Source organism: Pseudomonas sp. TH07 (genome assembly GCF_016651285.1).
In the GTDB taxonomy this organism is placed as follows: Bacteria; Pseudomonadota; Gammaproteobacteria; order Pseudomonadales; family Pseudomonadaceae; genus Aquipseudomonas.
Window position 1 is genome coordinate 3060290 of sequence record NZ_JAEKED010000001.1, and the last position, 56365, is coordinate 3116654.

General features: G+C 62.2%; 53 protein-coding genes (2 of these 53 cut by a window edge). 28 read left to right on the forward strand and 25 right to left on the reverse strand.

Going from position 1 to position 56365, the window contains the following annotated elements:
* From JFU57_RS14285 to JFU57_RS14300, 4 genes are all read right to left on the reverse strand, one after another.
* A protein-coding gene (locus JFU57_RS14285; RefSeq protein WP_201129722.1) for an ATP-dependent DNA ligase crosses the window boundary here: on the reverse strand, positions 1-882 show its 5' portion. It extends 798 nt beyond the left edge of the window; the window shows 882 of its 1680 coding nt (coding positions 1-882); it begins with the start codon at positions 880-882; the stop codon falls past the left edge of the window.
* Positions 879-1910, reverse strand: coding sequence for a ligase-associated DNA damage response exonuclease (locus tag JFU57_RS14290; protein WP_201129724.1), 1032 nt, complete (start codon positions 1908-1910; stop codon positions 879-881). Before JFU57_RS14290 ends, JFU57_RS14285 begins: the two co-directional genes overlap by 4 nt.
* Positions 1911-2045: 135 nt before the next feature.
* Positions 2046-4475 carry a penicillin acylase family protein gene (locus JFU57_RS14295; RefSeq protein WP_201129726.1) on the reverse strand — a complete coding sequence of 810 codons (2430 nt, stop codon included), beginning with the start codon at positions 4473-4475 and terminating at the stop codon, positions 2046-2048.
* 178 nt (positions 4476-4653) lie between these two features.
* A complete protein-coding gene (locus JFU57_RS14300; protein WP_078470142.1) occupies positions 4654-5292 on the reverse strand; it encodes a glutathione binding-like protein in 639 nt (212 codons plus the stop codon).
* A gap of 145 nt (positions 5293-5437) precedes the next feature.
* Here JFU57_RS14300 and JFU57_RS14305 point away from each other — a divergent pair, with 145 nt between their 5' ends.
* Positions 5438-5986, forward strand: coding sequence for a cysteine hydrolase family protein (locus JFU57_RS14305; RefSeq protein ID WP_201132117.1), 549 nt, complete (start codon positions 5438-5440; stop codon positions 5984-5986).
* 71 nt (positions 5987-6057) lie between these two features.
* Here JFU57_RS14305 and JFU57_RS14310 read toward each other — a convergent pair whose 3' ends face one another.
* The 4 genes from JFU57_RS14310 to JFU57_RS14325 form a co-directional block, all read right to left on the reverse strand.
* Positions 6058-6270 (reverse strand): SEC-C metal-binding domain-containing protein, encoded by a 213-nt coding sequence (locus JFU57_RS14310; protein ID WP_043229401.1) that lies wholly within the window; start codon positions 6268-6270, stop codon positions 6058-6060.
* Positions 6271-6275: 5 nt separating this feature from the next.
* Positions 6276-6761 (reverse strand): LEA type 2 family protein, encoded by a 486-nt coding sequence (locus tag JFU57_RS14315; protein WP_201129728.1) that lies wholly within the window; start codon positions 6759-6761, stop codon positions 6276-6278.
* Positions 6762-6833: 72 nt separating this feature from the next.
* A complete protein-coding gene (locus JFU57_RS14320) occupies positions 6834-7310 on the reverse strand; it encodes a YchJ family protein (RefSeq protein ID WP_201129730.1) in 477 nt (158 codons plus the stop codon).
* 4 nt (positions 7311-7314) lie between these two features.
* A complete protein-coding gene (locus JFU57_RS14325) occupies positions 7315-7812 on the reverse strand; it encodes a DUF6231 family protein (protein WP_201129732.1) in 498 nt (165 codons plus the stop codon).
* A gap of 193 nt (positions 7813-8005) precedes the next feature.
* On the opposite strand from JFU57_RS14325, the gene JFU57_RS14330 reads away from it, so the two are divergent.
* The 3 genes from JFU57_RS14330 (at position 8006) to JFU57_RS14340 (ending at position 9925) form a co-directional block, all read left to right on the forward strand.
* On the forward strand, positions 8006-8698 hold the full coding sequence (locus JFU57_RS14330) for an OmpA family protein (RefSeq protein WP_078470147.1): 693 nt from the start codon (positions 8006-8008) through the stop codon (positions 8696-8698).
* Between the two features lie 197 nt (positions 8699-8895).
* Entirely contained in the window at positions 8896-9174 is a 279-nt protein-coding gene (locus JFU57_RS14335) for a DUF1145 domain-containing protein (protein ID WP_020297196.1), read from the forward strand.
* Positions 9167-9925 (forward strand): collagen-like protein, encoded by a 759-nt coding sequence (locus JFU57_RS14340; RefSeq protein ID WP_201129734.1) that lies wholly within the window; start codon positions 9167-9169, stop codon positions 9923-9925. The genes JFU57_RS14335 and JFU57_RS14340 overlap by 8 nt, the downstream gene beginning before the upstream one ends.
* A 78-nt stretch (positions 9926-10003) precedes the next feature.
* On the opposite strand, the gene JFU57_RS14345 is transcribed toward JFU57_RS14340, so the two are convergent.
* A complete protein-coding gene (locus JFU57_RS14345) occupies positions 10004-10468 on the reverse strand; it encodes a CopD family protein (protein WP_078470150.1) in 465 nt (154 codons plus the stop codon).
* 98 nt (positions 10469-10566) lie between these two features.
* On the opposite strand from JFU57_RS14345, the gene dinG reads away from it, so the two are divergent.
* From dinG to pdxH, 5 genes are all read left to right on the forward strand, one after another.
* The gene (dinG, locus tag JFU57_RS14350; RefSeq protein ID WP_078470151.1) at positions 10567-12711 is read left to right on the forward strand and encodes an ATP-dependent DNA helicase DinG; all 2145 of its coding nucleotides are present in this window, start codon (positions 10567-10569) and stop codon (positions 12709-12711) included.
* A gap of 93 nt (positions 12712-12804) precedes the next feature.
* Positions 12805-15234, forward strand: a complete 2430-nt coding sequence (locus JFU57_RS14355; protein WP_201129736.1) for a beta-agarase — start codon at positions 12805-12807, stop codon at positions 15232-15234.
* A 177-nt stretch (positions 15235-15411) separates the two neighbouring features.
* Complete coding sequence (locus JFU57_RS14360; protein ID WP_201129738.1) at positions 15412-16557, forward strand: serine hydrolase; 1146 nt, start codon at positions 15412-15414, stop codon at positions 16555-16557.
* Positions 16558-16696: 139 nt separating this feature from the next.
* Complete coding sequence (locus JFU57_RS14365; protein WP_201129740.1) at positions 16697-17950, forward strand: OmpA family protein; 1254 nt, start codon at positions 16697-16699, stop codon at positions 17948-17950.
* Between the two features lie 23 nt (positions 17951-17973).
* Positions 17974-18621: a pyridoxamine 5'-phosphate oxidase gene (gene pdxH, locus JFU57_RS14370; protein WP_078470155.1), complete on the forward strand. Its 648-nt coding sequence runs from the start codon at positions 17974-17976 to the stop codon at positions 18619-18621.
* A 9-nt stretch (positions 18622-18630) separates the two neighbouring features.
* Here pdxH and JFU57_RS14375 read toward each other — a convergent pair whose 3' ends face one another.
* The gene (locus JFU57_RS14375) at positions 18631-18867 is read right to left on the reverse strand and encodes a hypothetical protein (protein WP_201129742.1); all 237 of its coding nucleotides are present in this window, start codon (positions 18865-18867) and stop codon (positions 18631-18633) included.
* A gap of 171 nt (positions 18868-19038) precedes the next feature.
* On the opposite strand from JFU57_RS14375, the gene JFU57_RS14380 reads away from it, so the two are divergent.
* Positions 19039-19503 carry a glycine zipper 2TM domain-containing protein gene (locus tag JFU57_RS14380; RefSeq protein WP_201129744.1) on the forward strand — a complete coding sequence of 155 codons (465 nt, stop codon included), beginning with the start codon at positions 19039-19041 and terminating at the stop codon, positions 19501-19503.
* Positions 19504-19578: 75 nt separating this feature from the next.
* On the opposite strand, the gene nhaA is transcribed toward JFU57_RS14380, so the two are convergent.
* A complete protein-coding gene (gene nhaA, locus JFU57_RS14385; protein ID WP_201129746.1) occupies positions 19579-20766 on the reverse strand; it encodes a Na+/H+ antiporter NhaA in 1188 nt (395 codons plus the stop codon).
* A gap of 319 nt (positions 20767-21085) precedes the next feature.
* Between nhaA and JFU57_RS14390 the strand changes: the two genes are divergently transcribed.
* Positions 21086-22180: a PLP-dependent cysteine synthase family protein gene (locus tag JFU57_RS14390; RefSeq protein ID WP_201129748.1), complete on the forward strand. Its 1095-nt coding sequence runs from the start codon at positions 21086-21088 to the stop codon at positions 22178-22180.
* A 59-nt stretch (positions 22181-22239) separates the two neighbouring features.
* Here the strand turns inward: JFU57_RS14390 and JFU57_RS14395 are convergent, their stop codons facing one another.
* The 3 genes from JFU57_RS14395 to JFU57_RS14405 all read right to left on the reverse strand — a co-directional run bounded on the left by JFU57_RS14395 (position 22240) and on the right by JFU57_RS14405 (position 25316).
* Entirely contained in the window at positions 22240-23853 is a 1614-nt protein-coding gene (locus JFU57_RS14395) for an NAD(P)/FAD-dependent oxidoreductase (RefSeq protein WP_078470160.1), read from the reverse strand.
* Between the two features lie 110 nt (positions 23854-23963).
* Positions 23964-24644: a COG3650 family protein gene (locus JFU57_RS14400; protein WP_078470161.1), complete on the reverse strand. Its 681-nt coding sequence runs from the start codon at positions 24642-24644 to the stop codon at positions 23964-23966.
* 72 nt (positions 24645-24716) lie between these two features.
* Positions 24717-25316 (reverse strand): short chain dehydrogenase, encoded by a 600-nt coding sequence (locus JFU57_RS14405; protein WP_201129750.1) that lies wholly within the window; start codon positions 25314-25316, stop codon positions 24717-24719.
* A gap of 105 nt (positions 25317-25421) precedes the next feature.
* Between JFU57_RS14405 and JFU57_RS14410 the strand changes: the two genes are divergently transcribed.
* Positions 25422-26330, forward strand: coding sequence for a LysR family transcriptional regulator (locus tag JFU57_RS14410; protein WP_201129752.1), 909 nt, complete (start codon positions 25422-25424; stop codon positions 26328-26330).
* A gap of 98 nt (positions 26331-26428) precedes the next feature.
* Here JFU57_RS14410 and JFU57_RS14415 read toward each other — a convergent pair whose 3' ends face one another.
* From JFU57_RS14415 to JFU57_RS14435, 5 genes are all read right to left on the reverse strand, one after another.
* Positions 26429-27130 (reverse strand): ABC transporter ATP-binding protein, encoded by a 702-nt coding sequence (locus JFU57_RS14415; protein WP_078470164.1) that lies wholly within the window; start codon positions 27128-27130, stop codon positions 26429-26431.
* Positions 27131-27898 carry a high-affinity branched-chain amino acid ABC transporter ATP-binding protein LivG gene (gene livG / locus JFU57_RS14420; RefSeq protein WP_020299086.1) on the reverse strand — a complete coding sequence of 256 codons (768 nt, stop codon included), beginning with the start codon at positions 27896-27898 and terminating at the stop codon, positions 27131-27133.
* Positions 27895-29151, reverse strand: a complete 1257-nt coding sequence (locus JFU57_RS14425) for a high-affinity branched-chain amino acid ABC transporter permease LivM (RefSeq protein WP_078470165.1) — start codon at positions 29149-29151, stop codon at positions 27895-27897. Before JFU57_RS14425 ends, livG begins: the two co-directional genes overlap by 4 nt.
* Positions 29148-30071, reverse strand: a complete 924-nt coding sequence (gene livH, locus JFU57_RS14430) for a high-affinity branched-chain amino acid ABC transporter permease LivH (protein ID WP_078470166.1) — start codon at positions 30069-30071, stop codon at positions 29148-29150. The genes JFU57_RS14425 and livH overlap by 4 nt, the downstream gene beginning before the upstream one ends.
* Before the next feature lie 232 nt (positions 30072-30303).
* Positions 30304-31431, reverse strand: coding sequence for a branched-chain amino acid ABC transporter substrate-binding protein (locus JFU57_RS14435; protein WP_020299083.1), 1128 nt, complete (start codon positions 31429-31431; stop codon positions 30304-30306).
* 349 nt (positions 31432-31780) lie between these two features.
* On the opposite strand from JFU57_RS14435, the gene JFU57_RS14440 reads away from it, so the two are divergent.
* Positions 31781-32086 (forward strand): DUF2288 domain-containing protein, encoded by a 306-nt coding sequence (locus JFU57_RS14440; RefSeq protein ID WP_043230208.1) that lies wholly within the window; start codon positions 31781-31783, stop codon positions 32084-32086.
* A gap of 319 nt (positions 32087-32405) precedes the next feature.
* Here the strand turns inward: JFU57_RS14440 and JFU57_RS14445 are convergent, their stop codons facing one another.
* Entirely contained in the window at positions 32406-34589 is a 2184-nt protein-coding gene (locus JFU57_RS14445; RefSeq protein ID WP_201129754.1) for a hypothetical protein, read from the reverse strand.
* Between the two features lie 195 nt (positions 34590-34784).
* On the opposite strand from JFU57_RS14445, the gene JFU57_RS14450 reads away from it, so the two are divergent.
* Positions 34785-35684 carry an NAD(P)-dependent oxidoreductase gene (locus JFU57_RS14450; protein ID WP_201129756.1) on the forward strand — a complete coding sequence of 300 codons (900 nt, stop codon included), beginning with the start codon at positions 34785-34787 and terminating at the stop codon, positions 35682-35684.
* Here JFU57_RS14450 and JFU57_RS14455 read toward each other — a convergent pair.
* Together JFU57_RS14455 and JFU57_RS14460 are read right to left on the reverse strand one after the other, a co-directional pair.
* A complete protein-coding gene (locus JFU57_RS14455) occupies positions 35572-37857 on the reverse strand; it encodes a putative bifunctional diguanylate cyclase/phosphodiesterase (protein WP_201129758.1) in 2286 nt (761 codons plus the stop codon). The two genes, JFU57_RS14450 and JFU57_RS14455, sit on opposite strands and share 113 nt — an antisense overlap.
* 143 nt (positions 37858-38000) lie before the next feature.
* Positions 38001-38369, reverse strand: coding sequence for a YkgJ family cysteine cluster protein (locus tag JFU57_RS14460; protein ID WP_078470170.1), 369 nt, complete (start codon positions 38367-38369; stop codon positions 38001-38003).
* A 290-nt stretch (positions 38370-38659) separates the two neighbouring features.
* On the opposite strand from JFU57_RS14460, the gene JFU57_RS14465 reads away from it, so the two are divergent.
* Together JFU57_RS14465 and JFU57_RS14470 are read left to right on the forward strand one after the other, a co-directional pair.
* Entirely contained in the window at positions 38660-40009 is a 1350-nt protein-coding gene (locus tag JFU57_RS14465; RefSeq protein ID WP_201129760.1) for a spinster family MFS transporter, read from the forward strand.
* 226 nt (positions 40010-40235) lie between these two features.
* Entirely contained in the window at positions 40236-40676 is a 441-nt protein-coding gene (locus JFU57_RS14470; RefSeq protein WP_078470172.1) for a hypothetical protein, read from the forward strand.
* A 310-nt stretch (positions 40677-40986) separates the two neighbouring features.
* Here the strand turns inward: JFU57_RS14470 and rapA are convergent, their stop codons facing one another.
* Positions 40987-43833: an RNA polymerase-associated protein RapA gene (gene rapA / locus JFU57_RS14475; RefSeq protein ID WP_078470173.1), complete on the reverse strand. Its 2847-nt coding sequence runs from the start codon at positions 43831-43833 to the stop codon at positions 40987-40989.
* Between the two features lie 218 nt (positions 43834-44051).
* Here rapA and JFU57_RS14480 point away from each other — a divergent pair, with 218 nt between their 5' ends.
* From JFU57_RS14480 to ccoM, 3 genes are all read left to right on the forward strand, one after another.
* A complete protein-coding gene (locus JFU57_RS14480; protein WP_078470174.1) occupies positions 44052-44393 on the forward strand; it encodes an aspartate-semialdehyde dehydrogenase in 342 nt (113 codons plus the stop codon).
* Positions 44394-44534: 141 nt separating this feature from the next.
* A complete protein-coding gene (locus JFU57_RS14485) occupies positions 44535-44696 on the forward strand; it encodes a hypothetical protein (protein ID WP_020299074.1) in 162 nt (53 codons plus the stop codon).
* A 144-nt stretch (positions 44697-44840) separates the two neighbouring features.
* On the forward strand, positions 44841-44957 hold the full coding sequence (gene ccoM, locus JFU57_RS33505; RefSeq protein ID WP_305955542.1) for a cytochrome c oxidase subunit CcoM: 117 nt from the start codon (positions 44841-44843) through the stop codon (positions 44955-44957).
* Between the two features lie 160 nt (positions 44958-45117).
* On the opposite strand, the gene JFU57_RS14490 is transcribed toward ccoM, so the two are convergent.
* Positions 45118-46593, reverse strand: coding sequence for an inorganic phosphate transporter (locus JFU57_RS14490; RefSeq protein WP_078470175.1), 1476 nt, complete (start codon positions 46591-46593; stop codon positions 45118-45120).
* Between the two features lie 377 nt (positions 46594-46970).
* A complete protein-coding gene (locus JFU57_RS14495) occupies positions 46971-47171 on the reverse strand; it encodes a hypothetical protein (protein WP_020299072.1) in 201 nt (66 codons plus the stop codon).
* Between the two features lie 697 nt (positions 47172-47868).
* Here JFU57_RS14495 and pcaR point away from each other — a divergent pair.
* The 9 genes from pcaR to JFU57_RS14540 all read left to right on the forward strand — a co-directional run.
* Entirely contained in the window at positions 47869-48711 is an 843-nt protein-coding gene (gene pcaR / locus JFU57_RS14500; RefSeq protein ID WP_078470176.1) for a pca regulon transcriptional regulator PcaR, read from the forward strand.
* Positions 48712-48998: 287 nt separating this feature from the next.
* Positions 48999-50345 (forward strand): MFS transporter, encoded by a 1347-nt coding sequence (locus JFU57_RS14505; RefSeq protein WP_201129762.1) that lies wholly within the window; start codon positions 48999-49001, stop codon positions 50343-50345.
* Positions 50346-50537: 192 nt separating this feature from the next.
* Positions 50538-51395: a CoA transferase subunit A gene (locus JFU57_RS14510; protein WP_201129764.1), complete on the forward strand. Its 858-nt coding sequence runs from the start codon at positions 50538-50540 to the stop codon at positions 51393-51395.
* On the forward strand, positions 51392-52174 hold the full coding sequence (locus JFU57_RS14515) for a CoA-transferase (protein ID WP_201132118.1): 783 nt from the start codon (positions 51392-51394) through the stop codon (positions 52172-52174). Before JFU57_RS14510 ends, JFU57_RS14515 begins: the two co-directional genes overlap by 4 nt.
* Positions 52171-53376, forward strand: coding sequence for a 3-oxoadipyl-CoA thiolase (gene pcaF / locus JFU57_RS14520; protein WP_201132119.1), 1206 nt, complete (start codon positions 52171-52173; stop codon positions 53374-53376). The genes JFU57_RS14515 and pcaF overlap by 4 nt, the downstream gene beginning before the upstream one ends.
* A gap of 116 nt (positions 53377-53492) precedes the next feature.
* The gene (gene pcaH, locus JFU57_RS14525; RefSeq protein WP_201129766.1) at positions 53493-54197 is read left to right on the forward strand and encodes a protocatechuate 3,4-dioxygenase subunit beta; all 705 of its coding nucleotides are present in this window, start codon (positions 53493-53495) and stop codon (positions 54195-54197) included.
* A 1-nt stretch (position 54198) separates the two neighbouring features.
* Positions 54199-54765 carry a protocatechuate 3,4-dioxygenase subunit alpha gene (gene pcaG / locus JFU57_RS14530; RefSeq protein ID WP_201129767.1) on the forward strand — a complete coding sequence of 189 codons (567 nt, stop codon included), beginning with the start codon at positions 54199-54201 and terminating at the stop codon, positions 54763-54765.
* A gap of 127 nt (positions 54766-54892) precedes the next feature.
* Positions 54893-56188, forward strand: a complete 1296-nt coding sequence (locus tag JFU57_RS14535; RefSeq protein WP_078470183.1) for an MFS family transporter — start codon at positions 54893-54895, stop codon at positions 56186-56188.
* Between the two features lie 48 nt (positions 56189-56236).
* Positions 56237-56365, forward strand: the start of a protein-coding gene (locus JFU57_RS14540; protein WP_201129768.1) for a 3-carboxy-cis,cis-muconate cycloisomerase. It continues 1236 nt past the right edge of the window; only the first 129 of its 1365 coding nucleotides appear in the window; its start codon is at positions 56237-56239; the stop codon falls past the right edge of the window.

Sequence of the window (56365 nt, forward strand, 5' to 3'; positions counted from 1 at the left end):
TGCTTTCCAGACCAGGATCTCGCCGTCGATGACTGTGCCATCCGGCAGGTGCTGGCCCAGAACCAGCAGTTCGGGAAAACGTTCGGTGACCAGCTCTTCGCCCCGGGACCAGATCCACAGCCGGCCCTCGCGCTTGACCAGTTGCGCGCGGATGCCGTCCCACTTCCACTCCACTTGCCAGTCGCTGACCGGGCCCAGCAGGGCTTCGAAGTTTTCCACCGGCTGGGCCAGGGCGTGGGCCAGGAAAAACGGGTAAGGCTGGCCACCGCGTTGTGCGTGCTCATCGGCCGACTCGGGGGCGATCAGCTTGAGGTAGCTGGCGGCGTCGGGGCGGTGCGACAAATCGGTGTAGCCCACCAGGCGCTGCGCCACCCGTTTGCTGTCGAGCCCGGCCATGGCCGCCAGGGCCCGGGTCACCAGCAGTTTGGAGACGCCGACGCGGAAGCTGCCGGTGATCAACTTGATGCACAGCATCAGGCTTTGCCGGTCCAGTTGCGCCCAGAGTCGGGGCAGTTGGGCGGCCAGGGTCTCGGCCGGTGCGCCACGCAGGGGCAGGAGTTTGTCCTCGATCCACAGGGCCAGGCCTTCGTTCGAGCCCTGGGGAGATTCGGGCAGCACCAGGGAGATGGTTTCCGCGAGGTCGCCGACGGCCTGGTAGCTCTCTTCGAACAGCCAGGGCTCAAGCCCGGACAGGGCCACGGCCAGCTCGCGCAGGGTGCGGGTGGGTACCAGTTGCCGGGGCCGGCCGCCGGACAGAAAGTACACCGCCCAGGCCGCATCTTCCGGCGCCGCCTGGGCGAAGTAGGCCTGCATGGCGGCCAGTTTGGCGTTGCTCGAGGTGGTGGCGTCCAGGTCGGCATAGAGGCTGGCAAAGGCTTTCATGGCGCGCCCTCGGTGGCGGGTTCCGGGGTGGCGTTGTCGTCTTCGTCATCGCCGTATTCGGTGCTGAAGCCCTGGGCGTCCAGGCCCTGTTCGCACAGGTAACGCACCAGCACCGCGACCGAGCCGTGGGTCACCAGCACCCGTTGGGCGCCGGTCTGTTGGATGGCCCAGAGCAGCCCGGGCCAGTCGGCATGGTCAGACAGCACGAAACCGCGATCGACGCCGCGCCGCCGGCGGGTGCCACGCAAGCGCATCCAGCCGCTGGCAAAGGCATCGCTGTAATCGCCAAAGCGGCGCATCCAGCTGCTGCCGCTGGCCGAGGGCGGCGCCAGTACCAGTGCCTGGCGCATCAACGGGTCGTTCTTGTCGACATCGCCGGCGTACAGCGTCGGTGGCAGGTGGATGCCACCTGCGCGATACACCTGGTTCAGTGGTTCCACCGCGCCGTGGACCAGGATCGGCCCGAGGCTGGCATCGATGCCGTGGAGAATGCGCTGGGCTTTGCCGAACGAATAACAGAACAACACGCTGGCTTTGCCCGCGCCGATGTTGCCCTGCCACCACTGATTGATCTCGGCAAAGATCTCGGCCTGTGGCTGCCAGCGATAAATCGGCAGGCCAAAGGTCGACTCGGTAATAAAGGTATGGCACCGCACCGGCTCGAACGGCGCGCAGGTGCCATCGGGCTCGACCTTGTAGTCACCGGAGGCGACCCAGACTTCACCTTGGTATTCCAGGCGCACCTGGGCCGAGCCCAGCACATGCCCGGCGGGGTGAAAACTCAAGGTCACGCCGTGGTGCAGCAGGCGTTCGCCGTAGTCAAGGGTTTGCAGGTTGATGGCCGGGCCCAGGCGCGAGCGCAGGATGCCTTCACCCGGGGTTGCCGCCAGGTAATGCTGATTGCCGCCGCGGGCATGGTCGCCATGGGCGTGGGTAATCACGGCGCGCTCGACCGGGCGCCAGGGGTCGATATAGAAATCCCCGGCCGTGCAGTACAAACCTTCAGGGCGCGCAATCACAAGGTCCATGGAAAGTGCCAGGAGCAGTGGGCTTGCTAAGTAGGAGGCGGGCGGCGCGGGAGAAGTTCGATCGGGTGTGGGGTGAAGGCGCGGCTCAAGGCCGGACGCCCGCCCGGCGCTGGAGTGCCGGGCGGGCGGTGCGGCTTACTTGCCGGGGACCAGGGTCAGGCGGGTCTTGCCGTAGCTGCGCTCGAAGTTCTGCGGTTGCAGCGGCAGGCTCAGGTACTGGCCCTTGAGCCACGGGTCGATGGCGTTGGCGTAGTTCGGGCTGGCCGGGTTGCCGGACTGGCCACTGCTATTGACGCCCATCAGCGGCTCGCTCTGGCCGAAGTCGACGATAAAGCGCAGTGCGGGCGTGTCGGTGACCGCGAAGTCCTGGCCCCAGCGGTAGGCGCCGCCGTTCAGGGTGCTGTGGTCGCCGCCCATTTGCAGCGGGCCACGAATGGTTTGGCCACTGCTGTTGGTCCAGCTGTAGCTGTGCAACTTGCCCCACTGCCAGGCCTTGCGGTCGGCGCCGAGCTGGGTTTCGCCGGCGCTGATGGCGGCGGCCAGGCTGCGGGCGAGGATCGCCGGTTTGTCTTCCTTTTGCGCAGTGCGCGAGTCATCCCAGAACGGGCTGTCTTCTTCGCCGAGCAGGTGCGCGGCCTGGGCCGAGTAGGACAATGTGCCGTTGGCGACAAAGGCTTTCCAGGTGGCGCTGGTGGATGGGCCGAGCTTGTCGAGGAAGATCTGTTTGGCGCTTTCCTGGAGGAACAGCTCGTAGATCGCCGCATCCGCCGAGCCGGCGCTGAGCTTGCCATCAAACGCCAGCAAGCGGCTGTAGGCCTCGCGCGCTTTGCTGCGGTCGGCTTCAGGCAGGGCGTCGATGGCTTTTTTCAGCGGCTGGGACATGCCCGGCGCTTCGAACATTTTCTTCAGCTTGGCGGCAAAGGTGGTGCCCTGGTCGTATTGCAGGGCGATCAGGCTGCGGCTGTCCTGCTTGCCACTCGAGGCCAGTTGCGCCATGCGCTCACCGCGCTCCGGGGCGTGCCAGGAGTTGGACAGCTGCATGCCGTAGCCCTGGGTGATGATTCGCTGGTTGGCGGTGCCGAGCCAGCCCTGGGCCGGGTCCTGGTCGTAGGGGTGGAGCATCGGATCGGCGTAACCGTCCCAGTCGTAGCGCCCGTCCCAGCCTGGCGAAGGCAGCAGGCCCTGGCCTTCACGGCGGTTGGGGAAGCGCCCGGTCACTTGCCAGCCGATACTGCTGGCATCGGCGAACACCATGTTCAGCGCGATGGCACGGATCTCGCGGCTGGCATCCGAGGCCTTTTCGACGTTTTGCGCCCGGGACAGGTCGAAGAACGCGTCCAGGCTCTTGTCGTCCTTGAGGTCCGGCATTTGCAGGGCCAAACCGTAGCCGCTGCCGAGGGTTGTGCCCTGGCCGCTGTTGAGCAGAGGCCCGTGGCGGGTTTCGTACACGGCTTCGCGAATCGGCCGTTGGCCTTTGACGAAAAAGGTCTCGTTACGCACGCCGGCCGGCTGCCATTTGCCGCCCGCCAGGTAGTACAGGGCGTTGCCCTGGAACTTGAGTTTTTCCAGGAACAGGTCTTGGTTGTCGCCGTTGACTGCGCTCAGGCTCCAGGCCACCTTGCCGTTGAAGCCCTGGATAATCGCCGGCAGGCCGGCAATCGAAGCGCCAGCAGCCTGGTACTTCGGCGCGCGGATCTGCACGTAGTTCCAGGCCTGCATGTGGCTGTCGGCGGCCAGCAGGCTGCGGCCACTGCGGCTGCGCTGCGGCGCGATGGCCAGGTTGCTGGCGCTGGTGATGCCCAGCGGGTTGAGCGCACTCAGGCGCTCGGCGGCCCCGCTGACTTGCGCCAGGCCCGGCACATTGAGGGCGATGCCCTTGAGTTTTTCTGCCTCGGCAAAGGGCAGCGGCTCGTCCGGGTAGCTTGGGGTCAGCCAGGCCAGCTTGTCGGCGCCGACTTTCTGCGCCAGTACCAGGGCGTTGATTTCTTCCTGCAGGTTGGCCGACTGGCCGAAATTCAGCAGGCAAAAAATCAGCGCCGAGTCTTCGGGTTTCCAGTACTCAGGCTTGTAGCCGGTGGCCGCCAGGTCCGGCGGCAGCTTGTCGCGGTAGCGGAACAGGTAGGCGTTGACGCCGCGGGCATAGACCTCGAAGAAGCGTTTGATGCGCGGCGAGGAGGCCTTGTACAGCTCGTCGGCGCTCTTTTTCAGGTTGACGCTGCGCATCAGGCGGTCGACGTCCAGCACCTCGGCACCGGACATTTCTGCCAGGCGGCCCTGAGCCAGCAGGCGCAGGGTCACCATCTGATTGATGCGGTCGCTGGCGTGCACGTACCCCAGGGTGAACAGCGCATCGTGGAAGCTGTTGCTCTCGATCAGCGGCATGCCCATGGCATTGCGCCGCACCGAAACGTTCTGCGCCAGGCCCTTGAGCGGTTGCACGCCGGAGGAGGGGGGCACGGTGTCCTGGGTGTTCCATGACTGGCAACCGGCCAGGCTGAGAACGCCGGCCACTGCCGCGGCAACGCCGAACCGGGGAAGTAAATGTGTGAGGGCTGGCGAGGCCATGGCAAAGCTCCTGCGGGGGTAGCGTCAATAAAGGCGCTACGTTAGTGAGCAGGCGAGTGCCGCGCAAGCCGGGGCAGCGGGTATTTGTGCTTTGCCGGGCAAATAGCGATCGAAGGCAGGCCGCGTCCGGGTTCAGGGGGACGCGGCCAGCCGGCGATGGGTCAATTGCGCCGGGGTATCAGCTCGGGTTGACCCGCTGCACGATGGCATAGGCGCGTTCGGTGGCAGGTCGCGCCTGGATGCGGTTGAACCAGCGCTGCACATGGGGGAAGTCTTGCAGATGCTGGCTCTGCTTCTTGTAGGAAACGATCCAGGGATAGATCGCCATGTCGGCAATGCTGTACTCGCTGCCGGCAACGAAGTCGCGGTCGGCCAGGCGCCGGTCCAGCACCCCATACAGGCGCGCGGTTTCGTCGATGTAGCGCTTGATCGCGTAGGGGACTTTCTCCGGGGCAGCGTGGCTGAAGTGATGGTTCTGGCCCGCCATCGGCCCCAGCCCGCCCATTTGCCAGAACAGCCACTGCAGGGCCTCCTGGCGTCCGCGCAGGTCCTTGGGCAGGAACTGTCCGGTCTTTTCTGCGAGGTACAAAAGAATCGCCCCGGACTCGAACAGCGACAGCGGCGCGCCGCCATCCTCGGGCTGGTGATCGACAATCGCCGGGATCCGGTTGTTGGGGGCGATCTTGAGAAAGTCCGGCTTGAACTGTTCGCCCTGGCCGATATTCACCGGGTGAACCTCATAGGGCAGGCCGGCTTCTTCGAGGAACAGTGAAATCTTGTGGCCGTTGGGGGTGGTCCAGTAATACAGGTCGATCATGGAACTCTCCAGCTGGGACGGGTCTTCAAATAGGGACAGCAAACAATGGCATTAGGTCGTCCTGTTTGCGCGCGTCGGCTTGCCTGTCATGGGAGGTGATGCTGAAGTGCGCAGAATTCAATGGCCCAACCCGGAGAAAATCAGCATGGAACTCAATGCCAACGCAGCGCTGATTCTGATCGACCAGCAACAGGGAATCCTTCAGCCCAGGCTCGGCCCGCGCAACAATCCCGAGGCCGAGGAGCGCATGGCCGAGCTTCTGGCCAGGTGGCGCCAGGCCGCGCGCCCGGTGATCCACGTGCAGCATCTGTCCCGTTCGCCGGATTCGGTGTTCTGGCCCGAGCAATCGGGGGTGGAGTTCCAGCCGCAGTTTGTGCCGGGGGCCGGCGAGGAGTTGATTCAGAAGCAGGTGCCGGATGCATTTTCTGGCACCGGGCTGGAAGGGCTATTGCGCAAGGCAGGGATCGGGCAATTGGTCATCGTCGGCGTGGCCACCCACAACTCGGTGGAGGCGACGGCGCGAACCGCGGGCAATCTGGGGTTTGCGACCTGGGTGGTCGAGGACGCCTGCTACACCTTCGACAAGGTCGACTTCTTTGGTCGGCTGCGTTCGGCGCATGAGGTGCACGGGATGTCCCTGGGCAACCTGCACGGCGAATATGCCACCGTGATCAATAGCGCCGAGCTTCTATAAAAGCCGGATAGCCGTGACAACACGGTGCAGGTCGCACCGGGTTGTCATGGCCGCGCATGAGGATCAGTGCATCAAGCGCCGTGGCACTTCTTGAACTTCTTGCTGCTGCCGCACGGGCATGGGTCGTTGCGACCGACATCTTTCAGGGTATTGCGCACCGGTTCCTGGGGCGCATGGTTGCAATGCGGACCGTGTACATGGCCATGGTCGTGATCATGGGCGTGGTGATCATGATCGTGATCGTGGTTGCAGTCAGGGCCATGGACATGGGGTTGCTGGGTCATCGGTGTCACTCCGGAATAAAATCGCCGGGAATTATCTCGCCATTGCGCTTCAGGTGCACGTCATAGCCGATGAATAATCCGGTTTCTAACTCGCCTTCCAGGCGATAGGGGATGGGTTGTCGCGGGTTGCGCAGCAATTTCACCACGTCGCGCACCTGGGGCCAGAGGTTGGTGCGCACCGCCACCTTGAAATAACCACTGCTTTTGGGCCCCACGGTAAACCAGTGTTCGTGCTCGCCTTCGGCCAGCAGCAGGCGGTCGAGGTGGATCCGGTACGTCAGGTGGCGCACCGTGAGGTCGGAGTCGTTGGGGTTGTCGACGCGAAACAGCAGGCGAAAGCGCTGCTCCAGCATATTGGCGCGAATCACTTCGACCTTGACCAGGTGCACTTGGGGATCGACGGTGTCATCGACGAACCAGGACGCGCACCCCGAGAGGCCTAGCACCCAAAGCAGGCTGATTGTCCTTAATACGCGCAGCTCAGAAACCATGCCATTACTCCGTTTGAACTCCCAGTCTAGCAACCGTGGGCGCGGGGTAAGGGTTGGGTCACGGCCAGGGGCTCAAGGGGTGAGGTAGCTGGCGCAGCATTTCTTGTATTTCTGCCCGCTGGCGCAGGGGCAGGCGTCGTTGCGGCCGGCCTTGAACCCGACTGTCGGGTCGATGAAGTACCAGTGGCCGTTGTTCTGCACGAACGAAGAGCGCTCGCGGTGGCTGTGCTCGCCGTTGCTGTCATGCCAGCGCGCGGTGAAGGTGACGAAGGCGTGTTCGGGCTGGCCGCCGAAGACTTCGGAGCTTTCCACCTCCAGCCCGAGCCAGGTGCTTTGAGCACTCCAGTCGCTGATGGCCTGGCGGTCCAGGCCGGCCTGCTGCACCGGCAGGGTGGTGGCCACAATGTAGTCCACCAGGCCCAGAACATAGGCGCTGTAGCGCGAACGCATCAGCGCTTCGGCGCAGGGGGCCGGATGGCCGGCGTGGTAATGGCCGCAGCAGGCATCCAGCAGGGTGCCGCTACCACAAGGACAAATCGACATACTCATTGCGTTACCACCAATACTTTCCGAAGTTTTCCGGGTTGGCCCAGAACCGTGAGTTGAGCCAGTCCGGCACTTGCTTGTATTCAAGCAGATCGTAGGTAAACAGGGTCAGCACCTGCTCTTCACGCTGGAAGCGTTCGCTGGCCTGCAACGCGAGGGAGAAAAAATCCGTCTCCTGCCAGCCGCAGGCCGCCAGGTCGGCCAGCACCGCGATGCGGCTGGCGTTGAGGTTGCGGATCCCGCCGAGCAGGTTCAGCCCATCTCGCTTGGGCAGGTGTTCCAGGCAATCGACCACCACCGCCAGGTCGAAACGGCGTGCCGCCAGTTCCGCCGGCAAGGGGCCGGGCGCGGTTTGGGCAACCTGGCAGTCGGGGTGCGCCAGCTTGAACGCGGCGAGGGCCGGGAAGTCGCTGGCGCCGATCAGCAGCAGGTGTTGTGGGGCATAGCGGTCCAGCAGCGCCGCCAGGGCTTGCTGGGGCGTGCGCGAAGAAATACCAGCAGTCATCGAAGATCCTCAATCAGAACTGCAGAGACTAGCGCGCCCGAACGCCCGGGCCTAGAGCGCTTGTCTCGAAATAGCCGAAGCCCCCAACAAATACAGGACCCAAACCGCCATGGCCTATTGCTGGCGCAGATTAAAAGCGCGGTCTTTACTCCCTGAATCGGCTCCGGGCCGATCCCCTACGGAGAACACCTTGATGAGCATAGTTCGCACAGCACTACCCTTGGTTCTGCTAACCAGTGTGTTGACTGGTTGCGCAGGTTTGCAGAAAACCGACTGGCCGACCTGTGCCGCCGTCGGGGGCGTCACCGGTGCGGCGCTCGGTGCGACCGAAAGCGCGTCCTGGGCCGGCGGTGGCGCCTTGGTGGTAGGCGGCCTGGCCGGTGCCTATTGCTGGGTCCACGGCGATGGCGACGAAGACGGCGACGGTGTGCCGGACAGCCGCGACAAGTGCCCGCACACGCCTAAAGGCGTGCCGGTCGATGCCAATGGCTGCCCACCGGTTCCGGTGGCGGTGGTCGAAGAGGTCGTAGTGGTCAAGGAAGAAACCATCGTCATCCGCGATGTGCACTTCGAGTTCGACTCGGCCAGGCTGACCGGCGCCGATAAAACCAAGCTCGACACCATCGCCACACGCTTGAAACAGGAAGCCGCGTCGGCGCAACTGCGCGTGACCGGGCACACCGACAGTGTCGGCAGTGATGCCTATAACCAGCGGCTTTCGGATAAACGTGCGCATTCGGTGACCGATTACCTGATCAACGCCGGCGTGCCACGCAGCAGCTTCGTCTCAGTGTCCGGTGCCGGTGAAAGCCAGCCAGTGGCCGACAACAAAACCGCTGAGGGGCGCGCCCTGAACCGGCGGACGGAAATCAAGATCAACCGCTGATCCTTCTATATAAGCAGCCTTGCCCCGGGGTGGCCGTGATTGCGGCTATCCAGGGGCCTCCCCTGTTTGTTGCCCCCCGCAGCGCTTTGCCGCTCGTCCTTGAACCTCTATGTCGAAGAATTTTTCCCAGGCGCTGGCTAATTCCCGGGATTAGTCGTTACTGTGCGCGCAAAGAAAAATTCACATAGGGGGAGCGTATGAAGGTCTTTTGGGGGCTGGGGAAAATCTTGACCCTGGTGTTCTGGCTGGTGGTGCTGATCAACCTGGCCAAGCCGTTGATCAATCCGCTGCATTTATTGGTCAATCTGGCGGGCAGCCTGCTGTTGCTCACCCATTTGCTGGAGCTGGTGCTGTTCAACGGCAGCCTCAAAGGTCGCAGCAACCCTTGGCGGGATCGCCTGCAGATCCTGTTGGTGGGGATTTTTCATCTGCAAGGCATCCCCCATTCGCCCCGCCTGGAGGCTGATCATGCGTAAATTCTGCCTGCTGGCGCTGCTGTGCAGCCCCCTGGCCGTGGCCCAAGTGGTGACGGTGGAAACCAACTCCCTGATGCGCTTGCCCAACACCACCAGCACCCTGCAACTGGAGCGCCTGGAGGTGTCCGACTACGGCACCTTGTTGATCCCGTCCAATGTCACCGAGCTTCAGGTCGGTGAACTGCACCTGGGCCGTGAAGCTCGGATCGCCATTGTCCCCGCCGAACAGGCACTGCAACTGACGGTGCGGCGTGCCGAACTGGAACCGGGCAGCCAGATCACCTCGCGCGGTGCTCCGGGCACTTATCAAAAACCGGCCAAGGCCGGACGCAATCTTGCCTTGCGCATCGAATCGCTGAATGGCCCGGAGTTGTCGGTGGATGCCCGTGGCGGTGCCGGGGCTCCGGGTTTTGTCGGCCTGGATGGGGCCAATGGCCAGGAACCGGGCTGCACCTGGGGCCAGGCCGGGCGCGGTGCCGATGGCGACAACGGCGGCGATGGCCGCCCGGGCGCGCCGGGGGCACAGGTTCGGGTGGAACTGCCGCGTGACTATCCGGCCGAGCAGATCAAGGTTGTGGTCGATGGCGGTGCCGGCGGTCTGGCGGGGCCTGCGGGCAAGCCGGGCGCAGGTGGCAAGTCCAAGGGCTGCTACGTCTATCGTGCCGACGGTGGCAAGAGTGGACGCCCGGGGGCTGAAGGCCAGCCGGGGCCCGCAGGGCCAGCAGGTTCGGTGACGCTCCAGCGGTTGTAAGACAGACGGGCGCCTGCCAGGGCGTTAAGGCGGGCCGGTACGTTTCCTTACACGTGCCGGCCCGTTTTCGTACCGGCCCTAGAACATCGGCCGTGCCGCAGCCAAGGCCACCAGCACCAGGCCGATAATCAGGTTGCAGCCTACCAGTCGGCGGATCTTGCCCAGGGCCGCAGCGCCTGCCGGCCAGTCCTCGGCCACCACCGCGTTACGCAGCTCCGGCAACTGCAACGACTGGATGCGGATAAACAGCGCGGTCATTACCAGGTACAGGCCGATCATCACCTGCACATAACGCGGCGCGGTCTCGAAGCCGTTGAAGCGCAGTTGGATCAGGCCGACGCCGCTGATCGGCAAAACCGCCACCGCGACCCAGACCCAGACAAAAAAACGCTGAAACACTTCTACCCAGAGCTTCAGGCGCGTCGGGCCTTCAAGTGCCGCCCCAGCCGCCGGACGCAACACCATCCAGGCGAAAAACATGCCGCCGACCCAGACCAGGGCCGCCAGGACATGCAGGGTGTAAGCAAGGGCAAAAGCTGTCATTCGGGTACTCCGTTCTGCGCGGGATGAATTAGCGGGTTATGATAGCGGCCGATCCGAACCACTGAAAATTTATCCAGCGTTTTTCGCGCCCAAAGACCATGATCAGCAACGAACTCAAAACCACGATCCAGGGCGCTTACTCGCGTTTTCTCGAAGCCAAGAGCCTCAAGCCGCGTTACGGCCAGCGCCTGATGATCGCCGAAGTGGCCAAGGTCCTTGGCGACATCGATACCGATGAAGAAGGTCGGCGCAGTGGCGACCCGGCCGTAGTGGCCGTGGAAGCCGGCACCGGCACCGGGAAAACCGTGGCCTACAGCCTGGCCGCCATCCCCACCGCCAAGGCCGCCGGCAAGCGCCTGGTAATCGCCACCGCGACCGTCGCCCTGCAGGAGCAGATCGTCTACAAAGACCTGCCCGACCTGATGCGCAACAGCGGGCTGAATTTCACCTTCTCCCTGGCCAAGGGCCGCGGGCGCTATATGTGCCTGTCCAAGCTCGACATGCTGCTGCAGGAAGGCCACGCGCAAACCGCCACTGCCCAGCTGTTCGAGGAAGAAGGCTTCAAGATCGAAGTCGATGAAGCCAGCCAGAAGCTGTTCACCAGCATGATCGAGAAACTCGCCGGCAATAAATGGGACGGCGACCGCGACAGCTGGCCCACCGCACTCGAAGATTCCGACTGGGCACGCCTGACCACCGACCACAGCCAGTGCACCAATCGCCATTGCCCGAACTTCGGCCAGTGCGCCTTCTACAAGGCCCGCGAAGGCATGGGCAAGGTCGACGTGATTGTCACCAACCACGACATGGTCCTGGCCGACCTGGCCCTGGGCGGCGGTGCCGTGCTGCCTGACCCGCGTGACACGCTGTATGTGTTCGACGAAGGCCACCACCTGCCGGACAAGGCCATCGGCCACTTCGCCCACTACACCCGCTTGCGTTCCACCGCCGATTGGCTGGAGCAGACTGCCAAGAACCTGACCAAGCTGCTGGCCCAGCATCCGCTGCCGGGCGACCTCGGCAAGCTGATCGAGCAGGTGCCGGAGCTGGCGCGGGAGATCAAGACCCAGCAGCAGTTCATGTTCACCGCCTGTGAACAACTGGCTGACTTCAAGACCGGCGAAGACATGGAGGGCCGCGAGCGGCCGCGCCATCGGTTTGTCGGCGGGGTCATTCCCGAGCACATGCGCGAGATGGGCATCGAGCTGAAGAAGGGTTTTTCACGCCTGACCGACCTGTTCACCCGCCTCACCGACCTGCTCAAGGAAGGCATGGATGGCGAGGTCAATATCGGCATCGCCAGCAACCAGGCCGAAGAATGGTACCCACTGTTCGGCAGCCTGCTGTCCCGGGCCCAGGGCAACTGGGAGCTGTGGACCGCCTTCACCACCGAAGACCCGGAAGACAACCCGCCCATGGCCCGTTGGCTGACCCTGGCTGAAAGTGGCTCGTTGTTCGATATCGAAGTCAACGCCAGCCCGATCCTGGCTGCGGAAATGCTCCGACGTAACCTGTGGAACGTGGCCTATGGCGCCTTGGTGACTTCGGCCACCCTGACGGCCCTCGGCACGTTCGATCGGTTCCGCATGCGCGCCGGCCTGCCGAAAAAAGCCGTGACCGCCGTGGTCCCCAGCCCCTTCCATCACGCCGATGCCGGTGTGCTGCGGGTTCCGGACCTCAAGGCCGACCCGCGGGACGCGCCGGCCCATACCGCGGCCATCATCCGCGACCTGCCGGAACTGGTGGAAGGCTCGCGCGGCACCCTGGTGCTGTTCTCCTCGCGCAAGCAGATGCAGGACGTGTTCGACGGCCTGGACCGCGACTGGCGCAAGCAAGTGTTCATTCAGGGCAACCTGTCGAAGCAGGAAACCCTGAACAAGCACAAGGCGCGGGTCGATGGTGGTGACTCCAGCGTCCTGTTCGGCCTGGCCAGTTTCGCCGAAGGCGTGGACTTGCCCGGGGCCTACTGCGAGCACGTGGTGATCGCCAAGATCCCGTTCTCGGTGCCGGATGATCCGGTCGAGGCTGCGCTGGCGGAGTGGATCGAGGCCCGGGGCGGCAATCCGTTCATGGAAATCTCCGTGCCCGATGCCTCGCTCAAGCTGGTCCAGGCCTGCGGTCGCCTGCTGCGTACCGAGCAGGACCGCGGCACCATCACCCTGTTGGACCGGCGCCTGGTCACCCAGCGCTACGGCAAGGCTATCCTCAATGCCTTGCCGCCGTTCCGGCGGGAAATTTCTTGAGCGCGGTCTGCAGATTGGCTTCCCGCGCTGTCTATTTCATGTCACCGATTCAACACAGGCCGTTTATCGGTCATTAGGGAGAACCTGGTTCATATGATTCGCCGTTCGTTGCCCGCCGTATTGGCTCTGATGTTCGCCGCGCCGCTGCTTGCCGCGCCTGCCGGACAGCAGACGCTGTTCAACTTTGTCCGGCCCGCGGCTGTGGTCCAGGTGACGACACAGGATGCCGGCCTGCCGCAATCCAATGCAGAGCAAACGGCCGAAGGTGAAGTGCTGCGGCGGGTCACCTTCAACCCGGCGGCGCAGCCGAGCCTGCGCTTGAGCCCGCAAAGTGGTGCCTGGGACTGGTCGCAATCGGGAATGATGAGCCTGCGCATCCAGAGCGCGATGAACTGGGCCCTGACCCTCTACGTGAAAATCCAGAGCAATGACGGCAAGACCCTGGTCAGCCGCATCGATCTGCCGGCCGGGCCGGCGCAAACCCTGTTGGTACCGCTGGTGGCCAGCTCGCCGTTGAGCCAGGGCATGAAGGCCGGGCCGCCGATGCCGATGACCGTGGACGGGCAGCGCATTCTGCTGGCCAGCAGCCAAGGCGAGCTGGATCGCAGTCAGGTGGTGTCGGTCACCTTGTCGATGGAACAACCCAAGGCCGCCCAGAGCATTCTGCTTGAGCGCTTCGGCGTGCAGGACGGCGAGGGCGTGGTCAAGGCGGTCTACGGTTCGCTGGTGGATGGCTACGGCCAGTCGACCCGCGCCCGCTGGCCGGAAAAAATCAGCAGCGACGATCAGTTGAAGACCGCGGCGAGCAAGGAACAGCAGCAGCTCAAGACCTGGCTGGCCGAGCGCGAACGCAGTGCCCTGGACAAGTTCGGCGGCTGGGACAAGGGCGCACCGTTCAAGGCCAGCGGGTTTTTCCGCACCGAGAAGCGTGACGGGCGCTGGTACCTGGTCACCCCCGAAGGCCATCCGTTTTATTCCCTGGGGGTCAATGCGGTCACTGCCGAGAACAGCCAGACCTATATAGCCGGCCGCGAATGGATGTTCCCGGCCCTGCCCAAGCCCGGTGAGCCTCTGGCCGGTTTTTACGGCGAGGGCGATAACCGTGGCGGCAACGGCGCCGACCAGGGCCGCGCTTATAACAGTGGCCGCTGGTACGACTTTTACGCGGCCAACTTGCAGCGCACCTACGGCGTGCCTTGCGCAGCTGGCAGCGAAACCCAGCCCGGTATAGCCGACGCGGCCAAGGCCGATGCCCGGCAGGCGCAACAGACAGCCGCGCCTGCCACTGCGACGACCGCGCCGTGCGCCCCTGAGGCCCTGGACACCAAGCGCTGGGTCAGTCACACCCAGGACCGCTTGCAGGCCTGGGGCTTCAACACCGTCGGCAACTGGAGCGCCTCGGCGCTTGAAGACAAAGCGCGGGTGCCTTACACCCTGCCGCTGTCGATCGTCGGCGACTACACCAGCATCAGCACCGGCAGCGACTGGTGGGGCGGCATGCCCGACCCGTTCGACCCGCGTTTTGCCATGGCCACCGAGCGTGCGGTAGCCATCGCTGCCCGCGACCATCGGGATGACCCTTGGTTGATCGGCTACTTTGCCGACAACGAACTGGCCTGGGCCGGTCCCGGTGATGGCCCCAAAGCCCGCTACGCCCTGGCCTACGGCACCTTGCGCATGACCACCGACGTGCCGGCCAAACGGGCGTTTCTCAAGCAGTTGCGCGACAAATACCGTAACCAGGCCGGCCTGTCGAAGGCCTGGGGCATTGATCTGCCTGCCTGGGAGCTGATGGAAGACCCGGGTTTCGAGCCGCCGCTGCCGAACCCCGAGCACCCGGAAATCGAAGCCGACTTCAAATACTTCCAGAAAGTGTTTGCCGATACCTACTTCAAGACCATCTCCGATTCGCTGAAGTGGCATGCGCCGAACCACTTGCTGCTGGGCGGTCGTTTCGCCATCAGCACCCCGGAGGCCGTGACCTCCTGTGCCCAGTACTGCGACGTGTTGAGCTTCAACATGTACACCCTCAAGCCCCAGGACGGTTATGACTTCGCCCAACTGCGCAGCCTGGACAAGCCGGTACTGATCACCGAATTCAACTTCGGCTCCCGTGACCGTGGCCCGTTCTGGGGTGGCGTGACCGAATTGGCCCGTGAAGAAGATCGCGCGCCGGCCTATGCCAATTTCCTCAAGCAGGCGATCAGCGAGCCGTCGATTGTCGGTGTGCACTGGTTCCAGTACCTCGACCAGCCGGTGACCGGTCGCCTGCTGGATGGCGAGAATGGCCACTTCGGCTTGGTGGGTATCACCGACCTGCCGTTCCAGGGGTTCGTCGACAGCGTGCGCAAGAGCAACCTGCTGACCGTCGATCAACTGGGCGCCGAGGTCGAAAAGGCCAAGGCTGAAGCCGACAAGGCTGCCGCTGCCGAAAGCCATGGTGGCGACGGTGGCAAAAAGGCTCATGACAGCAAGGACGGCGGCGCCGGCCGCGCAGGCGGGCATTCCGGCAACGGTCATTGATCACGAGGGGGCAGCTTGCAGGCTGCCCCTTTCGTATCCGCTGGGGCATCGGGCAAAACCCTCGGGTGTCTCAGGTTCGCGCGAATTTCATCACCGGCTGGCATCTGTTCCCAAAACCGCCTGGGGCTGAAACAATGCGTGCCACTTTGTAGAGCATGGGTTCGGGGGGAGTCACGGGTGCAGATTCAAGGTCATTACGAGCTTAAATTCGAGGCCGTGCGTGAAGCCTTCGCGGCCCTCTTTGAAGATTCCCAGGAGCGCGGCGCGGCGCTGTGCATTCAGGTCGGCGGTGAAACCGTGATCGACCTCTGGGCCGGTACTGCCGACAAAGACGGCGCCGAGGCCTGGCACAGCGACACCATTGCCAACCTGTTCTCCTGCACCAAGACCTTTACCGCAGTGACCGCGCTGCAACTGGTGGCCGAAGGCAAGCTCAAGCTGGACGCGCCGGTGGCGCAGTACTGGCCGGAATTCGCCGCCGCCGGCAAACAAGCCATCACCCTGCGTCAGTTGCTGTGCCATCAGGCCGGCCTGCCGGCGCTGCGCGAGATGCTCGCGCCAGAGGCGCTGTACGAATGGCAGACCATGGTCGACGCCCTGGCCGCGGAGCAACCCTGGTGGACGCCGGGTGAAGGCCATGGGTATGCCGCTATCACTTACGGCTGGCTGGTCGGCGAATTGCTGCGTCGAGCCGATGGCCGGGGGCCGGGGGAGTCGATCGTGGCTCGCGTGGCCAAGCCATTGGGCCTGGATTTTCACGTCGGCCTGGCGGATTCGGAGTTCTACCGGGTGGCGCATATTGCCCGGGGCAAGGGCAATGTCGGTGATGCCGCCGCCCAGCGCCTGCTGCAAGTGACGATGCGCGAGCCCACTGCCATGACCACCCGGGCGTTTACCAATCCGCCGTCTATCATGACCAGCACCAACAAACCTGAGTGGCGACGCATGCAGCAGCCGGCGGCCAATGGGCATGGCAATGCCCGCAGCCTGGCCGGTTTCTACAGTGGCCTGCTTGATGGCAGCCTGCTGGAAGCGGACATGCTCGACGAGTTGACCCGTGAGCACAGCATTGGCATGGACAAGACTCTGCTGACCCAGACCCGTTTCGGCCTGGGCTGCATGCTGGACCAACCGGATGTGCCGAACGCGACTTTTGGCCTGGGTGCCCGGGCCTTTGGTCATCCGGGGGCGGGCGGTTCCACCGGTTTTGCTGACCCGGAGCATGATGTGGCCTTCGGTTTTGTGACAAATACCCTTGGGCCTTATGTATTGATGGATCCGCGGGCGCAGAAGCTGGCGAGGGTTTTGTCGGATTGTCTGTAAAAAGGTTGCTGTTAAGAACTTTTTTGCTTAAACATGCTGGAATAGCTGCAAGGTGGAACCTTGTGGCTTTTATAATTTCCAAGCGTCTGTTTACGGGTCGCTCAGACCGTAATTATTTATCTCATTTTGTGGATATCCCATGTCGTCGAACAAGTCTTTAGCCCTGGCCATTTGCCTCACAGTTACCGGTTGTGCTCAAACGCCGCAAAATGACGCAGAAGGTGGCCATTGGTGGTCGTTCGGTTCCGATAAGGCGACCAACAACAGCGCCGCAGAGCCTGCACAAAAAGCCCCCGTGGCTGCAGCCCCGGCCCCGGCTCCAGCTCCAGCGGCAAAGCCTGCAGCAGCCCCAGCCGGCAAGGCCACCGCCGCCGCCAAGCCTGCAGCCCCGGCCGTCAAAGCCGCCGCCGCGCCAGCCCCGGCTGCCAAGCCCGCCGCGATTGCCGCTGTCGAGCCTGCACCGGCCGCCGCCGCTGCTCCAGCAGCCAAGAGCGAAAGCAGCAGCTGGTGGTGGCCGTTTTCCTCCAAGGACGACGCTGGCGACAAGCCGGTAGCCGAAGCCAAGAAAGCTGAACCGGCACCGGCTCCAAGCGTTGCCAAGGCTGACACCGGCAAGAACTGGTGGTGGCCATTTGGCCCGAGCGAGCCAAAGCCGCTGAGCAAGGTCGATGTCACTGATATCCCGATGCCTGATCCGAAAATCACCCAAGCCTGGCTGGATGACTACGAGCCTCGCCTGCGTGAAGCGATCAAGGACAGCAAGCTGCAACTGGAACGCCGCGAAAACGTACTGGTGGTCACCGCTCTGGTCGACGGTTCGTTCAACCCGGACCGTCCAGCCATGCTGCTGCCGGTGACCCTGGGTCCATTCACCCGCGTCGCCAAGGCGGTTGAAGGCGACTCCAAGACTGCGGTCCTGGTGCTGGGTCACGCCGATACTGTTGGTGCGACTGCCCTGAACCAGAAAATCAGCCGTGACCGTGCGCAATCGGTAGCAGCGATCTTCAGCCTCAGCGGCCTGAAACAAGACCGTCTGATGCTGCGCGGCATGGGTTCGGTCATGCCACGTGCGGCCAATGACAGCCCGCAGGGCCGTGCCTTGAACCGCCGCGTGGAAATCATGCTGACCCAGCGCAGCACCATGCTCGGCCTGCTGAGCAAGTACAACCAGCCAACCCCTTCGGAAACTGAAATGGTAGCTGTGCAGGACGTGAAGCCAGCTGTGCCGGCCATTGCCTCGAAAAAAGCCGCACCTGCCAAAAAAGCTGCTCCTGCGAAAAAGGCCGCCACTCCTGCGAAGAAGCCAGCGACCAAGAAAGAACCAGCGAAGAAGGTGGCCCCGACCAAGGCAGCCGCTCCGGCAAAAGCGCCGGCGACCACCGCACAGAACTGATTCTTTAGCGAAAGGAAGCTGCCATGACCCAGGCCCTGGCTGATATGCGCCGCGACTACACGCGTGATGGACTGACCGAAGCCCAGGCTCCGGCCGAGCCCTTCGCCTTGTTTCACCAGTGGTTCGCAGACGCGGTGAAAACCGAACAGCCACCGGTGGAGGCCAATGCCATGACGCTGGCGACCGTCGACTCCGATGGCCGCCCGCATTGCCGCATCCTGTTGCTCAAGGGTTTGGATGAGCAGGGTTTTACCTTTTTCACCAACTACCAGAGCGCCAAGGGTGAGCAGCTTGCGGCTCATCCCTTTGCGGCCATGACCTTCTTCTGGCCGACCCTCGAGCGTCAGGTGCGCATCGAGGGCCGGGTGGTCAAGGTCAGCCCGCAGGAGTCCGACGATTATTACCAGGTACGTCCACTGGGCAGCCGCCTGGGGGCCTGGGCATCGCCCCAGAGTCGGGTGATCGATGGGCGCGGGGAGCTGGAGCAATTGCTCAAGGCGACCGAGGCGCGCTTCAGTGACAGTCAGCCCGATTGTCCGGAGCATTGGGGCGGTTACCGCCTGCTGCCCGAGCGTATCGAGTTCTGGCAAGGTCGCCCAAGCCGTCTGCACGATCGCCTGAACTATCGTGTACAGGGCGCTGACTGGGTGCGTGAACGCCTGGCACCTTAAGGTTTCAGGTCAGGCGCCGGGATAACCGGTCGCGGCGGCTGCCAGCCACTGCGGCAGGTCCCGGCGTTTTACTTTCTGCTGATGGGCATTAGCCAGTTGTTGCAGCATGAAGGCTTTTTTCTGCTCATCCGCACCGGCCAGGGAAAGCGCCAGGTCGCGGTCCATCCAGCGTTTGATCCGCACATACAACCACCAGTGGAAGTACAAGCCGGCGGCGGTGGTGGCAATGATGATGAAGTAATCCATGAGAAGTCCTGTACCTGGGGTGCGCGTAAATTTTGCCTGAGCTTTTTTGAGCGTTTTGGCAGTCTGCGTAGTCTGTACTGAGACTGAATGAAAGCAATTTTATCCGGGCGATGCCGTGACAGGTATCAAGCTGCGGAGTTTAATGACGATCTGTCCTTTGGAGTTGATCCTATGCGTAAGTCTGTTCTGCTAGTTGCTTCCTTCACCATGATGGCGATGTTGCTCGGTGGCTGTGCCTCGAACCTGACCGGTGACTCTTACTCCCGTGATGAAGCGCGTCGTGTGCAGACCGTTCGCATGGGCACCATTGAATCCCTGCGTCCGGTGAAAATCGAAGGCACCAAGACCCCAATCGGCGGCGCTGCTGGCGCCGTGATCGGTGGTGTCGGCGGCAGCGCCATCGGTGGCGGTCGCGGCAGCATCGTCACTGCGGTGATCGGCGCAGTCGCCGGTGGCCTGCTGGGTTCGGCCACCGAGGAAGGCCTGACCCGCACCCAGGGCGTGGAAATCACCGTACGTGAAGACGACGGCAGCATGCGTGCTTATGTGCAGCAGGTGCAGGAAAACGAAGTGTTCCGCGTCGGTGATCGCGTGCGCATCATGACGGTCGATGGCACCAGCCGCGTTACTCGTTGATCGCATCCTGCAAAACAAAACCCCGGTCAGTTGCCTGACCGGGGTTTTTTGTTTTCAGCCTGGGCCAACTCTGGCTCAGGAGGGCAGGGCGTTGCTCTTGCGGCTGGCGGCGGCAGTCACCGCGTAGCCGATCAGGGCGGCGAAGAGCGAGCCGGTGAGGATGCCCATGCGGTCCATGCCGGCGTATTCACTGGTGCCGGGAACAAAGGCCAGGGAGCCGACGAACAGGCTCATGGTGAAGCCGATCCCGCACAGGATCGCCACGCCAAACACTTGTCCCCAGTTGGCGCCACTGGGCAGCGCGGCCAGGCCGCTCTTGACCGCCAGCCAGGTCAGGCCGAATACCCCGACGGTCTTGCCGAGCAGCAGGCCGACGGCGATGCCCATGGGCACGAAGTGGGTGAAGCTCTCGGCGGTGACCCCGGTCAGGGACAGCCCGGCATTGGCGAAGGCGAACAGCGGCAGGATGCCGTAGGCCACCCAAGGGTGCAGGGCGTGTTCCAGGTTGCGCAACGGCGACGGTTCGGCATTGCGAGTGCGCAGCGGGATGCACAGGGCCAGGGTCACGCCGGCCAGGGTGGCATGCACGCCGCTCTTGAGAACGCAGACCCAGAGGATCAGGCCAATGATCATATAGGGCCCGAGCTTGACCACTCCCAGCCGGTTCATGGCCACCAGCGCCGCCACACAGGCTGCCGCCAGCATCAGCGACAGAGTCGACAGCGCCCCGGAGTAGAACACCGCGATGATAATGATCGCGCCCAGGTCGTCGATGATCGCCAGGGTCATCAGGAACAGCTTCAGCGATACCGGCACCCGCTTGCCGAGCAGGGCCAGAACGCCGAGGGCGAAGGCAATGTCGGTGGCAGTCGGGATCGCCCAGCCGTTCAGCGCCGGCGGGTTGTCCTTGTTGAGGAACCAGTAGATCAGCGCCGGCACCAGCATGCCGCCGATTGCCGCGGCGCCCGGGAGCACGATCTGCGACGGCTTGGACAGATGGCCTTCGAGGACTTCGCGCTTGACCTCAAGCCCGATCAGCAGAAAAAACAGCGCCATCAGGCCATCGTTGATCCACAGCAGCAGGGGTTTGGCGATTTTCAGGGCGCCGATCTGGGCCACCACGGGGGTGTCCAGCAAGCCGTTGTACAGCCAGGACAGCGGTGAATTATTGATGATCAGAGCCAGAACTGCGGCGGCAATCAATAACAGACCGCTGGCAGCTTCCAACTGAAAGAAACGAGTGAAAGTACTACGCAGAGGCAAGGTCGCTCTCCATAAAAACGCTAAAGGTGGCACACCCTAACCCGTACCGTTAGTTGTTAAAACAAAAGTTATATTCTTTTTTGTTATAAGCAGAGGAAAAGCGCGCTGCTGAAAATACGGCCTGTCAGTTGTGTATCCAATTGCTTCATAGCTGTACCTGTGAGGCACGCGGGATTTTTCCTACCATGGCGCCCAATAGCCCCTTGAACATAGTCCATCGCCGCCGTCGTGCAGCCTGTTTCAAGGGGGCTGGGTTCCCACTCCGGGCCACTATCCTCCTCTTGCGCCGCCGTGGCGTTCGATCCAGCGAGAACCGACCATGAGCGACAACCGACAATGGGCCCGCGAGGCCATCCGCATTATCGAAGCCGACTTCCAGCGCAGCGCCGATACCCACCTCATCCCCCTGCCGTTGCCTGGCCTGCCCGGGATCGAACTGTATTTCAAGGATGAGTCCAGTCACCCCACCGGCAGCCTCAAGCATCGCCTGGCGCGCTCGCTGTTCCTTTATGCGCTGTGTAATGGCTGGCTCAAGTCTGGCGCGCCGGTGATCGAGGCCTCCAGCGGCTCGACGGCGATTTCCGAAGCTTATTTCGCACGCCTGCTGGGCTTGCCGTTCATTGCGGTGATGCCGGCCAGCACCTCCCAGGAGAAGATCGCGCAGATCGCCTTTTACGGCGGCAAGAGCCATCTGGTGCAGGACCCGACGCAGATCTACGCCGAGTCCGAGCGTCTGGCCCGGGAAAGTGGCGGGCACTTCATGGACCAGTTCACCTACGCCGAGCGGGCCACCGACTGGCGCGCCAACAACAACATCGCCGAGTCGATCTTCCAGCAACTGCGCTGCGAACGTTACCCGGAGCCAAGCTGGCTGATCTCCAGCCCCGGCACCGGCGGCACTACCGCGACCCTGGGGCGTTATGTGCGTTATCGCCAGCATTGCACCCGGGTCCTGTGCGCCGATGCCGAGCGTTCGGTGTTTTTCGATTACTACCAGAGCGGCGATGCCAGCTTGCGCCTGGAGTGCGGTTCGCGGATCGAAGGCATCGGTCGGCCACGGGTCGAGGCTTCGTTCCTGCCCAAGGTGATCGATGCAATGGTCAAGGTGCCGGATGCGCTGTCGCTCGCGGCCATGCATTACCTGGCCCAGCGCCTGGGGCGGCGGGTAGGGGGCTCCAGCGGCACCAACCTGATTGGCGCCCTGATCGCCGCGCAGCAGATGAAGGAGGCGGGAGAGTCGGGTTCGATCGTGGCGATTCTGTGCGACGGCGGCGAGCGCTATGCAACCACCTATTACGATCAGCCGTGGCTGGCCGCCCAGGGGTATGAGTTGAGTGGTTTGATCGACGCGGTAGCCGCCAGCGTGGAGCAGGGCGTTGCGCTACCGGCCAGCGTATTGCGCGCCGGCATCTGATCGACCCGGCGCCACGGTCCTGGGTCAGAACCGTGGCGAGGGCAATGCAGGCTTGTGACTTAAGCTTCGAGCCCGAGCATGTTGCGTGCTACGGCTTCGGCGATGCGAATCCCGTCGACGCCCGCCGAGAGGATGCCGCCGGCGTAACCGGCGCCTTCCCCGGCCGGGTACAGGCCTTTGACGTTCAGGCTTTGCATGGCTTCGTTGCGGGTGATACGCAGCGGCGATGAGGTGCGGGTCTCGATCCCGGTCAACACCGCGTCGTGCAGCGAGTAACCCTTGATCTGGCGGTCGAAGGCCGGCAGCGCTTCTCGAATGGCTTCGATGGCAAAGTCCGGCAGGGCCAGGGCCAGGTCGCCCAGGGCCACACCCGGCTTGTAGGACGGCTCGACGCTGCCCAGGGCGGTGGAAGGTTTGCCGGCGATGAAGTCGCCCACCAGCTGCGCCGGTGCTTCGTAGTTGTTGCCGCCGAGTTCGAAGGCCAGGGATTCCAGGCGCTCCTGCAATTCGATGCCGGCCAGCGGGCCACCCGGGTAGTCCACTTCCGGGGTGATGCCGACCACGATCCCGGAGTTGGCGTTACGCTCGTTGCGCGAGTACTGGCTCATGCCGTTGGTCACAACCCGGTTCGGCTCGGAGGTTGCGGCAACCACGGTGCCGCCGGGGCACATGCAGAAGCTGTAGACCGTGCGGCCGTTCTTGGCGTGGTGCACCAGCTTGTAATCGGCGGCGCCGAGTTTCGGGTGCCCGGCGTATTTGCCCAGGCGTGCGCTGTCGATCAGCGACTGCGGGTGTTCGATCCGGAAGCCTACCGAGAACGGCTTGGCTTCCATGAACACGCCACGGCCGTGGAGCATGCGGAAGGTGTCGCGGGCACTGTGGCCCAGGGCCAGGATCACGTGCTCGGAGTGCAGCTGTTCGCCGCTGTTGAGCTCGACACCGGTCAATTGCCCGTCTTCGATCAGTACGTCGGTCACCCGTTGCCCGAAGCGCACTTCACCGCCCAGGGCGATGATCTGCTGGCGGATGTTCTCCACCACGCCGGTCAGGCGGAAGGTGCCGATGTGCGGCTTGCTGACGTAGAGGATCTCTTCCGGCGCGCCGGCCTTGACGAACTCGTGCAGGACCTTGCGGCCCTGGTGTTTCGGATCCTTGATCTGGCTGTAGAGCTTGCCGTCGGAGAAGGTCCCGGCGCCGCCTTCACCGAACTGCACGTTGGACTCGGGGTTGAGCACGCTTTTGCGCCACAGGCCCCAGGTGTCCTTGGTGCGCTCGCGCACTTCCTTGCCACGTTCGAGGATGATCGGCTTGAAACCCATCTGCGCCAGCAGCAGGCCGGCGAAGATGCCGCACGGGCCGAACCCGACCACGATCGGGCGCTGGCTCAAATCGGCCGGGGCCTGGCCCACCACCTTGTAGCTGACATCCGGCGCCAGGTTGACGTTACGGTCATCGGCGAACTTGCCCAGCACCTTGGCCTCGTCGCGCACCTGGGCGTCGATGGTGTAGATGAAGCAGAGTTCGGAGGACTTCTTGCGCGCATCGTAGCTGCGCTTGAACAGGGTGAAGTCGAGCAGGTCATCGCTGGCGACGCCCAGGCGCTGCGCGATGGCAGGCCGCAGGTCTTCTTCAGGATGGTCGATCGGCAACTTGAGTTCAGTGATTCGTAACATGACGGGATCCGATTCGCGGGACGCACAAATGCGTCAGGGCGGTTTTACAAACCGGCGATTATAAGCCGCAAAGCCCGGATCCCGTGAGGTTAAAACGGTCGCCCGTCGAATCAGTCGTTGCGCGAACCGCCGAAATAGGCGCAACCGCGCTGCACTTCACCGTTGATCCGCAGCTCGGCCGTCAGGTGCTGGACGCTGCCGGTCTGGCTGTCGACGCAACGCTGGGGCGCAACCCAGAGCTCGACGTGCTGGTTGTTGGCTTCGCTGGTGAGGTTGAAGCGGCCGTCACCCAATTGCTCTTCCAGGTAGGGCAGGGCCAGGGCCGGCTGGCCGGCGCGTTCGAGCATCATGCCCTTGGCGCTGACGTCCAGGTTCCAGGCCGGGGTCTTGCCACTGGCACGCAGTATCAGGCGCTGGAAGTTGGGGTCGTTGCAGGCGTTGCCCGAGCGTTCGACGCGGTATAGCTGGCGCAGCTCCACCTGGCCATCACCGCTGGCCTTGTTCGAGGAGAAGCTGCCGCGCAGATCGGCGAACAGCTTGCCCTGTTGGTCGGCCAGGGTCGCGGCTTCCTGCAGTACGCTGGTGCCGCCGCTGTCCTTGACCACATAGCGGCGCTGTTCATTGCACGGTTTGAACAGCAGTTGCCCGTCGGCGGCGGTGAGTTCGCCTTGCATCCGGGTCAGGCCCGCCATGGACGGGGCCTGGGGTTGGCCATTGAGCATCGGCAGCATCTGGCAGCCGGCAAACAGAGGGAGCAGGGCGATACAAAGCAGTGAACGGGCGGCGCGCATTATCGGGTCTCCAGACAAGTGCCGCCACGTTACGCAGGCTGGCCGCGCATCACAACCCCGCTCCGGCAATGCCTAGCCGACCTGGTAGACCTGGCCGGTTTGCAGACCTTCGACACTCTTGGCGTAAGCCAGGGCGACTTCGGCGGCATTCACTGGCTTGAAGCCTCGGAAGTACGGGGCATAGCTGCCCATCGCTTCCTGGACCACGGTGGGGCTGATGGCGTTGATTCGCAGGCCGCGGGGCAATTCGAGAGCGGCAGAGCGTACGAAACCATCGATGGCGCCGTTGACCAGGGCCGCCGAGGCGCCGGTACGGATCGGGTCGCGGTTGAGGATGCCCGAGGTCAGGGTGAAGGATGCACCGTCATTGGCGAACTCACGGCCGATCAGCAGCAGGTTGACCTGGCCCATCAGTTTGTTCTCCAGGCCCAGGGTGAAGTCGTCGGCGCTCATGTCCCCCAGGGGGGCGAAGGTCACTCTGCCGGTGGCGCTGATCAGGGCGTCGAATTTGCCGGTTTGTTCGAACAGGCGACGGATCGAGGCGCTGTCGCTGATATCCACCTGCAACTCGCCACTGGTTCGACCGATGCGGATCACTTCATGACGTTGCGAGAGTTCATGGTCAACGGCCGAGCCAATGGTGCCGTGGGCGCCAATCAAGAGAATTTTCATGTTGAGATTCCTGAGGGTGGGTGAACGAAGTTGCAGTCTAAGGTGGTTTTTTCTGTTGATTAACGCGCTAATAGGCAACTTTTGGTTTTCAAATGGAAACAATCCATGAGCGAGATGGATGACTTGGCGGCGTTTGCCGTATTGATCGAAGCCGGCAGCTTTACCCTGGCCGCCCAGCAGCTGGGCTGCAGCAAGGGGCAACTGTCCAAGCGCATCAGTCAGCTGGAGGCCAAATTCGCCGTGGTGCTGTTGCAGCGCACCACCCGCAAGCTGAGCCTGACCGCCGCCGGCGCTGCCTTGCTGCCTCAGGCCCAGGCGCTGGTGGTGCAGGTGGAACGCGCGCGCCAAGCCCTGGCGCGGCTCAAGGACGACATGGCCGGGCCGGTGCGGATCACGGTGCCAGTGTCGTTGGGGGAGACGTTTTTCGATGGCCTGCTGCTGGAGTTTTCCCGGCGCTACCCCCAGGTGCAGATCGAGCTGGAGCTCAATAACCTCTACCGCGACCTGTCACGGGACGGTTTCGACCTGGCGATCCGCTCCGAGGTGGCCAATGACCAGCGCCTGGTGGCCAGGCCGCTGCTGGCCTGGCGTGAGCTGACCTGCGCCAGCCCGGCCTACCTCGAGGAGCACGGCGAGCCCCTGGCGCCCCGGGACCTGGCCGAGCATCGCTGCCTGCTCAACAGCCACTACAGCGGCCGCGAGGAGTGGCTTTATCACCAACAGCACGAGTTGTTGCGGGTGCGTGTTTCCGGGCCGTTTGCCAGCAATCACTACAACCTGTTGAAGAAGGCCGCACTGGCGGGCGCCGGCGTTGCGCGACTACCGTCCTACCTGTTGCAGGTCGAACTGGCCGACGGCCGCCTGCGCTGGCTGCTGCGCGATTACCAGACCCGGAGCATGCCGATGTACCTGGTGCACCCCTACCAGGGCGGCCTGCCCAAGCGCACCCAGGTCCTGGCCGATTACCTGATCGGCTGGTTCAAGCGCAGCGGCGAAGCCCTCGACCGCCTGTAGCCGCTGCCGCAGGCCCGGGCCGCGTTCGGACGCTGGGAGTGGGCAGCGGAGCCATAAAAAAACGGCCCCGAAGGGCCGTTTTTGGTTGACGCATGCGGCTAGCCGCCCAGGTACGCTTCGCGCACTTTGGGGTCGGTCAGCAGGTCTTCACCGGAGCCTTGCATCACCACCCGGCCGTTTTCCAGCACGTAGGCGCGGTCGGCGATTTTCAGCGCCTGGTTGGCGTTTTGCTCCACCAGGAACACCGTCACCCCATCACGTCGCAGCTGTTCGATGATGTCGAAAATCTGCTGGATGATGATCGGTGCCAGGCCCAGCGACGGCTCGTCGAGCAGCAGCAGCTTGGGCTTGCTCATCAGCGCACGGCCGATGGCGAGCATTTGCTGTTCACCGCCGGACATGGTGCCGCCGCGCTGGGTGAAGCGTTCCTTGAGCCGGGGGAACAGGTGCAGCACCTTGTCCATCTGCTCCTGGTAGTCGCCCTTTTCGGTGAAGAAACCACCCATGGCGAGGTTTTCTTCCACGGTCAGGCGCGCGAACACCCGACGACCTTCCGGCACCACGGCAATGCTCTTGCGCATGATCTGCGCCGACGTCTGCCCCACCAGTTCCTCACCCATGTAACGGATGCTGCCGCTGTGGGCCTGGGGCGAACCGCAGAGGGTCATCAGCAGGGTGGATTTACCCGCGCCGTTGGCCCCGATCAGGGTCACGATTTCGCCCTGGCGGATCTCCACGTTGACGCTGTGCAGGGCCTGGATCTTGCCGTAGAAGGTGGAAACGTTTTCGAATTGCAGCATTTACGCTTCCCCCAGGTAGGCTTTGATCACTTCAGGATTGTCGCGGATCTGCTCCGGCGTGCCATCGGCCAGGGGCGTGCCCTGGTTGATCACGACGATGTGGTCGGAAATGCTCATGACCAGTTTCATGTCGTGTTCGATCAGCAGCACGGTGACGTTGTGCTCTTCACGCAACATGCTGATCAGCGCCTTGAGGTCCTCGGTTTCCTTGGGGTTGAGGCCGGCGGCAGGTTCGTCGAGCATCAGGATCCGCGGCCGGGTCATCATGCAGCGAGCGATTTCCAGGCGCCGTTGCTGACCGTAGGCCAGGGTCCCGGCGGTACGGTTGGCAAACTCCGTGAGGTTGACCTTGTCCAGCCAGTACTCGGCGAACTCCATGGCATCGCGCTCGCTCTTGCGAAACGCCGGGGTCTTGAACAACCCCGCCAGGAAGTTGGTGTTCAGGTGCCGATGCTGGGCGATCAACAGGTTCTCGACCGCGGTCATGTCCTTGAACAGACGCACGTTCTGGAAGGTGCGCACCACGCCTTTACGGGCGATCTCATGGCCGGGCAGGCCTTCGATGGCCTGGCCGTCAAGCTGGATGCTGCCACCGCTGGGCTTGTAGAAGCCGGTCAGGCAGTTGAAGACCGTGGTCTTGCCGGCGCCGTTGGGGCCGATCAGGGCCACGACCTGTTTTTCCTTGACGGTCAGGGCCACGCCGTTGACCGCGAGCAGGCCGCCGAAGCGCATGCTCAAGTTTTCGACTTTAAGGATCTCGCGGCTCATTTTCGCAACTCCATGTGTGGGCGTTGCATCGGCAGCAGACCTTGTGGACGCCAGATCATCATCAGCACCATCAAGGCGCCGAACATCAACATGCGGTATTCACTGAACTCGCGCATCATTTCCGGCAGCAGGATCATCACCACGGCAGCGAGGATCACCCCCAGCTGCGAGCCCATGCCACCCAGGACCACGATGGCGAGAATGATCGCCGACTCGATGAAGGTGAAGGACTCGGGCGTGACCAGGCCCTGACGCGCGGCAAAGAAGCTGCCGGCGAAACCGGCGAAGCTGGCGCCCAGGGTAAAGGCCGAGAGTTTGATCACGGTCGGGTTCAGACCCAGGGCACGGCAGGCGATTTCATCTTCACGCAGCGCTTCCCAGGCACGCCCGATCGGCATGCGCAGCAGGCGGTTGATGACGAACAAGGCCGCCAATGCCAGCAACAGCGCAACCAGGTAGAGGAAGATCACCTTGTTGATCGAGTTGTATTGCAGGCCGAAATACTCGTGGAAGGTCTGCATGCCTTCAGCGGCTTTACGTTCGAACGTCAGGCCGAAGAAGGTGGGTTTCTCGATGTTGCTGATGCCATTCGGGCCGCCGGTGAGGTCGGTCATGTTGCGCAGCAACAGACGGATGATTTCACCAAAGCCCAGGGTCACGATCGCCAGGTAGTCGCCACGCAGCCGCAGTACCGGGAAACCCAGCAGGAAGCCGAAGGTGGCGGCCATCATCCCGGCGATGGGCAGGCAGATCCAGAAGCTCAGGCCGAAGTAGTGCGACAGCAGCGCGTAGCTGTAGGCGCCCACGGCGTAGAAACCGACATAACCCAGGTCCAGCAGGCCGGCGAGCCCGACCACGATGTTCAGGCCCAGGCCCAGCATCACGTAGATCAGGATCAGGGTGGCGATATCCACCGCGCCCCGCGAGCCGAAGAACGGCCACACCAGGGCCCCGACGATCAGCGCGAGAATGATCCAGCGCTGGGTCGTTGGCAGGGTCAGGAAGTTGCTGGCCTTGGCCGGGATCAACGGCATGCTTGGCGAGGATTTCCAGGCCGCGCTGATCTGGTGGTTGAACAGCACCCGCAGGAACATCAGCACCGAGCAGATCGCAATGATTGCCAGGGTGGTGTTGCTGGTGTTGTGGACCTCCAGGTTGATGCCGACGATGGTCAGTTTCAGGCCGAGTACCGGGTAGGCGACGGCCCAGACCAACAGGGCGCTGAACAGCGCCGATTTAAGATTCCTAGTCATACTTTCTCAACCTCCGGACGGCCCAGAATGCCGGTCGGCCGGAACAACAGCACCAGAACCAACAAGCCGAAAGCCACGACGTCCTTGTACTGGTCACCGAATATATCGGCGCCAAAGGCTTCAGCCACCCCCAGCACCAGCCCGCCGAGCATGGCTCCCGGGATGCTGCCGATACCGCCCAGAACCGCTGCGGTGAAGGCCTTGAGACCGACCAGGAAGCCGGCGTTCGGGTTGATCACGCCGTATTGCATGCTCAGCAACACCGCAGCCACAGCCGCCAGTGCCGCACCGATGACAAAGGTCAGGGCGATGATGTTGTTGGTATTGATACCCAGCAGGTTGGCCATCTTGATGTCTTCGGCACAGGCACGGCAGGCGCGACCCAGGCGAGAACGGGAGATGAACAGCGTGAGGCCGAGCATGGCCACCAGGGTCACCACGAACACCACGATCTGCATGTAGGAGATCAGCACTTCATGTGCGCCGCCTGGCCCGATGGAGATGTTGCCCGGGATCAGGTTGGGGATGGATTTGTCCTTGGAGTCCTGCGCCAGCAGAACCGTGTTCTGCAGGAAGATCGACATGCCGATGGCCGAGATCAGCGGGATCAGGCGGTTACTGCCACGCAAGGGGCGGTAGGCGATCCGTTCGATACTGTAGCCGTAGGCACTGGTGACGACGATGCTCGCGATAAAGGCTGCGGTCATCAACAACGGGACACTGTCGAGTCCCATCATGGCCAGCCCGGCGATGGCGATGAACGCCACGTAGGAGCCGATCATGTATACCTCGCCGTGGGCGAAGTTGATCATTCCAATGATGCCGTAAACCATCGTATAGCCGATGGCGATCAGGGCATACGTGCTGCCAACGGTCAGACCGTTAACCAGCTGTTGGAAAAAGTGATAGATGTCAGGCATTACAACGCTCCTAAAAACCTGATACGCATTTCACTGGTGGAGTCATTTTCCCGCTTGGACCCCGTAGATCTGCATCCACTTCGGGTGCAAGTTTTGCCAGCGAACCGCTGATGACGGTTTTGAGATTTTCAGGTGGGGAGGCCCCGGATCACGGAAGCACGGCCCATTACATTCGTAAAACAAAGCCCACGGCACGCCGTGGGCTTTATTGGACGCTCAGTAGGACAGGGCCTTATTGAGGCGAAACTTCGGTTTTAGGTTTGCCGAAGTGCCACTCGTAGACCACGAATTTGAAGTCTTTCAAGTCACCCTTGGCGTCGAAGCTCAGGTCGCCAGTCGGGGTTTTGAACGTGCCGGCGTGGATGGCTTCAGCCACCTTGGCGGCATCTTCGCTCTTGGCGGCAGTGATACCACCGGCGATGACTTCAACAGCGGAGTAGGCAGGGAACACGAACGGGCCGCTTGGGTCTTCTTTCTTGGCCTTGAAGGCATCTGCCAGGGCGACGTTGGCCGGATCCTGGTCGAAGGATTTCGGCAGGGTCACCAGCAGGCCTTCGGAAGCGTCCTTGGCGATCTGGGAAATGGAGTCGTTACCCACGCCTTCCGGACCCATGAACTTGGCTTTCAGGCCTTTTTCCTGGGCTTGACGCAGGATCAGGCCCAGCTCTGGGTGGTAGCCGCCGTAGTAGACGAAGTCGACGTTGGCTTGCTTGAGCTTAGCGATCATCGAGGAGAAGTCTTTGTCGCCGGCGTTGATGCCTTCGAACACGGCAACCTTGGTGCCTTTTTTCTCCAGGGTCTGCTTCACGGCGGTGGCGATGCCTTCACCGTATTGCTGTTTGTCGTGCAGCACGGCGACGATTTTCGGCTTCACGTGGTCGGCGATGTAGTTACCGGCGGCAGGGCCCTGGGCGCTGTCGAGGCCGATGGTGCGGAACACCATTTTGTAACCACGGGCGGTGATGTCCGGGCTGGTGGCAGCCGGGGTGATCATGATCACGCCTTCGTCTTCGTAGATGTCGGAAGCGGGTTGAGTGGAGCTGGAGCAGAGGTGACCGACCACGAACTTGACGCCGTCGTTGACGACTTTGTTGGCCACGGCCACGGCTTGTTTCGGATCGCAGGCATCGTCGTATTCAACGGCTTCGAGTTTCTTGCCGTTGACGCCGCCCTTGGCGTTGATTTGCTCGATGGCCATTTTGGCGCCACTGAACTGCATGTCGCCGTACTGGGCTACAGGGCCGGTTTTAGGGCCGGCAATGCCGATCTTGATGGTGTCAGCTGCGAACGAATGGCTGGCAACCCCGGCCAGGACCATAGCGGCAAACAGTTTGGAAATCTGCTTAGTAGCCTTATTCATAGTGCTCCACTCTTACTGTTGTAATTTTTATAGTTCTGGCGGCCAGAGACGCAGAACCGGGTCAGATAGATCTTTGTTATCCCCGGAAATGCCCCTGGCAACTGTACCGGTACAGTGTAGAGCGCCGGTTGTTCGCTTGAAAAGCTGGCTGCTGGGGGCAAAACCATAGGGTGTCGCTTTATTGAAAGAAAAAGACAGAAATGCGGCGGGATTTTCGCTGTAGTGCGGCCTTGTTCGAGGGCAATCCTTGGCGTTTCTGGAGTTCTCTATCGTTGACGCGTTGGCATCTGGGTTTTTCTGCCAGATCACCGACGTTATGATTGCGCCGATTTCTTTTCTGGACAGTCCCATGACTCAAGAACCTAGCACCCTCTATGCCAAGCTGCTTGGTGAAACCGCATCTATTACCTGGAAGGAGCTGGAACCGTTCTTCGCCAAGGGTGCCCTATTGTGGGTCGACCCCGGGCTGGATCTGATCGAAGCGGCGCAGGCCATGGCCGAGAACCAGGCCGAGAAAGTGGCTGCCTGGCTGGCCGAAGAGAAGGTTGCCAAAGTGTCTGCGACGCGGGCGCTGGATCTGGTGGAACGAGATCCGCAGCTGTGGGCGGTGGTGGTATCGCCGTGGATTATGGTCCAGGAAAGGGCGTCTGCCTGATGCTGCGCACCTTCATGGTGCGCATTTTTCCCGACAGAAAGTGTGTAGCGGAGTAACCGCGATCCGGGTGATGGCATCTTGCCGTGAAGAAAGGCCCCACCGCTTTTTCAGCCTGGATGACGTTCACGGAAGGGGAACAGTTTCAAGCCCAGCCGACGGGCTGCTTAATTGTTTCGGATTGTGAGTTGGCAGGGCGCGCGGCCACTAAAAGTGCCATCAACGCCAGGCCTTGGTCTGGCGGGGAGAGGGGGAGCGACGCAATGGCCGCTGACACCGACTCCCCCAGGCAATGGCGGGAGCCGGCGTACCACGGCGGCTATCAGTGGTCGGTCTTGCCGGTGTGGTTGTTGAGGGAGATGACCTTGGTCTTGCCGATGCGGTGACGGTAGATCTCGCGCAGGTACTTGATGGCTTTTTTCACGCAATCGCGGGACAGGCGGATGTCATTGATCGAGACGAACTTGTCTTTGTCGTTGATCAGCTCGCGGTATTTCTTCTCGTACATCGGTTTGATCGCGTACCAGTTGGTATCGAGGATCTTCGCCGGGTTCTCGAACTCGTTCAGCAGGTCGTCGATCAGGCTTTCATCGAAGTGCTCGCTGACGATGAAATCGAGGATCGAGTTGTCCAGGGTCTCGTCGAAACGGTACGGGTTACGCGCGAAGCAACGCTTGATAAAGGCCACGATCAGCGTCAGGAAGTCGTCCGACAGGCACGGGCTCTTGGCAATCAGGGTGGTCAGCGACAGGTTGGCCGAAGCTCCGATCACCAGTGCATAGCGCTTGAGGGTGGTGTTGGGGAACAGGCTGTTGAGATGGGTCTTGAGTCGATTCAGATCCATATACGACAGCTTGTAGTCTTTGGGCAGCGAGACGATGGAGACCACCGACGAGCAGTTCTTGAAGAAGTGCAGGTCGTGCAGCGCCGCCGCGTCGTAGCCCGAAGCCTTGTATTGCTCCAGGGCTGCGCGATAGCGCTTGGACTCGATCGGCAGCAGGCTGATGCCCTCGATGGCCTGGGTCACCTTGTTGAAGTGCGGCAAATCGATCGAGCGGAAGAACAGGTCGTCGATGTTCAGGCGCTGCGGCTCTTTCTCGAACACCTTGAACTTGTCCCCCGATGGCGCCGGCTGCTCGGGCACCACGGATTCGGCATAGGCAATCGCCACCGGGCCGGCCAGGCTCATAAACAGGTCGTTGGCATCCAGGCGGATGGTTTCGCCAATGTCGATGCCGGCGCGGCGGAAGTAGTTCTGGTCGTAGTCGGTGGTCACCGCCTGGGCCGTGAGGATGTTGAAGATCTGCTGGGAGATGTACTGGTTGGCGTGCTTCTCCATGGCGTTGACGTCGATGTTCTGGATGTTGCCGTCATCGCTTTCTTCGGCGTAACGCATGATGTCGTTGGAGATCAGCATCATCGCGTTCCATGGACGGATCCGGCCCATGACGCTGGCTTCGCTGCTGTCTTCGTTGTCGAAGTTGTAGGAGAAGTCCCACTCTTCCGACAGGTATTTGCACAGCAGGCGGCCGGCGTTGATATGCAGCGCCTCGGACATTTCGCTGCGGTGGTCGGAGATATTCGGCAGCACGCAGATGCCGCTGGTGAAGATCGGCTCGAAGACGAAGGAATGGCCGCTTTTGCTGTCGTGCTCATCCACCGGCTTGGTGTCGAACGTCTTGTTCATGTACGAGTACTGCTGGGCCAGGCCGAACTCCGACGCCATGCCCGAACCGGTACCGCCGCCGGCGCTGAAGATCGAGAAATACAGGCGCGACTGGTTGGCCTTGATCCCGCAGGAATCGATCAGGTACGAGTGGATCATTTTCCAGTCGGGACTGGAGAAGCGCTGGGTGTCCTTGTTGAGGATGATCTTGGCCAGGTACTGACCCAGGATCGGCGCGTTACCGGCACCGCCGGCATGGACTTCCGAGAGGTCCATGATCTTCATCTTGCTGTAGTCGCGGATAAAGCCGCTTTTTTCGCCCTTGCGCGAGAAGCGGATGCGCCCGGCGATGTCCTTGTCCAGGTCGCCGAGCATCACCAGCGGTTCCACCAGGAACACCGGCTTGCTGGCCTTGTTCTGGCCCAGGCGCAGGTTGTTGCGAATCCATTGGCCCGGGCTGTAGCCCTTGGCTTCGTAGGATTTGTCTTCGTTATTGAATTCGTTGAGGTAGAACTTGCGCGCGTTGTACACCAGTTCCGCGACATCCAGGGCAATGTTCGAGCCGCAGCGGCCGAGGCCGATCAGGCACACCGACGGGAATTCCTGGTCGCGGCGGATCTCGTTGTCGCCTTCCAGGTGCGGTGGGCGCGGGAACACGCTGTCGCGCAGGCCGTCGAGGTTGTCGAGGATGCGGTCGGTGTTGGTCTCCGTGAAATACAGGTACTGCTGGGTGGCCAGCGGGCGGGAGCTGGTCAATGGCTTCGAAATCGAGGGGCTTGGAATCGGAGAGGCCAGCGTCAGCTCGGATACTGCGTCGGCAGAGTTGTTTTTAGAAGTCATTGTGCGCCATGTGCCTGAACTGGTCGGCTCGCCGACAAAATGTCATCGAGCCATCACGGAGTGGGTTTCGCGACTTTTACAGTGCGATATTGGCCCCCGCGTCAGGGGACGTGCCTATGGACGCAGGGGGGAATCCTTTCCTTCGTCCAGATAAATCGGCCAATATCCGGCGATCTTTAATCAAAAGGAGGCAAGATGATGGCAGCGTTACCCTCACTCGGATTTGCCGGTATCGGCCTGATGGGGCTGCCCATGTGCCGGCGCCTGCTGGCTGCGGGGTATCCGCTGACCGTGTGGAACCGCAATCCGCAGAAGTGCGCGCCACTGGTAGCCGCCGGGGCGCGACAAGTCGCCACACCGGCCCAGTTGTGCGAGGCCAGTGACCTGGTGCTGTTATGCCTGGCCAATACAGAGGTGGTGCGCGAGGTGGTGTTCGGTGACCAGGGCATCGCCCAGGGTGCCCGGGCCGGACAGTTGCTGGTGGACTTCTCCAGCCTAGAGCCCACTGCCACCCGTGAAATGGCCGCCCAGTTGGCCGAGGCGACCGGCATGGGCTGGGTCGATGCGCCGGTTTCCGGCGGCACGGCGGGTGCCGAAAGCGGCAGCCTGGCGATCATGGCAGGCGGTGCGGTGGCGGATATCGAGCGGATTCGCCCGCTGCTGCTCAAGCTCGGGCAGCGGGTGACCCACATGGGGCCGGTAGGCGCCGGCCAGGTGACCAAGGCCTGCAATCAGATGATTGTTGCCTGCAATGCCCTGGTGATTGCCGAAGTGGTGGCCCTGGCCGAGCGTTCCGGGGTCGATGCCAGCCTGATTGCCGAGGCCCTGGCCGGAGGTTTTGCCGACTCGCGGCCGCTGCAGATCCTCGCCCCGCAAATGGCTGAAAGCCGTTTCGAACCGGTGAAGTGGCATGTGCGGACCTTGCTCAAGGACCTGGACGGGGCGGTGAAGTTTTCCCGCGAGCAGGGCTCGGCCACGCCCATCAGCGGCTTGGCAGCACAGTTGATGCGCCTGCATGGGGCCCAGGGCTATCTGGAAAAAGACCCGGCGACCCTGATCCATCTCTATCGCCAGTCGGGGAGTGAAGACGCGTAGCGGCCCAGGCCGGCTGGTGCTCTTGGAGTTCGCTGAGCAATGCCGGCAGTAGCTCCAGGGACACCGGTCGGCTGAGCAGATACCCCTGGATGAAGTCGCAGCCGTAATGGCTGAGGAACGCGGACTGCTGCACGGTTTCGACGCCTTCGGTGACCACCTGCAAATGCAGGGTGTGGGCCATGATGATAATGGCCTGGACGATCTCCATGTCCTGGGTCGAATGGGGAATGTCCTGAATGAACGAGCGGTCGATCTTCAAGGTGTTGAGGGGCAGGCGCTTGAGATAGGCCAGGGATGAATAGCCGGTACCGAAGTCGTCGATCGACAGCGATACGCCCAGGGCCCGGATCTGCTGGAGCAGCGTCAGGGTATTGGCAATGTTGCCCATCAGGGCGTTCTCCGTGACCTCCAGCTCCAGGCACTGGGCCGGAAGGCCGGCGTGGTGCAGGGCCATCTTGATCTCGTCAGTCAGCTCGTCACGCATCAGGTTCAGCGCCGAGCAATTGACCGCCACCTTGAGCTCGTTGAAACCCTGGCGCCTGAGCATGGCCAGGTCCTCGCAGGCCCGGCGCAACACCCAATTGTCGAGTTCGGCGATCAGGCCGTTGGCCTCGGCAATGCTGATAAAGCGGTCCGGCGCCAGCAGCCCATGTACCGGGTGCTGCCAGCGGATCAGCGCTTCGAGTTTGCTGACCCGGGCGTTCTTCAAGTCGTAGATCGGCTGGTAATACACGGTCAGCCCGGCTTCGCTGCGCAGGGCGTGGCGCAGTTCTTCTTCCAGTTGCAGCTCCAGGGTGGCGCGGGTCTTCAGGTTGGAGCTGAAAAAATGCAGGCTGTTGCGACCCGCGCCCTTGGACTGATACAGCGCCAGGTCGGCGTTTTTCAGCAGCTCTTCGCAGGTGCGGCCGTCGTCGGGGAACACGCTGATACCGATGCTGGTGGTCATGACCATGCGCCGGCCGGCGAGCTCGATGGGCAGCTTCATCTTTTGCATGATGCGCTGGGCCATATGCCGCGCTTCGTCGCGGTTATGCAGGCTGATCAGGATGCAGAATTCATCGCCACCAAAACGTGCGACCACATCCTCGTGGCTGCGGGTGGAACCCTTGATGTGCCCGGCCAGCACCTTGAGCAACTCGTCGCCGGCGTCATGGCCGAGGCTGTCGTTGATGCGCTTGAAGTGGTCGATATCCAGAAACATCACCGCCAGCATGCCGCCGCATGCGGTTTTTTCGATGAGTTTTTCAGCGAACAGCTGATTGAAGCCACGACGGTTGATCAGGCTGGTCAGGGCGTCGTAGTGCGCCACCTGCTGCAGGGAAACACGGGCCTGATCGAGCTGGCTGAGCAGGGCGTTGACCCGCCGGAGGTCGCGCTCCTTGTGTTGCAGTTTCTTGTCGGCCAGGGCGGCGCTGATGCAGCTGCCGATCAGCAGCAGGATGATCACCGCAATGGTCAGCCCCAACTGCATATGGTTGTTGTCCTGGGGGGCGAGTTGCGGCGCGCCGAGGGGCAGGGCCAGGGTCATGGACCACATGCCGAGAAAATGCATGCTGACGATCCCGGCGCCGAGCACCAGGCTGCTGGCGTACTTGAGCAATTGATGGAACATGCCGCTGCCTTCGCGCAACAAACTGGACAGCAGCAAGGCGGCGAAGCTGCAGGTGATGGCGACGATCACCGCCAGGGCGAAGCGGGTCGGGTCATAGATGGCCACGGCGCTGGAGCGCATGGCGGCCATGCCCACGTAATGCATGGCGCAGATGCCCAGGCCGATCCAGATCGAGGCACTGATGTAGCGCCCCAGCCGCAGTTCGGGTTGGCTCAGGGTATTCATCGCCAGCCAGGAGGCGACCAGGGCTGTCAGCAGCGAGAGCACGGTAATTGGCAGGTCGTAGCTGACTTCGATCGGCGGCTGGAAGGCCAGCATGCCGATAAAATGCATGGCCCAGATCCCCCCCGCCAGGCAGGCGGCACCTATCCAGCGCCACAGCCGCTGGGCCGCGGGGTTATCCACGTGGCCCACGCGCTCGGCCATGTCCAGCGTGGCGAAGCTGGCCGCACAGGCGACCAGATAAGCCAGCAGCACCAGAAAGGGGTTATGGCTGCAATCGAGCAATACCTGACCACCTTCCGGAAGCTCGGTAAAAAAATGCGCCCCAAGCCATCCCATAGCATGCCCCATCACGGAATTTGCTCGCCCTGGCGGATCCCGGCGCCGACGAATGCCTTGAGTATAGAGCTCGCCCGTAGCCTGCAAGCGGTGATGGCAAACTGGTTCTAATGATTTGGTTATGGGCCCGATAGCGTTTGGCGCTAAGCGCTCTGTTCGAAATACAGCTCGTCGAAACGCGGCTCAAGGGGGGGCAGGCCGAACGCGGCACGCGCGGCATCGCAATCGGGGTTGGCAAGGCCGTCGGTCCAGGAGGCCTCGAACTCGCGGCAGGTGCTGGAGCGCTCATGGTAAATCGAGCAACTGACCTGGCTGCCCACTTCACCGACCAACCCCACGCAGCGCGTGGGTTTGCAGTCAGTGCCGAGCATGGCCACCCGGCTGGGGCTGATGGACGCCACCAGGTCGTCGGGCACCGAGCCCCCGGCCGAGGCGCATTCTCCCCAGAAAAAAGACACGCGAAAGTGTGAACAGCAGGCACCGCAACTCAGACACGGACTGGCTTCGGACATGGGCGTCATCAATAGAAAAGGGGGAAGAGAGGGGGAGGCAAGGCCGCCATTCTAGGCTTCGCATTGGCCTTGGGAAGGGGGGCGAGGACTATATTTTCTGCCTATAAAGGTGGCACTTTGATTGCTGATTTTCGGGCTTGGTCCAAGGGGCGCGGCCTTTAGCCCGGGGCAAGATGCCATGGCCTGATATCAGGATGGCGAATGATCACAGACAGGTGCGGCAGGGCTGACTAGATTGCAGTTTCCAGGCTCGCTTGCGTCTGGCCGAATAACAATAAAGAGACCGAACCATGCACAACTCGACCCAAGCGGCGAATGCCTGGCGCATTCTATTCCTGTTGTTTCTGGCGAACCTGTTCAACTTTTTCGATCGCACCATCCCGGCCATCATCATCGAGCCGATCCGCATGGAATGGCACCTCAGTGACTTCCAGCTGGGGATCATCGGCACCGCCTTTACCCTCGTCTACGCCATTGCCGGGCTGCCCCTGGGGCGTATGGCCGATACCGGCTCGCGCAGCAAGCTGATGGGCTGGGGCCTGGCGGTGTGGAGCGGGCTGACGGCGGTCAACGGCCTGGTGGGCAGTTTCTGGAGCTTTCTGATCGTGCGCATGGGGGTGGGCATTGGCGAGGCCAGTTATGCCCCGGCGGCCAACTCGCTGATCGGCGACCTGTTTCCCGCGCACCGTCGGGCCCGGGCCATGGGCATCTTCATGCTGGGCCTGCCCCTGGGGCTGCTGCTGGCGTTCTTCACCATCGGCGCGATGGTCAAGGCCTTTGACAGCTGGCGCGCGCCGTTCTTTATCGCCGCCGTGCCGGGCCTGCTGCTGGCGGTATTCATGTTCTTCATCAAGGAGCCGGCACGAGGCGCCGCCGAGACGGTAAAGATTTCCCAGGAGCCCGTGGACCGGCCGATCCGCCGGGTACTGGCGATCCCGACCTTTCTCTGGCTGGTGCTGGCCGGGCTGTGCTTCAACTTCGCCACCTATGCCTGCAACTCGTTCCTGGTGCCGATGCTCCAGCGTTATTTCCTGATGCCACTGCAGGAGGCCGCCGTGGCCACCGGGGTGATCGTCGGGGTGACCGGCCTGATCGGCCTGACCCTGGGCGGCTGGATCGCCGACAAGATTCACCAGCGCGTAGCCAATGGGCGCCTGCTGTTTGCCGCCTGCAGTCTGATCATCTCCACCCTGTGCACCGCCTGGGCGCTGCATGCCGGGCGGATTGAGATCGGCGTGTTTGTCGCGCTGTTCAGTGTCGGCTGGCTGTTTGCCTACAACTTCTACACCTGCGTCTACACCGCGATCCAGGACGTGGTCGAGCCACGGCTGCGGGCCACGGCGATGGCCCTGTTTTTTGCCGGTCTGTATCTGCTGGGTGGTGGCCTGGGGCCGGTGGTGGTGGGCGGGCTGTCCGACCATTTTGCCCACTCGGCGATGTACGCCGCCGGTGCCGAGCAAATGACCGAGGCCTTCAAGGCCGTCGGCTTGCATGACGCCATGTACCTGATTCCGGTTGCACTGTTTTTGACCATGCTGTTTCTGTTTCAGGCCTCGCGCAGTTTTGTGAAGGATGCGAAGCAGATGAAGGAGGGGTTGGTGGCGAGTGAAAGGCCGATCGTGGCAGCCGTGGTCTCGTGAGTCCCAATGGTCGGAATCGCCCAGTCATCGGTGGGCGTTTCGGGGGAAGGGCAGGGCTGTAGAGGCGCTCAGGCCGCACTATGCGTCAGTTGTTTCTGGCGGTTATTTGGGAAATTTCTCATGTTGGTGGCTTTTTTGTATTGCTAGTGTCTGGACCCCGGCTTCATCGGGAAAGGCGTCCAGCTTCGGATGCGTTCGTCTGACTTAGGCAATAAGGAAAGTTTTCGTGAAAACGGTTTTCAAGGTCATTGCTCTCTCCACTATCATCGCTAGCGCCACTGGTTGCGTGAGCTACAACATGAGTCAACCTTCGGCGCCGATTGACAGCCAAGTCAAAGCCGACCTCAAGGCCGATGTTGCGGTCGGGGAGGCGATATCCGGCCAGTCTTCGGTCAATGTGCTTTTTGGTGTGTTCAAGTTCGGCGGTGATAGCCAATTTGCCGATGGTGTTTCCTACGGCGGCCAATCTTCGGGTGGTCTAGGTGGTCTGGGGCTTGATCCCGTTGCAGCCGTCAAATCGGCAGCGGCTTTCAAAGCAGTCAAAGCTTCCGGTGCCGACCTGATTGTTGCGCCTCGTTATGAAGTCACTGAAGAAGACTACTTCGTATTCAAGAAGGTCTCGGTGACGGTTAAAGGTAACAAAGGCAGCATCCGCAGCATTCGTTAAGCGATCAACCAAGGCCGCACACAAAGACTTCTATCTGGTGATGGTCGTGTGGCCCTGGTTTTCAGCTGTTGTCAGTGCCGCGAAGATAATCCTCCTTCGCGGGGTGTTTCCAGGGCTGAATGCTGTTGCGCCTAGGCTGAAACTGGTTTGCCCGCCAGCGTCCTTGGCGACACAGGTTCAGCTCCCTACCGTTAATGAACCCCGTTAGCCCGCCTCCCCAGCGGGCTTTTTTATCCTTGGAAGTCGCCCGCAAAGGCAAAAAAAGGCCCGCATTGCGCGGGCCTTTTGTTTCAGCAGGGCAGGGCGGTGATCAACCGGCTACCAGCACCCGAATCGCTTCCAGTCGCAGCGCCGCCTTGTCGAGCATGGCCAGGCCTTGCTCGCGTTGTTGGCGCAGGGCCACCAGTTCGCTGTCGCGCACGGTCGGGTTGACCGCTTGCAGGGCGGTCAGGCGCGCCAGTTCTTCGTCGGTGTCAGCTGCCAGGCGACGCTGGGCTTCGGCCACACGCTCGGCATGGCGCGGGGCGATTTTCTCTTCGCCGGCGTTGATCCGGGGCGTCAGCTGATCGCGCTGGGCCTGGATGAACTTGTTGGCGCTGGCCCGCGGCACGCTTTCCAGCTGCTCGTTGAGGGTCTCGAAGGCGACGCGTGCCGACAAATCGTTGCCATTGGCGTCCAGCAGGCAGCGCAGGGCGGCCGGTGGCAGGTAGCGGCCCAGTTGCAGGGAGCGCGGGGCGACCACTTCGCTGACATACAACAGCTCAAGCAGCACGGTGCCAGGTTTGAGCGCCTTGTTCTTGATCAGCGCTACTGCGGTATTGCCCATGGAGCCGGACAGCACCAGGTCCATGCCGCCCTGCACCATTGGGTGTTCCCAGGTGATGAACTGCATGTCTTCGCGAGACAGCGCCTGGTTGCGGTCGTAGGTGATGGTCACGCCTTCGTCGTCGCCCAGGGGGAAGCTGGCGTCGAGCATTTTCTCGCTAGGCTTGAGGATCAGGGCGTTTTCCGAATGGTCTTCGCTGTCGATGCCAAAGGCGTCGAACAGCGTCTCCATGTAGATCGGCAGGGCGAATTGATCGTCCTGCTCGAGGATCGCCTCCACCAGCGCATCACCTTCGCCGGCACCGCCGGAGTTGAGCTCCAGCAGGCGGTCGCGGCCGGTGTGCAGCTCCTGTTCCAGACGCTCGCGCTCGGCACGGGCTTCGTCGATCAGGGCTTGCCACTCGCCGTCATCGGCGTTTTCCAGCAGCGGCAGCAGGCGTGGGCCGAACTGATGCTGCAAGGCGTTGCCGGTCGGGCAGGTGTTGAGGAAGGCGTTCAGCGCTTCGTGGTACCACTGGAACAGGCGCTCTTGCGGGCTGGTTTCCAGGTACGGCACGTGGACTTCGATGACGTGCTTCTGACCGATCCGGTCCAGACGGCCGATGCGTTGCTCCAGCAAGTCCGGGTGCGAAGGCAGGTCGAACAGCACCAGGTGGTGGGCGAACTGGAAGTTGCGACCTTCACTGCCGATTTCCGAGCAGATCAGCACCTGGGCACCGAATTCTTCATCGGCGAAGTACGCGGCGGCGCGGTCGCGCTCAAGGATGTTCATGCCTTCGTGGAATACCGTGGCCGGGGTGCCGGAGCGCACGCGCAGGGCGTCTTCCAGATCCATGGCGGTTTCGGCGTGGGCACAGATCACCAGGACCTTGGTGCGCTTGAGCATCTTCAGCTGGTCGATCAGCCACTCGACCCGTGGGTCGAAGCGCCACCAGCGTTGTTCTTCGTCGGTGTCCGGCTGGGCCTGGAAGCTGACTTCCGGGTACAGCTCGGCGTGCTCGCCCAGGGGCAGTTCGAGGTATTCGTCCGGGCACGGCAGCGGGTAAGGGTGCAGTTTGCGCTCGGGGAAACCTTGCACGGCGGCGCGGGTGTTGCGGAACAGCACGCGACCGGTGCCGTGGCGGTCGAGCAGCTCACGCACCAGGCGCGCGCTGGCTTCGGTGTCGCCATCGTTGACCGCAGTCAGCAGGGCTTCGCCTTCATTACCCAGGAAACCCTGGATGGTCTTGTGCGCTTTTGGCGACAGGCGACCCTGATCCAGCAGCTCCTGCACGGCTTCGGCCACCGGGCGATAGTTCTCGCTCTCGGCGCGGAATGCCTTGAGGTCGTGGAAACGATTGGGGTCAAGCAGGCGCAGCCGGGCGAAGTGGCTGTCCTGGCCCAGTTGTTCCGGGGTCGCGGTCAACAGCAGGACGCCGGGAATGGTTTCGGCCAGTTGCTCGACCAGCGAATACTCAGGGCTGGCCTGGTCTTCGTGCCACACCAGGTGGTGGGCTTCGTCGACCACCATCAGGTCCCAGCCGGCGGCGAACAGCGCGTCCTGGGCCTTTTCGTCGTCCACCAGCCATTCCAGGGCCACCAGTGCGAGCTGGGTGTCTTCGAAGGGGTTGCTGGCATCGCTTTCGATAAAGCGTTCTTCGTCGAACAGCGCGACCTGCAGGTTGAAGCGGCGGCGCATTTCCACCAGCCATTGGTGCTGCAGGTTTTCCGGCACCAGGATCAACACCCGGTTGGCGCGGCCCGACAGCAGTTGGCGATGGATCACCAGGCCGGCTTCGATGGTCTTGCCCAGGCCCACTTCGTCGGCCAGCAATACGCGCGGGGCGATGCGGTCGGCGACTTCACGGGCAATGTGCAACTGGTGGGCGATTGGCTGGGCGCGTACGCCGCCCAGGCCCCACAGTGAAGACTGCAACTGGCGGCTGGTGTGCTCCAGGGTGTGATAACGCAGGGAGAACCAGGCCAGGGGGTCGATCTGGCCGGCGAACAGCCGGTCGCTGGCCAAGCGGAACTGGATGAAGTTCGAGAGCTGGGTTTCCGGCAGGGTGACCTGCTCGTTCTGCCCATTGAGGCCGTGGTAGACCAGCAGGCCGTCGACGTCGTCGACTTCTTGCACGGTCATTTTCCAGCCTTCGAAGTGGGTGATGCTGTCACCCGGCGAAAACCTCACGCGAGTGAGGGGCGCATTCCGTAGCGCATACTGGCGAGTGTCGCCAGTGGCCGGATAGAGCACGGTGAGCAAGCGACCGTCCTGTGCCAGAACGGTGCCTAAACCTAGCTCAGCTTCGCTGTCACTAATCCAGCGTTGCCCCGGTTGATACTGCTGCGCCATGCTGCCTGACTCCCGCCTTGAAAAAGCCGACTATCTTAACGGAACGAGGCCCCGAGACCAAAGAACTCTGATCAAAACAGCCTGGATAAAAGGTAGCGCATCGCATTATTTGTCGGGCTCTGGGGCACCAATGGCTGACGACTGGGTCACAAGTTTGCGACAGATGGCTCAAGTCGTCGTTGCCGCAGCCGACAGCCTGCCGACAGGAGACCAATAATATGCTGCCACCGATGCTCCCCTTGAGTGCCGTGCCCATCACTTCACAGCAGGACCCGATCCGGCCACGCCCGGACATCCCGCCAGTGGTGCCTGTGCAACAGAGTTCCAACGAAAGCACGATCGACCTGAAAAAGCGCGACACCGAGCAGTCGGCGCTGCTGTTGCGCGAAGAGCAGCAACGCCAGCAGGAACGGCAAAAACGCCAGCGCGAAGCCGAGGACGATCCCGAGGAGCACCTGGCGATCCCCGGTGATGAACTCAACGCCGACAACACGGTGCCCGTGGTACCGCTGATGGAAGATGCGCCGCGCCAGGGGCTGTGGGTCGACGTCGAAGTCTGAGGCACTGCCACTGCGGCAAGTCCTCATGGCTGGTCAAGCGTTGCCGGGCGCCGCATTATTGGCGCATTCGCCTCAGCCGCAGCTCTCATCCAGGATGAGCACGCGGCGGGCATTGACCCTTACTAGACGCAAGCCGACGCCATGAGCCAAGACGACAAACTGATCGATCTCAACACCGAACGTGCCAAGCGGGTGCATGACCTCAATGACAAGCGCCTGAATGAAGTGCGCCAGGCATTCGAGCAGGCGATGCCGTTGGGCAAAGCCAAGAAAAAACCGAAAAACAAACCGAAAAAGCGCTGAACAGGCGGTTTTCTGTTGATGTGGATCAGTTATTCCCCCTCCCTGTCGCCCTGTCTTGGGCGACATTGACCCCGGTCAATTTATCCCCCCGCCTCTTTGGTTAACTTAGCCCCATCGCAACAGGGCAAGAGCAGGAGGCCAGTCATGTTTTTCGATAATGTGGTGATCGCCGGAGTGCTGACTGTCGGCCTCATGGTTCTGTTTTTCGCAGGGTTTGGATTCTTCATCTGGAAAGACGCGACCAAGCGTAAAAAACCATAGATCAACGTCGATCTTTCCAGTTACACGAGCACGCAAGGCATTTTGGGCAACTTCGGTTGCCCTTTTTTTTGCCTTGAAAAAACCAGATGCGCCGCTGGCGGCCAGGCATAAAAAAAGGTGCGACCCACAGGGCGCACCTTTTTGTGTTCGGCCTGAGCTATCAGGAACCGAGGGCCTTCGATGCCAGCCAGAACAGACCGGCCGACAAGCCGACCGTTGCCGGCAGGGTCAGGACCCAGGCCATCAGGATGGTCTTCACGGTACCGCCCTGCAGCCCGCTCTTGTTGGCGACCATGGTCCCGGCCACACCCGAGGACAGTACGTGGGTGGTCGACACCGGCAGGCTGAAGATGTTGGCCAGGCCGATCATGCTGGCCGTGGTGATCTGCGCCGACATGCCCTGGGCGTAGGTCATGCCCTGCTTGCCGATTTTTTCGCCGATGGTCAGTACCACGCGCTTCCAGCCGACCATGGTGCCCAGGCCCAGGGCCAGTGCAACGGCGAGAATCACCCAGAACGGGGCGTACTCGGTGGTGGCGGTCAGGTCTTTACGCAGCTTGTCGAGGTCGGATTTTTCACGGGCATCAAGCCCTGGCAACTTGCCGACTTTCTTCGCGGTGTCGTCCAGGCACAGCAGGTAACGGCGAACTTCGATGCGGTGCTCGGAACTCAGCGAGTGGTAGTCGGAGACGCCCTTGAGCGTGCCGAGGAGGGCGTTGATGGTCGGTTCGGTCTGTTGCGGATTGCAACGGAATTTACCCGGCAGGTCATCTTTTACGCTTTTACCCAGGGCCAGGAACTCCCCCAGGGTCTCGTTGTTGCGCTGATAGAACTGATTGAGGTGCAAGGTGGCATCGCGGGTGCGCTCGATCTGGTAAGTGGTGCTGCCCAGGTCGAGTACGAACTGCGCAGGCACGATACCGATCAGCACCAGCATGATCAGGCCGATGCCTTTCTGACCGTCGTTGGAGCCGTGCACGAAGCTGACCGCCATGGCGGAGATCACCAGCACCAGGCGATTCCAGAACGGTGGGTGCTTCTTGTCGTCCAGCTTGCGGCGTTGGTCCGGGGTCTTGTGCATCTTCGACAGCGGGCGCCACCACTTCAAGCCGACCAGCACCAGGCCAGCCACCAGGAAACCGGCCATCGGCGAGAACACCAGCGAGGCGCCGATATCGATCGCTTTCTGCCAGTTGACCCCATCCGCCAGCGGAATGTCGTTGATCAGGGCGTTGGCCAGGCCGACCCCCAGGATCGAGCCGATCAGGGTGTGGGAGCTGGAGGCCGGGATACCGAAGTACCAGGTACCCAGGTTCCAGGTGATGGCGGCGGCCAGCAGCGAGAACACCATCGCCAGCCCGTGGCCGGTGTTGACGTTGATCAGCAGCTCGACCGGCAGCAAATGGACGATGGCATACGCCACGCCAACACCGCCGAGCAGCACCCCGAGGAAGTTGAACACCCCGGAAAAGAACACTGCCAGATGAGGAGGCATGGCTTTGGTGTAGATAACAGTGGCAACCGCGTTAGCGGTGTCATGAAAGCCGTTGATGAACTCGAAGGCGAGGACAAAGGCCAGGGCGAGCAACAGGCTCACAAGAACCCAAGCATCCAGTCCGCTGAATAAATCGATCATGAAGGTTTTCTGACCCGGTCATAAGGGGGCGCGATTATGCCAGAAAACCCTGGTAATCAATGCACAAGGTGCTCATCGGTAACATTCTTCAATGAAAAAACTGACCCAGGGCAGCTTTTCCTCGGGTTGCCGGAAGGTCGGGCAAGTCATTGATTTTGCAGGGTGCAGTCCCGGGAGAGGGCGCGGGGCGGGGACAGTCGATCATTCAAACGACTGTATGAAATTTACTCTTCAGGGCTGGCCGCGGCCAAATGCCTCGCTCCGGTCGATGGAGGCAATAGGTCGCCCGAGGGTAACGAGCGCCGGTGGCCAGCCCTGTCGTCCGCGGTAATCGGGTCGAACAGGTGGCCAGCCTTGAAGAGTTCAGGCAACAGTCGTCAAGGATGATCGGCCTTGAGTTCTTGTTCCATCTTTTGCAGTTCTTGAGTGAAGGCCTGGTCAAGAATGCTGGCGCGTTTACGCCATGGTTTGCGTTCCGGTTCAGGCTGAGCGGCGTAGGTGGTGACTTCCCCGCCGTAAACTTCCTTGTAACGTTGTTCCTGGCGCTCAAGTTCCGCGCGCAGTTCGTCTTTCGTCACAGTGTTACCTAATTAAGTGGGATAAAAATCGGTGATACGCATTGCCCGGTGCATGACTCATCAACTCACGGGTACTCGGATCCATTGCAGCACCGAGGTTGCCATTGGAGTTCGCCAAGTCATGTCCTTGTTGCACGCGGCCACGCCACCGATTCAAGAACAACTGTCGTAGCAACAGTCTTCATTTACTTCCTGCAAGCGCTTTTACCGGGTCAATGACGGGGGGCAGACACTTGCGACAGGAAACAGCATGCAATGATGCGTTGCCTGGGTGATGGAGTGATCAAAGCAAAGAATGCTGTGAACCTCACCGTTTTACATTATAGCGAGGGTCATGAACAACTCTATCGTTGAGAAGTTAAAAAGCGTCATTACATATGAGGCTTTTATTACACGAAAGTTTTAATCATTAATGCCGTCTGTTGCCAGGCAGTACAGGCTGTGTGGTCTTGAGGTTAGATGGGGCAAGTTATCGGGTAAATCAAGGGCGCGGCAATGTTGCAGTGCGGGGAAGATAACGTCGCCCTGTGGATTTTTTATGACGCCCGGCGCAAATGGCGCTTTTTGATGCTGACTCTCATCTGATTGCGATTATCGGCCGATGGTTCGATAATCGCCCAATGTTGGCTGTACCGGCTTGTGCATTTTCTCCAATACGGCTTGTAATAAGGCCGAACTTCGACGCAGAGAGCATGAAATGAACGATCAATTGCGCAATTCCTTCGCCTCGGTGGCGCCTCCGATTGTTGCCTCTCCGGCGAAGAGGATTCAGGCGTTGACCGGTGATCCGGATTTCATGACCTCTCTGGCCCGTGGCCTGGCCGTGGTCCAGGCATTTCAAGAGCGCAAGCGCCACCTGACCATCGCCCAGATCAGCCACCGCACCGAGATTCCCCGGGCGGCAGTGCGTCGCTGCCTGCATACCCTGATCAAGCTCGGCTACGCCACCACCGACGGGCGGACCTATTCGCTGCTGCCCAAGGTGCTGACCCTGGGACACGCCTATCTGTCGTCGACGCCGCTGGCGGTGTCTGCCCAGCCTTACCTGGACCGCATGAGCGAGCAGCTTCACGAAGCCTGCAACATGGCGACCCTGGAGGGAGATGACATTTTATATATCGCCCGTTCAGCCACCACCCAGCGCCTGATTTCGGTGGACCTCTCCGTCGGTGGACGGCTGCCGGCCTACTGCACGTCCATGGGCCGCATCCTGCTGGCGGCACTGGACGACGCTTCCCTGCGTGAATACCTCGAGCACGCCGACCTGCAAGCCAAGACCAGCCGTACCCTGCACACCGCAGAGGCCTTGCTCGAATGCCTGCAGCAGGTTCGCCAGCAGGGCTGGTGCATTGTCGACCAGGAACTGGAACAGGGCCTGCGCTCTATCGCGGTGCCGGTCTATGACGCTTCGGGCCAGGTGCTGGCGGCGCTGAACGTCAGCACCCACGCCGGCCGGGTCAGCCGTACCGAGCTGGAGCAGCGTTTTCTGCCGGGTCTGCTCAGTGCCAGTCGAGACCTGAGCGCCCAGCTGTTTTCCTAACCTGTTCGATAAACGCACAACTACGCATTTGGCGAATTGACGCTCTTTCCCTTGCCTTATTAATGTCGCGGCAGCGTCATCGGCCGCCGCCCCTGTTTCAGCGGGCGGCCGTACGGCGACCCCATAATAAAGAAGAGGTCCAATCCCATGAGCATGCTCCCCCTGCGCCGTCATCGAAGCTGCCTTCGACCCCTGGCCGCCTGATCCCGGAATTCTCTCCTTTGCAATGACCTGACCAACCCTCGGCGAGCTTCGGCGCGCCTGCGTTTTACCCTGGAATAAAAATAATGAACCAACCCCTGTCAGCTTCTGGCAACTGCCTCGATGTGCAGTCCTTTATCAATGCCCAGCCCTTGTCGCGTTATCAGTGGCGAGTGGTGATCCTGTGCTTCCTGATTGTCTTCCTCGACGGCCTGGACACCGCAGCCATGGGCTTTATCGCCCCGGCACTGTCCCAGGATTGGGGCATCGACCGCGCCAGCCTCGGGCCGGTGATGAGTGCGGCGCTGATCGGCATGGTCTTCGGTGCCCTGGGTTCGGGCCCGCTGGCCGATCGTTTCGGGCGCAAGGTGGTGTTGGTGGGGGCGGTGCTGCTGTTCGGCGCCTTCAGCCTGGCCTCGGCCTACAGCACTAACGTCGATCAACTGTTGGTACTGCGCTTCCTCACGGGCCTGGGGCTGGGTGCGGGCATGCCGAACGCCACCACGCTGCTGTCCGAATACACCCCGGAGCGGCACAAGTCGCTGCTGGTGACCAGCATGTTCTGCGGCTTCAACCTGGGCATGGCCGGTGGTGGTTTCATTTCCGCCAAATTGATCCCGGCGTTTGGCTGGCACAGCCTGTTGCTGATCGGCGGGATCCTGCCGCTGATTCTGGCGCTGGTGCTGCTGGTCTGGTTGCCGGAGTCGGCGCGTTACCTGGTGGTGCGCAATCGAGGAGCCGACAAGGTGCGCAAGGCCCTGGCGCCTATTGAGCCGACCATCGTCGGTCAGGCCGCGAGCTTCAGCGTGCCGGAACAAAAGACGGTCAAGGCGCGCAATGTGTTTGCGGTGATTTTCTCCGGCACCTACAGCGTCGGCACCTTGCTGCTGTGGCTGACCTATTTTATGGGGCTGGTGATCGTCTACCTGCTCACCAGCTGGCTGCCGACCCTGATGCGTGACAGTGGCGCGAGCATGGAGCAGGCGGCGTTTATCGGCGCGCTGTTCCAGTTCGGTGGAGTGCTGAGTGCAGTGGCGGTGGGCTGGGCCATGGACCGCTTCAATCCGCACAAGGTCATTGGCACCTTTTACCTGCTGGCTGGGGTCTTTGCCTACGCGGTGGGTCAGAGCCTGGGCAATATCACCCTGCTGGCGACCTTGGTGCTGATCGCGGGTATGTGCGTCAACGGCGCGCAATCGGCCATGCCGTCCTTGGCGGCGCGGTTCTATCCGACCCAGGGGCGTGCCACGGGCGTGTCGTGGATGCTCGGAATCGGGCGCTTCGGTGCGATTCTCGGGGCCTGGATGGGCGCCACCTTGCTGGGGCTCGGCTGGAATTTCGAGCAGGTGCTGACTGCTCTGGTGATTCCGGCGGGCCTGGCGGCGACGGCGGTGGTGATCAAGGGCATGGTGAGTCACGCGGATGCGACTTAAGTGCGGTTGGTTTTGAGGTAAAGGGGGAGGGAATGGGGATCGATAGCTCGATAACAATATGTTCGATAAACGAACACTCAGTCGATTATCGGATTGTTTGGGCCATGGCCCCGGCTTAATCTTCAGGGCACGCAGGCAGCGCTTGTCGCGCCTTTTTCGTCCAGTCGCTCAATAACAATCGGGAGCCCCCCAATGGCTGAAATCCTTTCGCTGCACGACGCGGTGAAGCAGTTCGTCAACGACGGCGATACCGTCGCGCTCGAAGGCTTCACCCACCTGATTCCTACGGCCGCAGGTCATGAAATCATCCGCCAAGGCAAGAAAGACCTGACCCTGGTTCGGATGACCCCTGATCTGATCTACGACCAGTTGATCGGTGCCGGTTGCGCTCGCAAGCTGATTTTCTCCTGGGGTGGCAACCCCGGTGTCGGTTCTTTGCACCGCCTGCGCGACGCTGTGGAAAAACAGTGGCCGCACGCCCTGGAAATCGAAGAGCACAGTCACGCCGACCTGGCCAATGCCTACGTGGCCGGTGCTTCGGGCTTGCCGTTTGCTGTGTTGCGCGCTTATGCCGGTTCCGACCTGCCCAAGGTCAACCCGCTGATCAAGAGCGTGACCTGCCCATTCACTGGCGAAGTGCTGGCGGCAGTGCCGTCGGTGCGTCCGGACATCACCGTGATTCACGCGCAAAAGGCCGACCGTAAGGGCAACGTGCTGCTGTGGGGCATCCTCGGGGTGCAAAAAGAGGCGGCACTGGCGGCCAAGCGCTGCATCGTCACCGTCGAAGAAATCGTCGACGACCTCAATGCCCCGATGAACGCCTGTGTGCTGCCGACCTGGGCCCTGAGCGCGGTCTGCCACGTACCTGGCGGTGCACATCCGTCCTACGCCCACGGTTACACCGAGCGCGACAATATTTTCTACCAGGCCTGGGATCCGATCGCTCGCGACCGTGAAACCTTCACCGCGTGGATCAACGAATACATCCACGGCAGCGCCGATTTCAGTGAATTCCAGGCCAAGCTGGCCCGCGTTTCGGAGGCCAAATAATGACTTACTCCACCAATGAAATGATGACCGTTGCCGCCGCCCGCCGCCTGAAGAACGGTTCGGTGTGTTTCGTCGGCATCGGCTTGCCGTCCAAGGCCGCCAACCTGGCGCGCCTGACGTCGTCGCCGGACGTGGTGCTGATCTACGAATCGGGCCCGATTGGTGCCAAGCCCAGCGTATTGCCGCTGTCGATCGGTGACGGCGAACTGGCCGAAACCGCCGACACCGTGGTGCCGACCGGCGAAATCTTCCGCTACTGGCTGCAGGGCGGGCGCATTGACGTCGGCTTCCTCGGCGCGGCCCAGGTCGACCGCTTCGGCAACATCAACACCACGGTGGTCGGTGACTATCACCACCCCAAAGTGCGCTTGCCCGGTGCCGGTGGCGCCCCGGAAATCGCCGGTTCGGCGAAAAGCGTACTGATCATCCTCAAGCAGTCGTCGCGTTCGTTCGTCGACAAGCTCGACTTCATCACTTCGGTGGGCCATGGCGAAGGCGGCGACTCCCGCAAACGCCTCGGCTTGCCGGGTGCCGGCCCGGTGGGGATCATCACCGACCTGTGCATCATGGAGCCGGAAGCCGGCAGCCATGAATTCGTGGTCACCGCGCTGCACCCGGGCGTGACCCGTGAGCAGGTGGTTGCCGCCACCGGCTGGGCGATTCGCTTTGCCGACAATGTCGAGCAGACCGCCGAGCCGACTGAAGTCGAACTGACCGCACTGCGCGATCTGGAAGCACGTACCGCCGCGGCCCATGGCCAGACACCGGGAGAAGCCTGATGCGCGAAGTCTTTATCTGTGATGCGATCCGTACCCCGATCGGCCGTTTCGGCGGTGGCCTGTCGGCCGTGCGCGCCGACGACCTGGCGGCGGTGCCGATTAAGGCGCTGATGGAACGCAACCCATCGGTGGACTGGAGCGCGGTAGACGAGGTGTTCCTCGGCTGCGCCAACCAGGCCGGCGAAGATAACCGCAACGTGGCCCGCATGGCCTTGCTGCTGGCCGGCCTGCCGGAAAGCATTCCGGGGGTCACCCTCAACCGCCTGTGCGCGTCGGGGATGGACGCCATCGGCACCGCCTTCCGTGCGATTGCCAGCGGCGAGATGGAACTGGCAATTGCCGGTGGCGTCGAGTCGATGTCCCGTGCGCCCTTTGTCATGGGCAAGGCCGACAGCGCTTTTTCGCGCAACATGAAGCTGGAAGACACCACCATCGGTTGGCGCTTTATCAACCCGTTGATGAAGGCCCAGTACGGCGTGGATGCCATGCCACAGACCGCCGACAACGTGGCGGACGATTACCGGGTGTCCCGCGCCGACCAGGACGCCTTTGCCCTGCGCAGCCAGCAACGTACGGCGGCGGCCCAGGCGGCCGGGTTCTTTGCCGAGGAAATCGTGCCGGTGCGCATTGCCCATAAAAAGGGCGAAAGCGTGGTCGAGCAGGATGAGCACCCACGTGCCGATACCTCCCTGGAAACCCTGGCCAAGCTCAAGCCGGTCAACGGCCCGGACAAGACCGTCACCGCCGGCAATGCCTCGGGTGTCAACGACGGTGCCGCGGCGCTGATCCTGGCGTCGGCCGAAGCGGTGAAGAAACACGGCCTCACTGCCCGCGCCCGGGTGTTGGGCATGGCCAGCGCCGGTGTCGCACCACGGGTCATGGGCATCGGCCCGGTGCCTGCGGTGCGCAAGCTGATCGAGCGCCTGGGTGTGGCAATCAGCGATTTCGACGTGATCGAACTCAACGAAGCCTTTGCCAGCCAGGGCCTGGCGGTCCTGCGTGAGCTGGGCCTGGCGGACGATGCGCCGCAGGTCAACCCGAACGGTGGCGCCATCGCCCTGGGTCATCCGCTGGGCATGAGCGGTGCACGTCTGGTGCTGACGGCGCTGCATCAACTGGAAAAAACCGGCGGTAAAAAAGGCCTGGCGACCATGTGTGTGGGTGTCGGCCAAGGGCTGGCGCTGGCCATCGAACGCGTCTGACGCCTGCTCCAGGAGCCTGTTCACGATCTGGCCAGCAACCCTCAGGCATGTTCAACGCCGCCTGAGCCAAGCGCAGCAGATCGTGACCAGGTTCTAATAAGAAAAGAGGATTGACCATGATTGACAAGCCCGGTTACCGGCGCCCGCAAGCGGGTACTCAGCCTGATTATCTGCACCCGGCCTACAAGTCGACCAACACCCGCTCGCCCTCCAAGCCGCTGGTGTTCTTGCCCCATTCGCTGTCGGAAATCACCGGCCCAACCACCGGTGCCGAGTCGCTGCACGAGGGTGATAACGACCTGACCGCACAACACGCCGGTGAGCCCCAGGGCGAGCGCATCATCATCCACGGCCGGGTCCTGGACGAGAACGGCCTGCCGGTGCCGGGCATTTTGGTGGAGATCTGGCAGGCCAACGCCGCCGGCCGCTACAACCATGACCGCGACCTGCACGACGCCCCCCTGGACCCAAATTTCACCGGCACCGGGCGCACCGTGACCGATGCCGACGGCTGGTATCAGTTCCAGACCATCAAGCCCGGCGCCTATCCGTGGGGTAACCACGAAAACGCCTGGCGCCCGGCCCATATCCACTTCTCGTTGTTCGGTCCCAGCGTGCTGACGCGCCTGGTGACCCAGATGTATTTCCCGGGTGACCCGCTGCTGGCTTACGACCCGATCTACAACTGCGTGCCGGACACCCGCGCCAAGGAACGCCTGATCGCCAGTTTCGACCTGGACAAGACCGTTCCTTCCTATGCCCTCGGTTACCGTTGGGACATCGTTTTGCGCGGCCGCGATGCCACGCCGATGGAGAAATAAGATGACGCTGACCGCGACCACTTCACACACCGTCGGCCCCTACTACCACATCGGCCTGACCTGGCTGAACCGCGAAGACCTGACCCAGGCCGAGACCCTTGGCCAGCGCGTGGCGATCACCGGGCAGGTGGTGGACGGCAATGGCGATTTCGTCAACGACGCGATGCTGGAGATCTGGCAGGCCAATGCCGCAGGCAAGTACGACCACCCTGAAGACGACCAGCCCAAGGCCCTGGACCCGAGCTTCCAGGGATTTGGCCGGGTGCCGGTGGACGCCGAAGGGCGCTTTCGTTTCACCACCATCAAGCCGGGTACGGTGCCGGGCCTGAAGGGCGCGACCCAGGCGCCGCACCTGGTGGTGCTGGTGTTTGCCCGTGGCCTGGTCAAGCACTTGCTGACGCGCATTTACTTCGACGGCGAACCGGCCAACGCCGCCGACCCGTTGCTGGCCTGCGTGCCGGCCGAACGCCGCAGCACCTTGCTGGCCAAGGCCGATGCCGACGGCACGTATCAGTGGAACGTGATCCTGCAAGGCACTGAGGCCGAGACGGTGTTTTTCGATTACTGACCGGCGACGCCGGTGCCGGTGTCTGCGGCGGCCCTTCGGGGTTGCCGCAAGCAGCGGCGGCAGACAGGGGAACGGGACTGTTGCCAAGTGTGTCTAGACTCACACTGTCCCCAAAGAGTGAAAACCCATGACAAGCACAACCAGTCACTACACCGGTGAAGAGCGCAGCAAGAGGATCTTCGCGATCGTCGGCGCGTCTTCGGGCAATCTGGTCGAATGGTTCGACTTCTATGTCTATGCCTTTTGTGCGATCTATTTCGCCCCGGCATTTTTCCCCTCCGACGATCCCACGGTGCAGTTGCTCAACACCGCCGGCGTATTTGCCGCCGGGTTTCTGATGCGTCCCATCGGCGGCTGGCTGTTCGGCCGGGTAGCCGACAAGCACGGGCGCAAGAATTCGATGATGATCTCGGTGCTGATGATGTGCGCCGGCTCCCTGGTCATCGCCTTCCTCCCGACCTACGCCACGATTGGCGCCTGGGCCCCGGCGTTGCTGCTGGTTGCGCGGCTGTTCCAGGGTTTGTCGGTGGGCGGCGAGTACGGCACCACTGCCACGTACATGAGTGAAGTGGCGCTCAAGGGCCAGCGCGGCTTCTTCGCCTCCTTCCAGTACGTGACCCTGATCGGCGGGCAATTGCTGGCGGTACTGGTGGTGGTGATCCTGCAGCAGTTCCTCGATGAGCAGGAACTCAAGGCTTGGGGCTGGAGAGTACCCTTTGTGATTGGTGCGATTGCCGCAGTGATCTCGCTATTGCTGCGCCGCACGTTGAAAGAAACCACCAGCAAGGAAATGCGTGAAGACAAGGACGCGGGCAGTATTGTCGCGCTGTTCAAGAATCACGGCGCCGCCTTTATCACCGTGCTGGGCTACACCGCCGGCGGCTCGCTGATTTTCTACACCTTCACCACTTATATGCAGAAGTACCTGGTGAACACCGCCGGGATGCACGCCAAGACCGCCAGCTACATCATGACCGGTGCGCTGTTTCTCTATATGTGCATGCAGCCGTTGTTCGGCATGCTGGCCGACAAGATCGGCCGCCGGAACTCGATGCTCTGGTTCGGGGCCCTGGGGACCTTGTTCACGGTGCCGATCCTGATGACCCTGAAAACCGTTTCCAGCCCGTTCCTGGCCTTTGTCCTGATCACCCTGGCCCTGGCGATCGTGAGTTTCTACACCTCCATCAGCGGTCTGGTGAAAGCCGAGATGTTCCCACCTCAGGTGCGGGCCCTTGGGGTTGGCCTGGCTTATGCGGTGGCGAATGCGATTTTCGGCGGTTCGGCGGAGTATGTCGCCCTGGGCCTGAAGACCCTGGGCATGGAAAACACCTTTTACTGGTACGTCACGGTCATGATGGCGGTGGCGTTCCTGTTCAGTCTGCGCCTGCCCAAGCAGGCGGCGTATCTGCACCACGATCTTTGACCTGTCCGCGCGCGCCCATCACGGGCGCGTGCCTCCAAGGGATTGTTTATGAGTACACCGGCGAGCAACCAATTGTTCGATGCTTATTTCACTGCTCGCAGCATGCGTGAAGTGTTTTGTGACCAGGGCCGGGTCCAGGCCATGCTGGATTTCGAAGCGGCCCTGGCCCGAGCCGAG

Bases quoted from the DNA above. Each gene is read 5' to 3' on its own strand.
- JFU57_RS14290 (WP_201129724.1), bottom strand. From the start codon at position 1,910: ATGGACCTTGTGATTGCGCGCCCTGAAGGTTTGTACTGCACGGCCGGG.
- JFU57_RS14295 (WP_201129726.1), bottom strand. From the start codon at position 4,475: ATGGCCTCGCCAGCCCTCACACATTTACTTCCCCGGTTCGGCGTTGCC.
- JFU57_RS14300 (WP_078470142.1), bottom strand. From the start codon at position 5,292: ATGATCGACCTGTATTACTGGACCACCCCCAACGGCCACAAGATTTCA.
- JFU57_RS14305 (WP_201132117.1), top strand. From the start codon at position 5,438: ATGGAACTCAATGCCAACGCAGCGCTGATTCTGATCGACCAGCAACAG.
- JFU57_RS14310 (WP_043229401.1), bottom strand. From the start codon at position 6,270: ATGACCCAGCAACCCCATGTCCATGGCCCTGACTGCAACCACGATCAC.
- JFU57_RS14315 (WP_201129728.1), bottom strand. From the start codon at position 6,761: ATGGTTTCTGAGCTGCGCGTATTAAGGACAATCAGCCTGCTTTGGGTG.
- JFU57_RS14320 (WP_201129730.1), bottom strand. From the start codon at position 7,310: ATGAGTATGTCGATTTGTCCTTGTGGTAGCGGCACCCTGCTGGATGCC.
- JFU57_RS14325 (WP_201129732.1), bottom strand. From the start codon at position 7,812: ATGACTGCTGGTATTTCTTCGCGCACGCCCCAGCAAGCCCTGGCGGCG.
- JFU57_RS14330 (WP_078470147.1), top strand. From the start codon at position 8,006: ATGAGCATAGTTCGCACAGCACTACCCTTGGTTCTGCTAACCAGTGTG.
- JFU57_RS14335 (WP_020297196.1), top strand. From the start codon at position 8,896: ATGAAGGTCTTTTGGGGGCTGGGGAAAATCTTGACCCTGGTGTTCTGG.
- JFU57_RS14340 (WP_201129734.1), top strand. From the start codon at position 9,167: ATGCGTAAATTCTGCCTGCTGGCGCTGCTGTGCAGCCCCCTGGCCGTG.
- JFU57_RS14345 (WP_078470150.1), bottom strand. From the start codon at position 10,468: ATGACAGCTTTTGCCCTTGCTTACACCCTGCATGTCCTGGCGGCCCTG.
- dinG (WP_078470151.1), top strand. From the start codon at position 10,567: ATGATCAGCAACGAACTCAAAACCACGATCCAGGGCGCTTACTCGCGT.
- JFU57_RS14355 (WP_201129736.1), top strand. From the start codon at position 12,805: ATGATTCGCCGTTCGTTGCCCGCCGTATTGGCTCTGATGTTCGCCGCG.
- JFU57_RS14365 (WP_201129740.1), top strand. From the start codon at position 16,697: ATGTCGTCGAACAAGTCTTTAGCCCTGGCCATTTGCCTCACAGTTACC.
- pdxH (WP_078470155.1), top strand. From the start codon at position 17,974: ATGACCCAGGCCCTGGCTGATATGCGCCGCGACTACACGCGTGATGGA.
- JFU57_RS14375 (WP_201129742.1), bottom strand. From the start codon at position 18,867: ATGGATTACTTCATCATCATTGCCACCACCGCCGCCGGCTTGTACTTC.
- JFU57_RS14380 (WP_201129744.1), top strand. From the start codon at position 19,039: ATGCGTAAGTCTGTTCTGCTAGTTGCTTCCTTCACCATGATGGCGATG.
- JFU57_RS14390 (WP_201129748.1), top strand. From the start codon at position 21,086: ATGAGCGACAACCGACAATGGGCCCGCGAGGCCATCCGCATTATCGAA.
- JFU57_RS14395 (WP_078470160.1), bottom strand. From the start codon at position 23,853: ATGTTACGAATCACTGAACTCAAGTTGCCGATCGACCATCCTGAAGAA.
- JFU57_RS14400 (WP_078470161.1), bottom strand. From the start codon at position 24,644: ATGCGCGCCGCCCGTTCACTGCTTTGTATCGCCCTGCTCCCTCTGTTT.
- JFU57_RS14405 (WP_201129750.1), bottom strand. From the start codon at position 25,316: ATGAAAATTCTCTTGATTGGCGCCCACGGCACCATTGGCTCGGCCGTT.
- JFU57_RS14410 (WP_201129752.1), top strand. From the start codon at position 25,422: ATGAGCGAGATGGATGACTTGGCGGCGTTTGCCGTATTGATCGAAGCC.
- JFU57_RS14415 (WP_078470164.1), bottom strand. From the start codon at position 27,130: ATGCTGCAATTCGAAAACGTTTCCACCTTCTACGGCAAGATCCAGGCC.
- livG (WP_020299086.1), bottom strand. From the start codon at position 27,898: ATGAGCCGCGAGATCCTTAAAGTCGAAAACTTGAGCATGCGCTTCGGC.
- JFU57_RS14425 (WP_078470165.1), bottom strand. From the start codon at position 29,151: ATGACTAGGAATCTTAAATCGGCGCTGTTCAGCGCCCTGTTGGTCTGG.
- livH (WP_078470166.1), bottom strand. From the start codon at position 30,071: ATGCCTGACATCTATCACTTTTTCCAACAGCTGGTTAACGGTCTGACC.
- JFU57_RS14435 (WP_020299083.1), bottom strand. From the start codon at position 31,431: ATGAATAAGGCTACTAAGCAGATTTCCAAACTGTTTGCCGCTATGGTC.
- JFU57_RS14440 (WP_043230208.1), top strand. From the start codon at position 31,781: ATGACTCAAGAACCTAGCACCCTCTATGCCAAGCTGCTTGGTGAAACC.
- JFU57_RS14445 (WP_201129754.1), bottom strand. From the start codon at position 34,589: ATGACTTCTAAAAACAACTCTGCCGACGCAGTATCCGAGCTGACGCTG.
- JFU57_RS14450 (WP_201129756.1), top strand. From the start codon at position 34,785: ATGATGGCAGCGTTACCCTCACTCGGATTTGCCGGTATCGGCCTGATG.
- JFU57_RS14455 (WP_201129758.1), bottom strand. From the start codon at position 37,857: ATGGGATGGCTTGGGGCGCATTTTTTTACCGAGCTTCCGGAAGGTGGT.
- JFU57_RS14460 (WP_078470170.1), bottom strand. From the start codon at position 38,369: ATGTCCGAAGCCAGTCCGTGTCTGAGTTGCGGTGCCTGCTGTTCACAC.
- JFU57_RS14465 (WP_201129760.1), top strand. From the start codon at position 38,660: ATGCACAACTCGACCCAAGCGGCGAATGCCTGGCGCATTCTATTCCTG.
- rapA (WP_078470173.1), bottom strand. From the start codon at position 43,833: ATGGCGCAGCAGTATCAACCGGGGCAACGCTGGATTAGTGACAGCGAA.
- JFU57_RS14480 (WP_078470174.1), top strand. From the start codon at position 44,052: ATGCTGCCACCGATGCTCCCCTTGAGTGCCGTGCCCATCACTTCACAG.
- JFU57_RS14485 (WP_020299074.1), top strand. From the start codon at position 44,535: ATGAGCCAAGACGACAAACTGATCGATCTCAACACCGAACGTGCCAAG.
- ccoM (WP_305955542.1), top strand. From the start codon at position 44,841: ATGTTTTTCGATAATGTGGTGATCGCCGGAGTGCTGACTGTCGGCCTC.
- JFU57_RS14490 (WP_078470175.1), bottom strand. From the start codon at position 46,593: ATGATCGATTTATTCAGCGGACTGGATGCTTGGGTTCTTGTGAGCCTG.
- pcaR (WP_078470176.1), top strand. From the start codon at position 47,869: ATGAACGATCAATTGCGCAATTCCTTCGCCTCGGTGGCGCCTCCGATT.
- JFU57_RS14505 (WP_201129762.1), top strand. From the start codon at position 48,999: ATGAACCAACCCCTGTCAGCTTCTGGCAACTGCCTCGATGTGCAGTCC.
- JFU57_RS14510 (WP_201129764.1), top strand. From the start codon at position 50,538: ATGGCTGAAATCCTTTCGCTGCACGACGCGGTGAAGCAGTTCGTCAAC.
- pcaH (WP_201129766.1), top strand. From the start codon at position 53,493: ATGATTGACAAGCCCGGTTACCGGCGCCCGCAAGCGGGTACTCAGCCT.
- pcaG (WP_201129767.1), top strand. From the start codon at position 54,199: ATGACGCTGACCGCGACCACTTCACACACCGTCGGCCCCTACTACCAC.
- JFU57_RS14535 (WP_078470183.1), top strand. From the start codon at position 54,893: ATGACAAGCACAACCAGTCACTACACCGGTGAAGAGCGCAGCAAGAGG.